The sequence below is a fragment of the Humibacter sp. genome (assembly GCF_051954055.1).
GTDB lineage: Bacteria > Actinomycetota > Actinomycetes > Actinomycetales > Microbacteriaceae > Humibacter.
The window spans coordinates 1-56,897 of record NZ_JBQCIE010000052.1; the positions used below are offsets into that span (position 1 = coordinate 1).

The following is a 56,897-nucleotide window of genomic DNA, read 5'->3' on the forward strand; positions in this document are numbered from 1 at the left end:
TATATTCGACACACATGGTTTTTTATTCAATTCGTTTTTTCTTCTGTTTTTTGGCCTCAAAACCGTCTTATTCCGCGACGTGAAGCCCGAGCTACACGTGGTTCCAGTGCCGCAGCTTCGCCGGGTGCAGCCTGATCCAGAGCACGACCGCACAGCGAGCCATGAAGTCGATCGTCATGACGGCGATCGGCTCGCCGTCTCGCTGCAGGATCAGCCCGGGCTGGTCGTTGACCGGCCGCTCCAGAACGACGAGCCCCGGCCGGCTCGCCAGGCCGTGCATCAGCACCATCGCAGCATCGTCCACACCTCGCACAATGTGCGCGCGCGGATGCTCCTCGTCGCCGGCGTCCACCACGACGGCCACGTTCGGCGCCAGAAGCGATGCCACGCGAGCTCCGTCGCCACGCTCGGCGGCCAGGTGCAGGTCGTGCACCGCCCGGTGGCTCGGTGACTCGACGATCGAGCGCCACGCGGCCGTCCACGACCGATTCCTGTCCGTCATGGTGCGCAGCGCCATCCGACGCATTGCGTTCACCCTTCCAGCATGCGCCAGGCGCCGCGGAAGGGCTAACCCGATCCTGCCAATCGGGTTAGCCGGCGCGCATCTGCGGGTAACGGGAATAGCGGGCCAACAATCAAAGTTGAGCCATGTAGACTCAAGTTTGTACGGGCATCCGCTCGGCGCAGAATCGTGCTCAGACGACACGCTGCGACGACGAACGGGTGCCGCGCCACCATAAGGGGAGAAGTAGATGGCGAACATGCAGGGCGCGCCCTCCACTCAGGAGGAGCAGAAGAGCGCGCTCGAACAGTACGGAGTGGACCTCACCGCGCTGGCCAAGGCGGGCAAGCTCGATCCGGTGATCGGTCGCGACTCCGAGATCCGCCGGGTGAGCCAGGTGCTCACGCGGCGCACCAAGAACAACCCGGTGCTGATCGGCGAGCCCGGCGTCGGCAAGACGGCCGTCGTCGAGGGCCTCGCCCAGCGCATCGTCGCCGGGGATGTCGCCGAGTCGCTGAAGAACAAGCGGCTCGTGTCGCTCGACATCTCCGCACTGGTCGCCGGCGCCATGTACCGCGGCCAGTTCGAGGAGCGGCTGAAGAGCGTGCTCAAGGAGATCGACGAGTCGAACGGTGAGGTCATCACGTTCGTCGACGAGCTGCACCTCCTGATGGGTGCAGGCGGGGGCGAGGGGTCGGTCGCGGCATCCAACATGCTCAAGCCCATGCTCGCCCGCGGCGAGCTGCGCCTGATCGGTGCGACCACGCTCGACGAGTACCGCGAGTACATCGAGAAGGATGCCGCGCTCGAGCGCCGCTTCCAGCAGGTGTACGTCGGTGAGCCGAGCGTCGAAGACACGGTCGCCATCCTGCGTGGGCTGAAGGGTCGTTACGAGGCGCACCACGGAGTGACCATCTCGGATGCCGCGCTGGTCGCGGCTGCGGCGCTCTCCAACCGCTACATCACGGCGCGGCAACTGCCCGACAAGGCGATCGACCTGATCGATGAGGCGATGAGCCGGCTCAAGATGGAGATCGACTCGTCTCCGGTGGAGATCGACCAGCTGAAGCGCCAGGTGGACCGCATGAAGCTCGAGGAGCTGGCGCTGAAGAAGGAGAAGGACGAGGCATCCAAGGAGCGTCTCGCCAAGCTCCGCGACGAGCTGGTGCAGCACGAGCGAGAGCTCGCCGAGCTCGAGGCGCGCTGGGAACGTGAGCGCATGGGGCTGAATCGCGTCGGCGAGCTCAAGAAGAAGCTCGACGAGGCGATCACCCAGCGCGATCTGGCGTTACGCGAGGCGAACTATGCGAAGGCATCCAAGCTCGAATACGAGACCATCAAGCAGCTGCAGCGCGATCTCGACGAGGCCGAGAAGGCCGAGAGCGCTCCGGATGAGCCGCGCATGGTGAACGAGCAGGTCACCGAGGAAGACATCGCGGCCGTGATCGCGGCGTGGACGGGCATCCCGGTCGGCCGTCTCATGCAGGGCGAGACCGAGAAGCTGCTGAATCTCGAGAGCGAGCTCGGCCGACGTCTCATCGGACAGAAGCGCGCCGTGCACGCGGTGGCGGATGCCGTGCGCGGTTCACGGGCCGGCATCAGCGACCCGAACCGGCCGACCGGGTCGTTCCTGTTCCTCGGCCCGACCGGCGTCGGCAAAACCGAGCTGGCGAAGGCGCTCGCCGAGTTCCTGTTCGACGACGAGCACGCGATGGTGCGCATCGACATGAGCGAGTACGGCGAGAAGCACACCGTCTCGCGCCTCGTCGGCGCCCCTCCCGGCTACGTCGGTTACGAGCAGGGCGGCCAGCTGACGGAAGCGGTGCGACGTCGCCCGTACAGCGTCATCCTGCTTGACGAGGTGGAGAAGGCGCACCCGGAGGTTTTCGACATCCTGCTGCAGGTGCTCGACGACGGACGCCTCACCGACGGGCAGGGCCGCACGGTCGACTTCCGCAACACCATCCTCATCCTCACCTCGAACCTGGGCTCGCCGATCCTGATCGATCCGACCCTGTCGTGGCACGAGAAGGAGGAACAGGTGCAGGCGCTCGTGCGACAGGCGTTCAAGCCGGAGTTCGTGAACCGGCTCGACGACATCGTCGTCTTCTCCGCGCTCAGCGAAGAGGAGCTCGGCGAGATCGTCTCGCTCTACATCGACCGGCTGCAGGCCCGCCTGCACGAGCGCAGGCTCGAGCTCGGAGTGACTCCGGATGCCCGTGCCTGGCTCTCGGAACGCGGCTACGACCCGATCTACGGGGCGCGTCCGCTGCGCAGGCTGATGCAGCACGAGATCGACGACCGCCTCGCCACGGCGCTGCTGGAGGGACGGATCCGCGACGGCAGCACCGTGCGGGTCGACCTCGCCATGGACGGCGAGCACCTCGAGGTGACTCCCGTGGAGTAGCTCAGGCTGCGGCCCGGTCGCTTTGAACTGCAGAAGTGGTTCGCCGCGCTGTCTCGTGGAACCACTTCTGCAGTCGAAACCGGTCGACCGCGCTCTACGCGGCGACGACGGCGCGCGCCGGCTCCACGAGGAGCCGGCCGCCGTGGCCGCTCACGCTGAAGCCGACGCGTTCGAGAAAGCCGCGACAGTCCTGGCTGCCGGCGTCCGCGCGCAGCCAGATCGGGCATCCGTGCTCCTCGGCGATGCGCGCGAGGCGCCGCATGGCCAGCGTGCCGATGCCCTGGCCGCGGTGCTCGACGAGCACGCCGAGCTGGATGAGCTGGATGCCCCCCTCGCGCATCACGGTCATCATGCGGCCGCAGAGCCGGTCGCCGGTCTCGATGGCCACGTCGACGGCATCCGGGAACTCGGCCGACGTTCGCACGCGCTGTTCGACGTACTCCATGCTGGCGAACGCAGCCCGCGTCGCCGCATCAACGGCGAGCGTCGCTATCTCGGTCGTGTGCACCTGCTGGAACAGTCTGAAGAGCGCCGGGCCGTCGGTGGCGATCGTTGGACGATAGCGCAGGTCGTCGGCGGCGATCACGGGCGCCGGCCGGTGATGCTCGACGAGTGGCGACGAGCCGAGCGACGCGAACGTTCCGAGCCCGCGATGAAGAGCTGGGCATCCGGAACCGCGCACGACGTGAGCTCGGTGAGGCGATAGACGCCGGCGGGCGGCGGGGTCGAGGAGGCCGTGAACATCAGGCCGAAGCGGGTCTCGGCGCCGCCGGTCAGTTCCTCCACGGATGCGAGGGTGAGGTCGTAGCTGCCGTACTCGCTGGCGGCCTCGAAATGGTGACCGACGGCATCCGCATACAGGTCGCGAGCCGGCACGGATGCCTGCGCAACCGCCGGCACGATGCTCGCCGCCATCGCCACGCCCGCGTACTGCGGCGCACCGGCCAGTATGACCGTGCGCCGCGTCACCGAGCGGGCACCCCCCACATTCCGTTTCGCCATGTCCACGCTCCCCCAGCGTCAATCGACAAAGTCTGGGTGCCACCTTAGGACGCTCCAGAGGCCGACGGAAGAGTCGAGCGCGCACTTCGTTGGAGTTTTTCGACGGATGTCGGCGTGTCGCGTCGTCGACGCTCGCGAGGTGGCGCTACTGGTGCCCCGCAACCGCGAAAAGGTGGACGCGAGATGCCGCGGTCCGCCGAAATGGCGGCATCTCGGGCCCACGATTTCCGCTGCGATCCCGAAGCGCCGGCAGATAGAGTGTCGGGATGCATTCCCTGGTTTTCGTGGCGCCCTCTGGGCGTGAGGAGGTCGCCGGCGTCCCAGCCGGCGGCAGATAGGCGGCTCTGCCGTCCCCTCATCCACCATTCCGGCCAACAGGTCGGCCACGAATCCGAAACAGGAATACCCATGCTTCCCGTAACCGAGCGGGAGATCCGCGCGTGCTTCGTCAACGCCACTCTCCGCGAACGCAACAACCTCACCCTGCCCGCCGACTTCGCCGACCTCGACTGGGACGCCATCGACTACCTCGGCTGGCGTGACCGCAAGCACGACGGCGTCGCCTACGTCGTCGTGCGCCTCACCGACGGGCCCGTCGGCATCCTGCTCAAGCGAGCGGATGCCCGCAGTCGCCACAAGTCCCAGTGCTCATGGTGCGAAGACGTGCACCTGCCGAACGACGTCGCGTTCTACGGCGCCAAGCGAGCGGGCAAGGCCGGACGCAACGGCGACAGTGTTGGAACGCTCGTGTGCGAGAACTTCGAGTGCTCGGCGAACGTGCGCCGCAGGCATCCCGCTCCTTACCAGGGCTACGACGTCGAGGCGGCGCGGGCGGAGCGCATCGAGGCGCTGCGCGAGCACGTCGCCGCGTTCGCTGCTCGAGTGCTCGACGGGGACTGAGCCTCGACGCGGCCTGAGTCTCTCTACAGGGACGCGAGCAAGAGCGGCTTGACATCATCCAGAGCTGTATACAGAATACAAATGCCCTCAAGCACACCCGTTCCAACCCCGAGCCTCTACCGCACTCGAAGGGGAGAAAGCCATGGCCCGAATGATCAACCTACGCAGACTCGGCATAGCGGCCGCAGCCGCAGCAATCGTCGCGACATCCCTCGTCGGGTGCAGCGGCAGCGGCAGCGGCAAGACGACCGTCGTATGGTCCACCTGGGGTACGCCTCAGGAACTCACGCGTGATCGTCAGTTCGACACCCAGTTCATGAAGCAGCACCCGGACATCGAGGTCAAGCTGCAGCCGGTCGCGGACTATGGCGACTACCACACCAAGCTCCTGACCGAGCTCACCTCTGGCACGGCTCCCGACGTGTTCTACATCGGTGACGATCAGATCGGGAAGTTCGTGCACTCGAACGTCTTGATGCCGCTCAATTCGCTGATGAACTCGAAGGACAGCCTCACGAAGCCGTCGGACTTCCCGGAGGGTCTGCTCGGCGCGGCTGAACAGAAGGGCCAGATCCTGGCCGAGCCCAACGACACCAACCCGGATGTCTTCTGGTACGACAAGGTGGCGTTGAAGAAGGCGGGCGTCACAGAGGATCCCGCAACATTGGCTGCTCAAGGCAAGTGGACGACAGGGACGTTCCTCGAGATGAACCAGAAGCTGAAGGACTCGGGACTGATCGGCACGATGTTCTGGAACTACTGGTCGACCCATTACAGCTGGATCTCCTCGCAGGGCGGGAAGGCCTTCGACAGCTCCGGCAAGTTCGTCGCGAACACCGACTCGAAGAGCGTCGCTGCGATGACCACGCTCGGCAAGGAGTTCCAGAACGGACAGTTCGTCGTCGCAGACACGATGCCGACCGGAGACGGCTCCGATGCCGCCTTCTCGGCGCACAAGGCCGGTTTCTATGTTCAGGGTCGATACACGATCGGCACCGTCAAAGCCGCGGGCGACCCGCAGAACTACGACATCGCGCCGTGGCCGACACCTAACGGCACGCCCGCTCCCACCGGAGTCGCGACGAGTTATCTGGCGATCAACGCAAAGACCAAGGTGAAGAGTGCAGCGTTCGAATTCTGGACCAGCTTCCTCAGCAAGCAGGGTCAGACCTTCCGCCTGAAGGGCGGCGGCAATGCCGTGCCGTCGATCAGCGGTGCAGAGTCCGTCGTGTTGGACGGCTACCCGGCTCACGCGCAGACGATGCTGACCCTGCTCAAGACCGGCTTCGAGGACCCGAAGCCTGAGGCGGACGTTCCCGGCCTCTCCACCCAGGTGAGCGCGATCATGCTCAACCTCTACCAGGGCAAGGTCACAGCGAAGCAGGCGCTCGATCAGACGGCCGCGCTCATCAAATCCAAGACGGGTGCGTAGGAGCACAACGTGAGCGCTCCCTCGATCTCGGCGGTCCAGACTCTGGACGCCGTAACGCCGGCGCCAAGCGCACCTCGTAAAGAGGCGCCTTGGCGCCGGCGCGACCGGCGATGGGGATACGTCTTCGTCGGTCCGCAGCTCGTCGGCATGGCCGTGTTCGTGGTCGTTCCGTTCATCGGCGCCTGTGTTCTCGCCTTCGCCAGCTGGAACGGCCTCAATCCGTTGCAATGGGTAGGCGTATCGAACTTCGTCACCGAGCTGCACGACCCACTGCTCGGCAGAGCGATCGTCAACACCCTGCTCATCGCGCTGATCACGGTGCCGGTCGGGCTCGCCCTCGCAGTCATCGTGGCGGTCGCTCTCGAAAAGCTGAAGACGCGCACCCTCTACCTGTTGCTGTTCTTCGCTCCTGGCGTCACGAGCAGCATCGCCATCGCGATGATCTGGCAGCAGCTGTTCCGCAAGGACGGCGCCATCAGCACCACCATCTCGAACATCTTCCACGTGGCTCCGCCGAACTGGCTCGGCGATCCGCACCTGGCGCTCATCGCCGTGTGCATCGTCACGATCTGGTCCTCGCTCGGGCTCAACGTGATCATCTTCCTGGCGGGCCTGCAGAACATCTCGCCCTCTGTGATCGAGGCCGCTCGCATCGACGGAGCGGGAGTTCTCACACTGTTCTGGCGCATCCGACTGCCGCTCCTGTCGCCGGTGATCTTCTTCTCGACGGTCATCGCGTTCATCAGCTCGCTGCAGACCTTCGACATTGTGTTCGTGCTCACCGCGAACGCAGGGCCCGACAACGCCACCCGCACGATCGTCTACCACATCTACGACCTCGGGTTCGGGCAGTCCCACTTCGGGCTCGCTAGCGCCGCATCCATCATCCTGCTGGCCATCACCTTGGTCATCACGGCGCTTCAGTTCGGCCTGCAGAAGAAGTTCGTGCACTACGAGTAAGGGCTATCCATGACAACCACCACAGTGATACGGACGGGTGGCGCCGCGGGGCGAGTGCGTCGGCTGATTCTGCACATCGTGCTCGTCCTGGCCGGCCTGGCGATGGTCTATCCCTTCATCTGGATGCTCATCACCTCGTTCAAGAGTCTTCACCAATTGCTCACCGCACCGTTGAGCTTCTGGCCGCAGCCGTGGGTTCCGCAGAACTACGTGCAGGCGTGGAACGACATGCCGTTCGCGCAGGCCTACGTCAACAGCATCTACATCGCCGTGCTCGTCGTCATCGGCACCCTGATCACCGCTTCGATGGCGGGTTACGGGTTCGCGCGCATCAAGTTCAAGGGCAGCCGGGTGCTGTTCGTGATCTTCCTGGCGACGCAGATGATCCCGATGCAGGTGACGCTGATCCCGTTCTATCTGCTCATGTCCAAGCTCGGCTGGGTCGACTCGCATCTCTCGCTGATCATCCCTGCGGCGCTGGCCAACCCGTTCGCGGTGTTCCTGATGCGGCAGTTCGTGCTGTCGCTGCCCCATGAGCTGGAAGAAGCGGCCCTGGTGGATGGCGCGGGACGCTGGAGGATCTTCTGGAGCGTGGTGCTCCCGAACCTGCGTCCCGGTCTCGGTGCCCTCGCGATCATCGTCGCGCTCAGCACCTGGAACAACTTCCTGCTCCCGCTGGTGATGCTCAACAATCAGGACCTCTTCACGGTGCCCCTTCTGCTGCAGAGCTTCCAGGGACAATTCGGCTCGGTCAATTACGGGCTCATCATGGCGGCGTCGGCCGTTGCGACCGTGCCGATGCTGATCGCGTTCGTCATCGGCCAGAGGCAGATCCTCAACAGCATGGCGGCGTCCGGGCTCGGCGGCAAATGAGCGAATGCCTGGGCATCACGAAGTTCCCCGACCTCCGGCAGGCACCGTTCACTCTGCCGAGAGCCCGGCTGCTCGTCTTCGCGGATGCCCGGGACGCGGAGACTCCCGAGGCACTCACCGTGCGGGTGGCGGAGTACGAACGCAGCCTGGACGACTGCATCGTGATCGAGCGACTGCGCGTTCTCGACGAGCGGGAGCGACCTCTGCCGATCACCTCCGTGCGCCCGGAGCGGATCGAGTTCGGTGGGCGCGTCGATCTGACCTTCGCCAGCGAGGGTGCGCTGAGCGTCGGTAGCGACGGCGGAGGCACGTGGTCGCTGGAGCTGCGGATGCCGCCGGGCGCGCTCGAAGAGGTATCCGGGTGGAGCCTTCCTCTCCCGTCGGCTCCTCGGACGCGGTTCGCCGGAGCGCGTGTGTTACGGCGGGATGGCGGTCTGATCGAGCTCGGTGAGACCGGCGGCGGGGGCATCGTTCTCAATACGCTCGACGGCCCCGGCCCTGCTCCAGATCACGGTGCGCACTTGGCCGCGACGGCGAGCATCTGGGCGGAGTGGTTCGCCCGCTGTCCTGTGGTGCGTGAGGACCTGCAGGACATGGTCAGGGACTGCTGGTGGGTGCTCGGTGCCAACATTGTCGAGCTGCCGGGCCAGGGACACGCTCGGGCCGTCGTTCCTTCGAAGATCGGGTACGTCGGGCTGTGGCAGTGGGATGCCTACTTCATCGCCGCCGGCCTGAGGCACGGCGACCTCGAGTTGGCCCGCGAACAACTGGACCTCGCGCTGCGATTTCCGACCGAGCTCGGGCAACTGCCCGACGTGGTGCACGACGACGGTGTACTGGCGTCGAGCGATGATCTCCCGCCGGGTGATCGAGAGAATCTGCGGAGACATGCGTCGGCGGCCGCCGATCCGACCGCGCCGGTACCCCTGACCAAACCGCCTCTGACGGCCTGGGCGATCGCCAAGCTGGCCGAGAGCGGAGTGGATGCCGATTGGGTGCGTCGCTCCTACGAGGTGGCGGCGCGCTCGCAGGAATGGTGGTTCCGTCATCAAGACAGCGACAGCGACGGCCTGCCGGAGTACAGCCATCCGTATTCCTCCGGCCTGGACGACAGTCCCGTCTTCGACGCCGCGCTTCCCGTCGCCTCCCCCGACCTGACCGCCTATCTGATCGTGCAGGACGATCTGCTCGCCCAGCATTTCGATAAGCAGGGCGATCCGGACCGCGCCGATCAGCACCGGTGCCGCTCAGCTCGCACCCTCGAACTGCTCATCGAAAGCTGGGACGGCGAACGGGGATTCTTCCCGGCCGTCGGCGGTGGGAAGCGCCTCGACTCGTACACCGCCGTCAGTCTCCTGCCCCTGCTCACCGGCCGCCTGCCCGAACCGATCCGCGATCGCATCGTCGGCACGCTCGACGACCCGGAGAAGTTCTCGACGCCCTTCGTGGTTCCGACCGTCGCGGCAGACGACCCGGACTTCTCGACAGAGCGCATGTGGAGGGGCCCGGTCTGGATCAACATCAATGCCCTCATCGTCGAAGGGCTGCGTGCATCCGGCGAGCCGTCCAAGGCGCGCGAAGTCGCCGAGCGCACGGTCCGGCTCGTGATCGACGGCGGTGGCCCGCACGAGTACTTCAACCCTGAGACGGGGCAGAAGGCGCGCACCGCGACAACGGCATTCGGATGGTCCGCGGCTCTCTTCATCGACCTGGCGGTGGGCCTCTCGGCCTAGAGGCCGTCCTAGCGACCTTGCAGCGCTACCCTCGACCGTGTACTGTATTCAATATTCAGTACGCGTGGCGAGACAAGGATGTCATATGAAGCTGCTCAGAGCGCTGGCGGTCGCTGCCGTCGTCGCCGTTTCACTCGCCGGCTGCGCGGCCGGCGGAGTCGGCGCCGGGGGATCCTCCGCGAAGCTCGACCCTCATGCCAAGGTGTCTGGGTCCATCACCGTGTGGTCCTGGGACACCGCAGCGACGGCACTCAAGCGCCTCGGCGCCAGCTACCAGAAGAGTCACCCTGGCACGACGATCAAGGTGATCGACGTGGGGTATGACAACGCCTACGACAAGATCTCGGTCGGGCTGCAGGCGGGAAGCGGTCTTCCCGACGTGGTCACCATCGAGACCGATCACATGCCCGGTTACGTCACCCAATTCCCCAAAGGGTTCGTCGATCTGAGGCCGGTAGCGGCAGGCCTCAAGAACGACTTCGACCCCTCCAAGTGGGCGGCGAACACCGGCAAAGACGGAGCGGTGTACGCGCTGCCGTGGGATTCCGGCACCATCGCACTCTTCTATCGCTCCGACTACCTGAAGCAGGCCGGTGTCGATCCGTCCTCGCTCACGAGCTGGAACGACATGCTCGAGGTCGGTAAGAAGATCAAGGCGGCCACCGGCCACACGCTGTTCACCATGGACCTGTCGACCGGCGGCTACTTCCAGACGCTTCTTCAGCAGCAGGGCCAGGGCATCTTCAACGCCAAGGGCCAGATCACTATCTCCGACGACGCGGCCGTGAAGACGCTCACGATGCTGCAGCAGCTGTACAAGGCCGGGCTCATCAACAACGTGAAGGGCTGGGACGCCGAGGTGTCGGCGGCGAAGAACGGCAACTCGGCCATGGACGTCAACGCGGTCTGGTGGATCGGAACTCTGACGAGCGAGATGCCGGAGCTCTCCGGCAGGTTCGGCGTCACGGAGCTGCCGGAGTTCTCGGGAAGCGACGTGCGCACCTCGAACAACGGTGGATCGAACCTGGCGGTGACGAGTCAGTCCAAGAACCCGCAGCTCGCGGCCTCGTTCGTCGAATACGCGTTGGCGGACAAGTCGAATCAGGTCTCGATGATGAAGCAGGAGGGCATCTTCCCGTCCTACCTCCCGGCGCTGAAGGATCCGCTCTTCACCGAGCCGTCCCCGTACTTCGGGGGGCAGAAGGTCTATCAGCTGTTCGCCCAGCAGACCGCGAACATCCCGCCGGTCGTCTACACGTCGGATAATCCGGCAGCGGCGACGATCGTGGACAACGCGGTGGTCGCTTCGGTCGTGAACGGTCAGGATCCGAAGTCCGCGCTCGAAGGGGCGGCGAAGCAGATCGCCACAGCGACCAAGCGGACGATCGCGGGCTGACATGTCTCGGGCAGAGCCGATACGGGTCTCGATCGGAAAGCCAAGGGACCGCGCGGCGGGGGCGCTGATGCACAAGCGTCAGCGCCCCGGCATGTGGTTCGTGCTGCCTGCCGCGGCGCTCTTCGTCGTCTTCTTCGCGTACCCGCTGCTGGCATCCATGTGGCAATCGCTGACCAGCACATCGGGTGGCGTAGCGACGTTCGTGGGCGGCCAGCAGTATGCGCGGATGCTCTCGGATCCCACACTGATCCAGAGCCTTATCAACGCGGGGACCATCCTTATCGTCCAGGTGCCGATCATGATCGCCCTGGCACTGGGACTGGCGTACGTGCTGAATCAGACCTGGCTGAAGTTCAAGGGCGGCTTCCGACTCATCTACTTCCTGCCGGCGGTGACGACACTAGTCGCCTACTCCGTCGTGTTCCGCGTCATGCTGACGACCGACGGCGGCGCAGCGAACCAGGTGCTTGGTCTGGTCGGAATACCGCCGATCGACTGGCTGAACAACCCGATCTGGGCGATGGTGGCCGTGATCGCGTCGATCACCTGGCGCTGGACCGGCTACAACATGGTCATCATCCTGGCCGGAATGCAGTCGATCCCGGCCGAGCTGTACGAGGCGGCGAAGCTCGACGGCGCCGGGAGATGGACGACGTTCACCCGTGTCGTCGTCCCGCAACTACGTCCGGTGCTGATCTTCACGACCGTGACCAGCACCATCGGCGCGCTCCAGCTCTTCGACGAGAACTTCATCCTCACCGGCGGAGGTCCGAGCAACGCGACCCTGACACCGGTGCTCTACCTCTACCAGGTGGGATTCAAGCAGTTCGACTTCGGCTACGCCTCGGCCATCGCCTGGCTGATCGTGGTGATCACGGCGGTCATCTCGGTCATCCAGTTCTGGCTGATGCGTGAGCGGGGCGAGAAGCGGGGTGGCCCGACACGGCGCATCGGTGCCCGGGCTGAACGAGAAGGGGCGGATTCCCGATGAACCGCGTGATCGGACGTTTTCCCGTCTATGCGCTGCTCGCCGTCGGCGGCGTGATCAGCATCGTGCCGTTCCTCTGGATGATCACGGCTTCCACGCACAAGACGAGCGACCTCTTCGCGACGCCGCTGCCGGTGCTTCCGGGCGGCGAGCTGCTCGCGAACCTGCTGCGACTGCAACAGGAGACCGGATTCGCCCAGGTCATGCTCAACAGCCTCGGCATCGCGATCGCCTACACGGTGTTCAGCTCGCTGGTGAGCGTGATGTGCGGCTACGGCCTCGCCAAGTTCCGCTTTCGCGGTAGAGGGGTGCTTCTCGGCCTGGTTCTGGTCACGATGATGATCCCGACGCAGGTGCTCCTCGTCCCCCTCTTTCAGATGATGGCGAGCATCGGATGGATCGACAGCTACCAGGCCCTGATCCTGCCGTTCCTGGCCAACGCGTTCGGCATCTTCCTCATGCGCCAGGCGTTCCTCGACTTCCCCGACACGCTCCTGGAGGCAGCTCGGATCGATGGAGCGGGCGAGTTCCGCACGTTCTACCGCATCGTCATTCCGGTGGCCCGGCCGCAGATCGCGGCGCTGATCATCTACACGTTCGTCAGTCAGTGGAACGCGTTCATCTGGCCGTTGCTCATGCTGAACAGTCCGGACAAATACACGATCCCGGTCGCGCTCAACACGATGATCGGTCTGACGCACGTGGACTACTCCGGCCTGATGCTCGGCTCGCTCCTGGCGACCCTTCCGCTGATGCTCCTCTTCGCGATCTTCCAGCGGCAGTTCATCTCCGGTCTGCTCGGCGGCGCCGTGAAGGGGTGAGACCCCGGCGGGTCGCTACTCCGCGACGGGTTCCCACCTGATTCCCGCATCCGCCAGCAGCCGCTGGATTCCGTTGCTCCAGTTCGCAGACAGCGCGACCTTCGCGGCCGGGACGTCTCCGTCGACGAGGGCTCTCGCGATGCTCGCGTGCTCTTCCGAGCTGCGGTCGATCATCGTGTCGTCTGCGACGAGGAGCGATTCGTAGCGATGGGTGGCCAGGCGGACGGAGGCGATCATGTCCAGCAGTCGTTCATTCGGGCAAGCGCTGAGCATGAGATTGTGCCACTCGTCGTCGCGCTGGTTGACGAGGGCGTGTTCGGCCACGTTCTCCGTGAACTCGGCCGCGAGCTTCGCGAGTCGCTTGCCCAGCTCCTTGAGCTCCTCGACCGGGCTCAGGTCGAGGGCGAGGCCCTCCAGCGTCGCGATGATCGGTGCGAGCTCCTCCAGCTCGCGCGCGCTCAGCGGCACGAAGCGGAAACCCTTGCCGTTCTCGCTCTCTATCTGGCCCTCGCTCTCGAGGGCGATGAGGGCCTCCCGCAGCGGTGTGCGACTCACGCCGAGCTCGGCGGCGAGCTGGACTTCGTTGATGCCTTCGCCGGGTCGCACCGCGCCCGAACGCATCCGAGCAAGCAACTCTTCGCGAACCTGTGAGCGAAGAGTCCTGCGCTCGATCGCCATCTACTCCTCCTGGAGGTCTCAGCCGTATCTCACGGTCGTCTTGGGCCTCCCTCCACCGCTCGCGGAGTGAGGCCGCCCGCTGCCGCCCGGCCAAGCTCAGTCTAGGTTGTGGCTTTCCTTGCCCCGGCCCTGAACTTGACCCGTATCAACGGCGGCTCTAGTGTATCTGTATACAGAATACAGGCACCACCCGATGTTGCATCACTGGGGTGTCGACATGAGACGACCGCCGGTGAACAGGCGACGAGGAGGACGCATGATGGGTGGACGCACGCTCCGACTCAAGGGCCTGGCCTACGGAGGCGACTACAACCCTGACCAATGGCCGGAAGAAGTCTGGTCCGAAGACATTCGCCTCATGAGTGCCGCCGGGGTGAACTTCGTGACCTTGCCGGTGTTCTCCTGGCCCCGACTGGAGCCGCGTCCCGGCCAGTACGACTTCGATTGGCTCGACCGGATCATCGACATGCTCTGGGAAGCCGGCATCGCGGTCGACCTCGCCACGGCTACGGCGACTCCGCCCGCCTGGCTCGTGCGCGAGCATCCCGAGATGCTGCCCTGGAACGCCGACGGAGTGCGCTTGGAGTTCGGATCGCGGCAGGCCTACTGCCCGAGCTCGCCCGTGTTCCGGGAACACGTCGCGGGACTCGCGCGGGTGATGGCGGAGCGCTACGGAACGCATCCGGCTGTTCGGCTCTGGCATGTCTCCAACGAGTACGGAGACCACGTCGCCCGCTGCTGGTGCCCCGTGTCGGCCGCGCACTTCCGCCGCTGGCTGCAGGACCGCTACGGCTCGATCGATGTGCTCAACGATGCCTGGGGCACGAGTTGCTGGGGCCAGAACTACATCGACTGGGGGCACATCGAACCGCCCCGCACCTCGATGGGCCCCATCAATCCGGCGCAACAGCTGGACTTCGAACGTTTCTCCTCGGACGCGCTGCTCGAGCTGTTCAAGGTCGAGGTCGACGTTCTGCATGAGGTAACCCCTGACCTTCCGGTCACGACCAACTTCATGAGCATGTTCCGCGAACTCGACTACTGGGACTTCGCCGCTGCGGAGGATCTCGTCACGGACGACGCCTACCCGGACCCCGCCGACCGGCGTTCGCACATCGGAGCTGCCCTCAACTACGGTCTGATGCGCTCGCTCAAGGGCGGTGCGCCGTGGCTGCTGCTGGAGCAAGCACCCAGTGCGGTCAGCTGGCGCGACGTCAACCTCCCCAAGGCGCCAGGGCAGATGAGGCTCGGAAGCCTTCAGGCGATCGCGCACGGCTCCGACGGTGCGATGGTCTTCCAGTGGCGGCAGGCCAGGTTCGGCCCCGAGAAATTCCACTCCGCCATGGTGGGCCACCGGGGCGAGCGCAGCCGCACGTTCCAGGAGGCATCGTCTCTCGGCGCCGAGCTGCAGCGACTGGCGCCCGTGAAGGGAAGCCGGGTGCGAGCCGAGGTCGCACTCGTCGTCGACTGGGATTCCTGGTGGGGGCTGTCCGCTCCCGATTCGCTGCCTTCGCTTCGACTGGATTGGGCGAGGCAGGCACGAACCTGGCACGCGGCCCTCTACGAGCTCGGCCACACGGTCGACGTCGTGCAGGCATCCGGCCCGTTCGATGGTTACCGGATGATCGTCGTGCCCAATCTGTACCTGACCACGCCGGAGCAGGCCGAGGCGCTCGCAGCCTTCGCCTCCTCGGGAGGTGTGGTCGTCGTCGGCCCGTTCAGTGGTGTGGTCGACGCCACCGAGAAGGTGCACGACGGCGGGGCTCCTGGGCTCCTGCGCGAGCTGCTCGGCGTCGAGGTCGACGAGTGGTGGCCGATTTCCGATGACGACCGGATCGCGCTCGCCGTGGAGGGAGGGCCGGCGTCGGCGACGGTGTGGAGCGAGTGGCTCGAGGTCGCCGACGATGTCGAACCGGTTGCCGAGTATCTCGACGGAGTCCTGGAGGGTCGCGCAGCCGTCACGCGCCGGCGGCACGGCGAGGGGCGCGCGTGGTACATCAGCGCCTGCATCGACCCCGTTGCACTGAAGTCCGTCCTGGGAACGGCCGCGGACGAAGCTGGACTGAAAAACCGTCGCGAACTACCCGAGAGCGTCGAGGTCGTCACCCGCTCCGACGGCGACGCCGACTTCGTCTTCGTCCTCAACCACGGGAGCAGTCCCACGACCCTCGCGGCGCAGGTCGACGCGGTCGATCTGCTCACCGGAACGTCGATCCGGGATGGGGTGCTCGACCTGCCCGGCTTTGGAGCCGCGGTGCTGACCGCGCCCGTCGACGTCGCCCTTGCGCGAGGCATCCGCACACCGTTGTCCACCAGTTCCGCACACACGGAGCCCGATCAGGAGGCGAGGCGATGAGCCCCACCGATACGACCAGGACGCCCGGCAAGGCCGCGCATCCGTATATTCCGAACAGCGCGCCAGAGGTCAAGGCGGCCATGCTCGCCGCCGTCGGGGCGGCATCCGTCGAGGACTTCTACGCCGACGTGCCGGAATCCCTCCGGCTCGGTCGCCCGCTGAACCTGCCAAACCCGCTCGCGGCTGAACAGGACCTCGCGCGGCACGTGCGCGGGATCCTCGCGAAGAACCGCACGACCGATGAGCGGCTCAGTTTCCTCGGTGCAGGCACCTACAACCACTACGTTCCGGCCGTCGTCGACGAGGTGATCCGCCGTAGCGAGTTCCTGACCGCCTATGCCGGAGAGCCGTACGAGGATCACGGCCGCTTCCAGGCCCTGTTCGAGTATCAGTCGCTCATGGCCGAGCTGCTGGCGATGGATGTCGTCAACGTTCCGACCTACGACGGTTACCAGGCGACGGCCACGGGTCTCGCGATGGCGGGCCGGATCACGGGCCGCCGCCGAGTGTTGGTGGCCAGCGACGTGCATCCGGAGAAGGCATCGAAGGTCCTCGACTACACGCGCTCGCAGCTCGATCTCGAACCGGTCGCGCCCGTCGACGGAACCGCCGATGTCGACGAGCTGCGCGCGCGTCTCGCGGACGACGTGGCAGCCGTGTGGATCGAGACGCCGAGCTTCACCGGGGCGATCGAGACGCAGATACGCCGGATGGCGGAAGCCGCGCACGCCGTGGGTGCGGTCGTCGTGGTCGGAACGGACCCGGTCGGTTACGGCGTGCTGACCCCGCCCGCCCTTCAGGGCGCGGACATCGTCACCGGAGACATCCAGTCGCTCGGTCTGCACCAGTGGTTCGGCGGAGCGCACGCCGGGTTCATCGCCGTGCACGACGACCCCCGCTTCGTCATGGAGATGCCCTCACGCCTGTTCGGCCTCGAGTCCACGGACGTCCCCGGTGAATACGGCTTCGGCGACGTCGCCTACGAGCGCACCTCGTTCGCTCTGCGCGAGGAAGGCAAGGAGTGGGTCGGTACCGCAGCAGCCCTCTGGGGGATCGCCGCAGGCGTCTATCTGTCGCTGATGGGACCGGACGGCATGGCGGAACTGGGCGAACTCCTTCTGGCGCGCACCAGGTATGCGCAGCGGAGACTGTCGGCGATCGCCGGCGTGAGCCTCGGTGACGACGCCATCCATCTGCGCGAATTCACGGTGTCGTTCCAGACCTCGACGGCCGCCGACATCGTCGATGCACTGCGCGCCGACGGCATCGAGCCCGGTGTCGTGGTCGGCGAGCGCACCCTGCTGGTGTGCGTCACCGATGTCACGAGCGCCGCCGACATCGACCGACTCGCCGCCGCGATCGAGGCGGCCATCGACTCTCCGAAGGAGCAGGACGCATGAGCCTTCCCGTCGCACCGAAGACCAGTCCGCGCCGTTTCCATCAGGCACGTTGGGACGAGCCGATCGTCTTCGAACTGAGCACGCCGGGGGAACGCGGCATCGCGGTCACGCCCGTCGAGCAGGTCGTGCGCGACACCGTCGGCGATGTCATGGGTGAGCTGCCCGCTGAGCTGCGCCGCGCGGAGCGCCCGCGTCTGCCCGAGATCTCGCAGATGCGCGTGCTCAAGCACTACCTGCGCCTCTCGCAGGAGAACCTCGGTTCCGACCTCAACGTCGACATCGGGCAGGGCACCTGCACGATCAAGTACTCGCCGAAGATCAACGATCAGCTCATCGAGGTACCGCAGCTGCGTGCCCTGCACCCGGCGCAGAATCCGGCGGACACGCAGGGCGCTCTGGAGCTGATCTGGCGGCTCGAACGGCTGATGGCCGAGATCTCGGGAATGGATGCCGTCTCGCTCGCGTCCCCCGGCGGTTCTGCGGGCATCTGGACCAACATCGCCATGATCCGCGCCTATCACGCGTCCCGCGGGGAGGCGGATCAGCGCGACGAGGTGATCACGACGATCTTCAGTCATCCGTCCAACGCGGCTGCTGCGAAGGTCGCCGGCTACAAGGTGATCACGATCTATCCGGACTCCGACGGCTATCCCGATCTGGCAGCCATGAAGGCCGCCCTGTCGGAGCGCACCGCCGCCATCATGGTGACCAATCCCGAGGACACGGGCATCTACAACCCGGCCATCAAGGAGTGGGTGGATGCTGCCCACTCCGTGGGTGCGCTGGCTTCGTACGACCAGGCGAATGCCGCGGGAATCCTCGGGATCACGCGTGCTCGCGACGCCGGATTCGATGTTTGCCAGTTCAACCTGCACAAGACCTTCTCCGCCCCGCACGGCTGCGGTGGGCCCGGAGCCGCAGCCAACGCGGTCAGTGCGGCGCTCGCCCCGTTCCTGCCTGGCCCGCGCGTGGAACGCATCGGTGACGAGTTCGTCGTGCGCGACGGAGCCGACCTCTCGATCGGGCACGTCGCTCCGGCCTTCGGCGTCATTCTGCACGTCGTGCGCGCCTATGCCTGGATCATGGCGCTGGGTGGCGACGGGCTGCTGGAGGCGTCGCAGATCGCCGTGCTGAACAACAACTATCTGATGCACAGGGTGACGAGCATCCCCGGCGCATCCGCCCCGTACGCGACAGGCCGTCGCCGCATCGAGCAGGTGCGCTACTCGTGGCAGGAGTTGTTCGAGGCGACGGGGATCACCAGCGAGCAGATCGGCATCCGCATGGCCGACTTCGGTTTTCACTACTGGACGAGCCATCACCCCTACGTCGTTCCGCAGCCGTTCACGCTGGAGCCCACCGAGTGCTACTCGAAGGCGGAGATCGACGAGTACGTCGCCGCGCTCGGAGAGGTGGCACGTGAGGCACGCGAGACGCCAGAGGTCGTTCGCACGGCACCGCACCGCCAGACCGTGCATCACACGCACCACGACAGCCTCGACGATCCCGAGAAGTGGGCGATCACGTGGCGGGCGTACCTGCGCAAGTACCCCGAGGTCGCGGCACGGCCCGGTGCGGCGGAGCATTCGGTGACGGTGGCCGAGTCGGGCGAATTCGCTGTCGCACACGTCGCCGCCGGAGCGTAGGACTCGAGCACATGCAACGCACGATCGCACTCGTCGTCAATCCCATGGCCGGCATAGGTGGGCCGGCCGGGCTGAAGGGGAGCGACGGGGTGCTCGTGCAACGTGACGCGCTCGCGCGAGGAGCACGACCGCGAGCGCTCGAGCGTGCAGCCGCGGCGCTTGGCGTGCTCGCAGCATCCACTCCGCAAGCGGTCGTCCTCACCGCGGCCGGTGCCATGGGTGAGGATGCCGTCCGGGCGGTCGGACTGACGCCGCGCGTCGTCTACGCACCGTCTTCCGCCCGCACCACCGGAGCGGACACGGCGGAAGCAGTCAGGGCGGCGACGGAAGGTGGTGCGGATCTCGTGCTCTTCGCGGGCGGGGACGGAACGGCCAGAGACGTATGCGGTGCGCTCGGGATCAGCCCGAGCGGAGACCCGCAGACGACGCCGGAGGTGGCGGTGCTCGGCATCCCGGCGGGAGTCAAGATGTACTCGTCGTGCTTCGCCGTCAGCCCGTCTGCGGCGGGCGCGCTGGCCGCGCACTGGGTCGGCGGGGGTCACGTCGAGGTCGTGGAGCGCGAGGTTCTCGACGTCGACGAAGAACAACTGCGTCGTGTCCGGGTGGAGCCTCGTCTCTTCGGCACGGTGCGAATCCCGCACGAGCCCGGGCGTACCCAGGCACGCAAGGCTCCGTCGCCTCACTCGGAGGCGTACGCCGTTCGTTCCGCCGCACTCGGGGTGCTGTCCGCCATGGAGCCCGGCGTGCACTACCTGCTGGGACCCGGCAGCACGGTCGGCAACGTCGCGGCGGAAGTCGGTGTACCGAACACTCCGCTCGGAGTCGACGTCGTGGCCGACGGCCGGCTGGTGCTCGCGGATGCCTCCGAGGAGCAGCTTCTCGAGCTGCTCGCCGGGAAGCGCGCACGTGCCGTGATCACCGTGATCGGCGGGCAGGGATTCCTGCTCGGTCGGGGCAACCAGCAGCTCTCGGCACGAGTGCTCGGACTCCTCGAGGACGACCCGCTGATCGTGGTGGCGACCGAGCAGAAGCTCATCGACCTGGGCGGGCGGCCGCTGATCGTCGACACGGGCGATCCCGCCACCGATGCCCGCCTGGCAGGTTATGTCCGCGTCGTCACGGGCGTGTCGACCGTCGCCATTTATCCAGTCTCCGCGCCCGAGGATGGTGCGGACCATCACGAAGGAGAACGCTCATGAGGCTTCAGAACAAGAGGGCCATCGTCACCGGCGGTGCGGGAGGAATCGGCTCGGCGAGCGCTAAGGCGCTTGCCGCCGAAGGCGCAGCCGTCGCCGTCGTCGATCTGAACCAGGATGCCGCCGAGAGCGTCGCTGCGGGCATCCGTGCTGCGGGCGGTCACGCGATCGCCATCGGTGCGGACGTCTCGAGCGAACCCGAGATCGAACGCGTCGTCGCGACGGTCGTCGAGCAACTCGGGGGCGTGGAGGTCGTCTTCAACAACGCCGGCATCATCCGTCGCACCACCGCCGTGGAAACCACCGTGGAGGAATGGGACCATGTGTTCGGAGTCAACGTTCGCGCCATCTTCCTGATGTGCAAGCACGTCGTGCCGATCATGGCGGCGAACGGAGGCGGCTCGATCATCAACACCGGTTCGGGCTGGGGGCTGAAGGGCGGCGGGCACGCGATCTCGTATTGCGCATCGAAGGGCGCCGTCGTCAATATGACACGCGCGCTCGCCATCGATCACGGCCCGCAGGGCATCCGCGTCAATTCGGTCAACCCGGGAGACGTGAACACCGGCATGCTCCGCGACGAGGCCAGGCAGCTCGGTCAGGAGACCGATGCGTTCCTCGCCGAGTCGGCCGATCGTCCTCTCGGACGCATGGGGCAACCCGAGGAGATCGCGGCGGCTGTGGTGTGGCTCGCCAGCGATGATTCGAGCTATGTCACGGGCTCCGCCCTCGTGGTGGACGGCGGCGGCATCGCCTGAGCCCGGGGGTCAGCGTCATCCGGCGGCGCGCTGCACCTTTCGGGGGTGAGGTGGCAGGAGCGCGGCGAGGCCGAACGCGAGCAAGGCGAATCCGCTGAGCACGCCGCTGACCAGGGCGATCGCGTCGACCTCGCCGAGTGCTCCGAGCAGGAACCCGAGGGCACCGAGCGCGGTCACGATCGCGCCGAGCACGTGGAACCGCGTCAGGCGGAAGATGCGTGCGAGCGCGAAGAAGTGGGTGCCCACGACGACGGCCACCCACGCGACGCCGAGCTCTGGATGCCCGAGCGCGGTGGTCACGCGCGCACCGCCGAAGAGCGCGATGGCTTCGATGCCCACGATCGTCCAGTACTGCCAGCCGAAGGGGTTGCCGTGCTGCCTGGTTGCATCCGCGGTGGCATCCTCGGACGCCGCCCGCCACCGCAGGAGGTTGCGCAGGCTCAGCAGCAGGATCGCGGCGAGCAGACATCCGGCAACGACCAGTGCGGCGACGTGCGCGAACACGGCGATCGCCGTCGAGTTCACGGCGACGAACACCATTCCGAAGGCACCGCCGATCAGTGCTCCGATTTCACGCCCCTCGACGTGGACGGGTTGCGAGACTTCGACCATCCTGAGCCTCCTCGAGTCACAATTGACTAGAGTAAACTCTAACGAATATAGTTCAGTCAAGTATCTGGAGCGAAAGAGGACTCATGGCCGCACCCGCGTCTTCGCCGCGACGCTACCGCTCATCGCGGCGCGAGGCGCAGGCGGCCCAGACGCGAACAGACATCCTGACGGCGGCGCGGGAGCTCTTCGAATCCGCGGGATTCGCCGCGACGACCATCTCCGCCGTTGCCGCGCGTGCCGGCGTCTCCACGCAGACCGTCTACGCGGTGTTCGGCTCGAAGGCGAAGCTCGCGGCCGGGATGGTCGAGCTGATGGAGGAGTCCGCCGACGCTGCACAGTGGCGCGCGCGACTCGACACCGAGCGCGACCCGCGGCGCATCCTGCGCGCCTTCGCCGAGTGGACGAGGGCGTTCTTCGTCGCCAGCAAGGCTCAGCTGATGGCGGCCCGCGAGGTGACCGCGGAGATGGAGGACATGGCGCGCGAGGGCAACAGTCGTCGCCGCGAGGCTCTCACCGAGCTGATCGGCCGCATCGGCGCGACGGGCGCGCTCAAGCGCGACCTGACCGAGGCCGACGCGGTGGATCGGGCATGGATGCTCACCGGGCTCGACACGTACCTCAACGCGACGGCGGGATGCGGATGGTCGCCGGAGCGGTTCGCATCATGGCTGGCCGAGACGCTGGAGCAGCAGCTCCTGGAGTCGACAGCGACTACGCGTTGACGAGCAGCAGGTCCTCGAGGGGCAGCCGCGTACGGGGTGCGCGCTCACGCTCGCGGGTGTTCTCCGGAAGGTCGTCGACGTCGCCCAGAACCCCGACGGCCGTCACGCTGACGAGGTCGAAGCGGTCGTCGACGGCGAAGGCCGCACGAAGGCCGTCGGCGTCGAATCCGCCCATCTGGTGCACGTGCAGGCCGTCGGAGTGCGCCTGCACGCTGAAGTGCGCCAGCGCCTGCCCGAGGTCATACTGAGCCCAGCGGAGCGGCTGACCGTCTTCCGCCGCGCGAGCGGCCAGTCCGACGACGAGCGCTCCCGCGTTGACCGCCCAGAACTGGTTGAAGCCCATCAGGTTGGCGATGATGGCTTCGAATGCGGGTGTGCCTCGACGGGCCACGATGAATCGCCACGGCTGCGTGTTGGCCGCCGAGGGAGACCAGCGGGCGGCCTCGAGGGCGGCGGTCAGCTTGGTCTCGTCGATCGGCTCGCTGGCGTCGAACGCTCGAGGGCTGAAGCGCTCGGTGAGCACGGGGTGGATGGGGGTGCTGGTCTCGGCGATGCGGTCGGATGCGAGCGTCAGGGACACGAGTCTCCTCGAGGAACGGTGAGGCCGCCCGAGCCGCGCATGCCGCTCGCGCTCGGCCTCTGGACGGAAAGGGAACGCGGCGACGCTGCCCACGGTCTATGCAAACACATGTTCCCCGGAGGTATTCCCGGCTCGAGGTAACCGACCGTCACACAGCCCGCGTGCGCCCCGCGCCCGCGTCGCCCACGTGCGACTCCCCCGCGCTCCTCGCGCGCGCCCCTCGGCAGTCGCTACAAAGATCGGCATCCGCGACAGAGATCGGCACGCGCTACAGAGATCGGCATCCGCTACAGCAATTTCGTGTAGCGGATGCCGATCTCTGTAGCGGATCCGGACGGGCGGGCCGGATGAGTCGAGCTCAGTGCTCGCGCTGCGCGCTCGACTGACTCCATCGCCTCGGCAGCGCGAGCGAGCACGGCAGGCGCTCAGCTCGGTCGTCAGTGCGAGGCCACCGCCGGGGCATCCTCGTCCGACGCCTCCTGCCGCACTCTGCTGCCCCAGAGGGCGAAGAGCACGAACGCGATGAGCACGAACACCGCGCCGCCGAGCACGGCCGCGGCCACGCCCCCGGCCTCGCCGCTCATCGCCGTGACCGAAACGAAAACGGTGGTGAGGGCTGCGACGCCGATGGACCCGCCGAGCTGCTGCATCGCCTGCAGCACACTGGATGCCGCGCTCACGTGCTCCTGCGGCGCCCGGTCCATCACGACCGCCGTGATCGGCGCGAACGTCATGCCTGCGCCGACGCCCATCACCAGGATCGGACCGAGGATGCCCGTGAGGAACGAGTCGTGGGAGTCAAGCGTGCTCAGCCAGAGCAGGCCGGCCGCGAGCATCCCGAGCCCAATGGCGCCGACGATCCACTCGCCGACCCGCGGCAGGAAGCGCGGAACCACCTGGCTCACCGTGACGAGCGTCACGACGAACGGCAGCAGTGAGAGGCCGGTCGCGAGCGGGCTGAAGCGCAGCACCTGCTGCGTGAACAGCGTGATGAAGTAGAAGAACGCGAACATGCCGGCCGGCACGAGCAGCATCGCCACGAGCGGGGCCACGTTGCGCGGTCCGCGGAACAGCTGCAGCGGAACGACGGGGCTGTGGTGTCTGCGCTCGATCAGCAGCAGCGCGAGCAGCGATACCAGGGCGACGCCGAACGCAATGAGCGCGACCGGGTCGGTCCAACCCGCGCTCGCCGCGGTCGTGAAGCCATAGATCAGGGCCACCATGCCGACCGTCGAGGCGACAGCTCCGCCCACGTCGAGCCGGGCGCGCTCGCGATCCGTCTCGCGCAGGAACAGCAGTGCGCCGACGACGATGAGGATGCCCACGGGCACGTTGACGAACATCACCCACTCCCAGCCGAAGCCGGTGGTAAGCACGCCGCCGAGGATCAGCCCGATGGCGCCGCCGCTGCCGGAGGCGAGCACGAAGAGCGACAGCGCGCGGTTGCGCTGCTTGCCCGGTGTGGTGCTGGCCATGATCAGCACGAGCGTGCTGGGTGCCGCGATGGCTGCACCGATGCCCTGCACCACGCGAGCGGCGACAAGGATCTCGGCGGTCGGCGCGAGGCCACCCGCAGCCGAGGCGATGATGAAGACGAGTGTTCCGATGATGAGCGCGCGCTTCGCGCCGATCATCGATCCGACCTTGCCGCTGAGCAGCATCAGGCCGGCGAACGCGAGCGCGTAGGCCGTGACGACCCAGGACAGGCCGACGGGCGTGAAGCCGAGCGCCTTCTGGATGTCGGGCAGCGCCACGTTCACGATGCTCGCGTCCACAACGAGCATGAGCTGCGTCACGAACACGACGACGAGGCCGAGCGTGCGGAATCGGGTGGTGCGGGCATCCGTTGCGGATGCGGTGTTGGAGGTGGTGGAAACGGATGCCGTGCGTTCGGGCAACCGGATGCCGTCGGTGGGTGGAACGAGTGCAGTGTCGGCCATGTCTGGCGCGTCCTCTGTTCTGTCGTTGGGTGTGATGTCGCAATTCCCATTGGTCGAGCCGTAGGCCCAAACCCGCGGGCGGCGAGGTATCGTGGATATCCGGAGGAACTCTCCTGTTAGTGATCTTCACGATACGGAGACTGTCTCCGCTTTGTCAATGAACTGCTGTTCGTCGTCGGCGAACAGCGCGAGAGGCGGGTCGCTCACCGCGATCCGACCCAGAACGAGAACGTCAGGAGCACGACAGATGGGCACCGCCACTGCCGCAGCGTCGCGGCCGTTGAGGGCCGATGCGCAGCGCAACTACGACCGCATCGTGGAGGTGGCCAGCGACGCCTTCGCCGAGCGCGGCGTGCTCACCTCGCTCGACGACATCGCGTGCCGTGCGGGCGTCGGCCCCGGAACGCTGTACCGGCATTTCCCCAGCCGTGACGGGCTCATCGCGGCTGCGCTCGGCGGCAGCCTCGAGAAGCTCGACGCGCTGGCCAAGCGGTTGAAGACATCCGATGACCCGGGCGCGGCCCTCGACGAATGGATGCTCGCCCTCGCGAACCACCTGCGCACCTACGACAACCTTCCCGAGTCGATCGCGGAGTCCTTCCGCACCGACGACTCCCCGTTGCGCAACTCGTGCCGACCGCTGACGGACACCACGAGCGTGCTCGTCGCCCGGGCGAAGAAGGCCGGCGCGATCCGCGACGACGTCGAACCCCGAGACCTGTTCGCGCTCGTCTCCTCGGTGGCCTGGGCGTCGCAGCGACGCGGCGACACGGATGCCGGCCTGAAGCGGATGCTCGGGCTCGCGACTTCGGGCATCCGCTGAGGGTTCAGCTCTCGGCCTGCACTCCGCCGATCGTCTCAGCGTCGGCCCGCACGCCGTCGACGGTCTCGGCCGGCGCCGCACTCTCCTGCGCACCGCGATCCGTCGTCAGTCGCTGCACCGCCGGTGTCAGTGCCGCCGCCGCGCACGCGCACGCGATGGTCGCCGCCGCTGAAAGCAGCACGGTCTGCACTCCGACCTGGTCGGCAAGCGGTCCAACGAGCAACTCGCCGAGCGGGATCGCGGCGAACGATCCGACGGCGTCGTACGAGTAGACGCGCGCCAGCCGGTCCGGTGGTATGCGCGTCTGCAGCGACTGGTCCCAGGCCACGCCGAACTGCTCGATCGCGACACCGCCGGCGAAGAACGCAGCGGCGAGCAGGGGCACGGCCGGCGCAGCGGCGAGCAGCGCGACGGGAAGCGCACACACTGCGGTAAGGAGCACCCCGACGAGCAGCGCGCGACGGGGTTGCCAGCGGAGGGCGACGAAACCGCCGGCCACGAGCCCGACCGTCTCCGCCGCCGTGACGAGACCCCAGCTCGCGCGGCCGAACGAGGCATCCGCCACCACGGGTCCGAGCACCGCGATCGCGCCCGTGAAAGCGGCGTTGACCAGAGCGAACTGCAGCACCACGACCCACACCCAGGGCCGCCCGGTGAACTCCCGCCAGCCGACCCGCAGGTCGTGCAACGGGCTCGTGGATTCGGTGCGCTTTGCGGTCGGTCTGCCTCGCACGAGGAGGAAGAGCGGTCCGGCCAGCGCGAAGCTGAACGCGTCGAGGGCGAGGCCCCAGCCGGGTCCGATCAGCGCGACGAGGCCTGCACCACTCACGGCGCCGAGCACCGTTCCGCCGTTCAGCCCGAGCCTCAGGAGGGCGTTCGCCGGCCGCAGAGCGTCTTCCGGCACGGTCTGCGGAATGAGTGCTGACGACGCGGGCAGCGCCACGGCCGCAGCCGCGCCGTTGACCACGCCGAGGCATGCCAGCACGAGGATGGATGCCGACCCGCTCAACACGAGCCACGCGACCGCTCCCTGAGTGAGCGCGGCGAGCACTGACGTGCCGAGCAGCACGAGATTGCGTGGCAGGCGGTCCGCGATCACGCCGCCGACCAGCAGCACGGCGACGTTGGCGATGGATCGTGCGGCGACCACGATTCCGAGCTGAGCGGCGGATCCGCCGAGGTCGAGCACTGCGAACGCCAGGGCGATCGGGGCGACGCCGTTGCCCAGCACATTGATGAACCGCGCCGCGAACAGGTAGCGAAAAGGACGGTGCCGGAAGGGACTGGTTCGGGGCATCCGCGTTCTCGTCATCATCGGTCGCTCCCCGTGGTGTCGGCCGCGCCACCATCGGCGCCGACCGCCGTCCCTTCGGCCGCAGTGACACGGAACAGTGCGGTGGTCATCGAGACCGGCACGGTTCCTTCGGTGCGCGGAGGCATGGCGGACGCGTGCAGCAGAGCGGATGCCTCACCCACCTGCTCGACGATCTTGCGCCACACCTCCGGCGCGACCCAGAGCTCCGCGTCGGTGTTCACCGAGGGGCCGGGCACTCGCCGGGTGCCGCGCTCGCGCATCGCGTTGGCGAGGAGCGCGGTGAAGTGGGCGTGGGCATCCGCGAATTCGTCGGTGGTCGTGGACTCGGCGACGGCGAACGGCTCGGACGACCCCTCGTGCCGGAAGCGTCGTGCGACCCCGCCGCGCAGCTTGACCTCCTCGACCATGCGGACCAGGCCGGCTCGCTCCAGCAGCCGCAGGTGGTAGCTTGCGTTCGCCTGCGTCACGCCGAGTTCGCGAGCGATCTCGGCGGCGCTCATCGAGGCGCCGGTCAGCAGCGACAGCATCCGCAAGCGCAGTGGATGCGCGGTGGCACGCAGCTGTTCCAGTCGCTGCGCGGCTATCGCGCGCTCGTCGTCGGTCTCGCTCACGAGAGATGAGTCTGCCGCGCCGCGCCGCAACTGTCAAACAGTTGTTTGACAGTTGCCGGTGAGCGCGGTGAGCGCGCTCGGCACGTCGCCAACAGGACAGATCGCGCTCTCCCGACGAGAGCATGCCGAATTGGCCTGCTCTCAGCCGATTGTCCTGTCGACCTGCACGAGCGACTGCCTCGCGCCCGCCCAGCCCGCGAGCGCCGTGCGTCGGCTCAGCGCGCGAGTGCCGTGCGGCAGTTCAGCGCGCCTGCGCGTCCCGGCCGCTGCGCCTCAGCACTCGATGACGTTGACCGCGAGGCCCGCGGCGCTGGTCTCCTTGTAACGGTCGCTCATGTCGGCGCCGGTCTGGCGCATGGTCTCCACGGCGACGTCGAGCGGCACCACGTGCCGGCCGTCGCCGTGCAGGGCGAGGCGTGCCGCCGACACCGCGGTGGATGCCGCGATCGCATTGCGCTCGATGCACGGGATCTGCACGAGCCCGCCCACCGGGTCGCACGTGAGCCCGAGGTGGTGCTCGACCGCGATCTCCGCCGCATTCTCCACCTGATCGGGCGTCCCGCCGAGCACGGCGCAGAGCCCGGCAGCGGCCATCGCGCAGGCGGATCCCACCTCCGCCTGGCATCCGCCCTCTGCTCCGGAGATGGATGCGTTCGCCTTCAGGATCGAACCGATCGCGGCGGCGGTCAGGAGGTAGCGCTGGGCGTCGGCATCCGTCGCGCGCGGGTTGAAGCGCAGGTGGTACTCGAGCACCGCGGGCACGATGCCTGCCGCGCCGTTCGTCGGCGCGGTGACGACGCGACCGCCCGCCGCGTTCTCCTCGTTCACGGCGAGGGCGAAGGCGCGCATCCATTCCGCCGCGAAGTCCGGTGCGTCGGGCGGCATAGTCTCCAGCTGCTCCCGCATCGCCTCGGCCCGGCGAGGCACGTGCAGACCGCCGGGCAGTTCTCCGTCGGAGTGCAGTCCGCGCTCGACGCAATCGTGCATCGCGTATCGGATCGCGTCCAGTCCAGCCAGCAGCTGAGCCTCGCCGCGGCGTTCCAGCTCGATGCGGTACGCCACGTCGCACACGCCGAGCCCGTGCTCTGCGCACAGTGCGAGCAGCTCGGCCGCCGTCGAGAACGGCCACTGCGTTGACTGGCCGGTCCCTTCGGGTTCCGATTCGACGCCGCGCTCGGCGATGAACCCGCCGCCGATCGAGAAGAACGTGCGCTCAACGACCGGTGCCCGAGACCCGGCCGCATGCGCACGCAGGGTGAGCGCGTTCGGATGCTCGGGCATCCGCGTGCGCGGCTCGAACGTGAGATCGGATGCCTGGAACGGCACCTCGTGCGCGTGCCCGTCCCCCGTGCCGAGCGTGAGCACGCCGCGCTCCGACGCTCGGGCCCACGCGCCGTGCACCGCAGCCGGATCGCACGTCTCGGAACGCTCGCCCGCGAGGCCGGCCACGACGGCATCCGGCGTTCCGTGCCCGACGCCGGTCGCCGCCAGCGACCCGTAGAGCGTGCACTCGACACGCGTCACGTGCGGAAGGATGCCCGCCTCGGCGAGCTCCGCCACGAACCGTCCTGCTGCGCGCATCGGGCCCACGGTGTGCGAACTGGACGGCCCGATTCCGATCGAGAACAGGTCGAGCGCCGACACGTACACGGACATACCGCCAGTGTGCATGCTGCGCCACCGCGCATCCGTCGCCGCCGTCCGGAATGCCGGACGAGCGAGGTCGGTGGGCACGCTACGGCAGCTCGTGGACCGCCGCGGCCTCCTCGATCTCGATCGCCTGCTGGCGCGCCAGCTCGCGCTCGCCCGCCACATCGACCCGAAGCGTGAAGAGCCAGTACGCGATCGCGGCGACCGGAAGGCCGATGAACAGTGAGATGTCCACGCCGCCGAGCGCGTGCGAGACCGGCCCGGTGTACACGTTCGCCACGTTGAAGAACGGGATCATCGCGACGAACCCGAGCACGTACGCGCCGATCCCCGCCCAGCCCCAGCGTTTGTAGATGCCGTTCGGCTTGAAGATCTCGGCGATCGCGTAGTGCCCGCGCCGCACGATGAAGAAGTCCGTGAGGTTCACGGCCGTCCACGGGATGAACAGGTACAGGATCAGCAGCAGGAAGTCGTTGAAGTTCCCCAGGAAGTCGGATGTCGCGAACAGCGCGAATCCGAGCGAGAGCGCCGCGGTGATGCCGAGTGTGATCATCCGGATCGCGAGCGTCGGCTTCACCTTCACGAAGCTGTCGATCGAGGAGATGAGCGTGAGCGACCCGCCGTACATGTTGAGCGCCGTCACCGAGATGAGCCCCAGGCCGAACACGATCAGCGCGATGACTCCGAAGCCGGGGAACAGGGCATCCGCCACCTTCTTGAGGTCGACCACCGTGTTCGAGCCGATGTCCTTGGCGGAGACGGCGATGTAGGAGCCGAGGAACATCATCCACATGCCACCGAGCGCGCTGCCCCAGAACGTGACGTTGAACGTGCTGCTCGTCTTCGTGTTCGCCGGCAGGTAGCGCGAGTAGTCCGAGACGTAGATGGCCCACGAGATCTGGTAGCCGGCGGCGACGCCGAGCTGCCCGAAGAACGCCACCGGGTTGAAGGCGCCGAGGTTGAACTCCGACGCCGGAATGTGCAGATGGATGATCGCCGAGATCGACACGAGCGCCAGCACCACGATCGTGAGGTAGGTGAGGTAGCGCTCGAACGAGTGGATGAAGTCGTATCCGACCAGCGCGATCACGACGGCGACGATGGTGACCACCCAGATCCAGAGCGGGTTGGATGCCTGAGAAGAGCTGATCGCGCCGCCGATCGCCTCGCCGCCCAGCACCGAGTTGAAGATGTTGAAGCCCGCGTACTGGATATAGGCGAACAGCCACACGAGCAGGGCTCCCACGTAGCCGAACTGCGGTCGGGACTGGATCATCTGCGGGAGCCCCAGCTGCGGACCCTGCGACGAGTGCGCTGCCATGAAGAACGTGCCGATGCAGATGCCGACGGCGATCGCGATGAACGACCAGATGAGGTTGCCACCCGACGTGATGCTGATCAGGCCGGTGGCGAGCGTGGCGATCTGGGCGTTGCACATGAACCAAAGCGGTCCGATGTGCGAGACCTTTCCGTGCCGCTCCGCCAGCGGAACGTAGTCGATGGAACGCACCTCGAGTCCGGTGCGGCGGGTGGTGGTCTCGGTCGTGGACATGGATCGCCTTCGGGTCGCGTGCGCCCGCGTCATCGCGGGCGTCACAAGAACCGGATGCTATGACCTGACTCAGGTTCATGCCAGGCTTCTACCGCGAACCTGTCAGCCTTCGCAGGTTCCCCATGCTCCTCGTCGGTCCGCCGGTGTGTCGCCGAACCCGCATCCAACCTGCGCAGATACGGGGGTGGCTCGGCGAGACACCAGCGGACCGACGGGTTATGCGCGCGCCAGTGCCTCCACGATCGCGGCGACGAAGCCGTCGATGTCGTCTTCTGTGGTGTCCCACGAGCACATCCAGCGCACCTCGCCGCGCGCCGCGTCCTCCCTACCGCCCCTCGAAGCATCGCTGTCGCGCTGCTCCGAGCCTCCGGCGGTGGGGGCCCAATCGTAGAACCGGTACTGCTGGCGAACGCGCTCGGCGGCATCCTTCGGCAGCGTCGCGAACACACCGTTCGACTCCGTCGCCTGGGTGAAGCCCAGGCCGGGGGCGCGGCCGGAGGCCACGGCATCCTCCAGCTCTGTCCGCAGCCGGGTGGCCATTGCGTTCGAGTGACGTGCGCTGCGCAGCCACAGCTCGTCGGTCAGCAGGGCGATGAGCTGCGCAGAGATGAACCGCATCTTCGAGGCCAGCTGCATGTCCAGCTTGCGCAGGTACGTCATGCCTTCGGAGGCATCCGGGTTCAGAACGACGACCGCCTCGCCGAACAGCAAGCCATTCTTCGTACCGCCGAAGCTGAGCACGTCGACGCCGGCATCCGTCGTGAAGGCGCGCAGCGGGACATCCAGATGCGCGGCGGCGTTGGCGACGCGGGCGCCGTCCATGTGCACGCGCATCCCGAGCGAGTGCGCGTGCTCGGCGATGGCGCGCACCTCGTCGACCGTGTAGCAGGTGCCGAGCTCGGTGGTCTGCGTGATCGAGACGGCCAGCGGTTGCGCCCGGTGCTCGTCGCCCCAGCCCCACGCCTGTTTGTCGACCAGGTCGGGCGTGAGCTTGCCGTCCGGCGTATCGACGGTGAGCAGCTTCAGGCCACCGACCCGCTCGGGTGCGCCGTTCTCGTCGGTGTTGATGTGCGCCGTGGCGGATGCCACCACCGCTCCCCAGCGCGGCAGCATCGACTGCAGCGCGGTCACGTTCGCCCCGGTGCCGTTGAACACCGGATACACCTCGACGCCCTCCCCGAAGTGCTGCGCGAAGACCTCGTGCAGGCGCTCGGTGTAGGCATCCTCTCCGTAGGAGATCTGGTGGCCGCTGTTAGCGGCGACGATGGCGTCGATGATCTCCTGATGCGCCCCCGCGTAGTTGTCGGAGGCGAACGCGCGGGAGTCGGGGTCGTGCAGTCGAAGTGTCATGGTGCTTCCATCTTCGTGGATGCGAGAGACAAGTCCCGAAATCGCGATATCACTTTAGGATGGGCGCATGGACACAGCTCCGCAGCGGCCCGACGCGGCGCCGTTCGCCTACTCCGGTGCCCGGGTCGACATCGAGGAGCGGCCGGCGCAGGTGATCAGTGGCACGTACGGCATTGCGGCCATCGCGATCTTCATCGTCGTCGCGATCGTCGTGATCGCGCAGGGTCAGGCGCGATTCGTCATCCTGCCGATCCTCGCGATCGCTGTCGTCGTCGGCTCCCTGGTCATCGTGCAGCCCGGTGAGACGCGGGTGATCCAGCGGTTCGGCCACTATGTCGGGACCGTCCGCCGCTCCGGGCTCTCGTGGGTGCTGCCGTTTACGACGCGGCGCAAGATGAGCGTGCGCATCCGCAACTTCGAGACGAAGCGGCTGCGTGTGAACGATGCGGAGGGCAATCCGGTCGAGATCGCGGCGATCGTCGTCTGGCAGGTGACCGATACGGCCAAGGCCGTCTACGCCGTGGATGACTACCTCGACTTCGTCGCCGTGCAGGCCGAGTCCGCGGTGCGTCAGGCCGCGAACGCGTATCCGTACGATTCGGCCGGCGAGGATCGCATCTCGCTCCGTGACTCCACGGATGTCGTCGCGAGCGAGCTCTCGCACGAGGTGACGATGCGGGTCGCGCTCGCCGGGGTCGAGATCGTCGAGGTGCGCATCAGCCACCTTGCGTACGCACCGGAGATCGCTCAGGCCATGCTGCGCCGTCAGCAGGCCGCGGCGGTCGTGCAGGCCCGGTCGCGCATCGTCGAGGGCGCGGTCGGCATGGTCGAGATGGCCCTCGACCGCCTCAACGAGAGCGACTACGTCACACTCGACGACGAGCGCAGGGCCGCGATGGTCAGCAACCTCATGGTCGTGCTGTGCAGCGACCAGCCGGCCGCGCCCATCGTCAACACGGGAACGCTGTACTCGTGATGGCCGGCACCACAACCCGCGGGCGGTCACGATGAGCGCCGAGCGCAAGAACGTGCTGCTGCGGCTAGATCCGGCCGTGCACGACGCGATCGCGCGGTGGGCATCCGGAGAGCTGCGCAGCGTGAACGCGCAGATCGAGATCCTGCTGCGGGATGCCCTCAAGCAGGCGGGCCGACTGCCCAAGGAGGTCGCTCCCTTGCCGAAGCGCGGCCGGCCGCCGCGGAGTTGAACGCGGACCGCCCGCGCTGGGCGAAGCGCTCCGGTTCAGGTCGCAGTTTCTGTCGCTATGACGGCGTGTTTCCGACAGAAACTGCGACCTGAACGATGCTCATGAGCCCAACAAAGTGATATCGTTTTTTTGTGACAGGGAATGAGCCCTCGCCCGTGCAGACGCCGCCCGAAACAGCGTTGCCCGCCTTGCAGGTGAGCGAACTGACGGTCGCCTACGGGCAACAGGTCGCGGTCGCGGGCGTGAGCCTGCAGATCGAGCGCGGTGAGATCTTCGGGCTGCTCGGCCCTAACGGCGCGGGCAAGACGAGCACGCTCGGAGCGATCGAAGGCCTGGTCCATCCGCGATCGGGCACGGTGACCGTCGACGGAATGGATGCCCGCCAGCACCCCACCGAGGCGAAGGCGCGTCTTGGGGTGCAGCTGCAGACATCCAGTTTCCAGGCCGAGCTCAGCATCGAGCAGATCGCGAACCTCTACGGCGGGCTCTACGGTGTGCGGCTGACGCGGGAGCGCATCCGCCAGAGCCTCGACGAGATCGGCCTCGACCAGGAGCGCGGCAAGCGGTTCAAGCAGCTCTCTGGCGGACAGCAGCAACGGCTGGCGTTGTACATCGCGACCATCCACGATCCGCTTCTCCTGCTGCTGGACGAGCCCACCGCCGGCCTCGACCCGCAGTCGCGGCGCGCGCTCTGGTCGCGCATCGAGCAACTGCGAAAGCGGGGCAGCAGCATCCTTCTGACCACGCACTCGATGGAGGAGGCGCAGGCCGTGTGCGACCGCGTCGCGATCATCGACCACGGCTCCCTGCTCACTGAGGGCACGCCGGCCGACCTGATCGCCAAGCACCGTGACGATGCGCGCGTGAAGGCCGTCGCACACGGCGAGGTCACGCTCGAGGATGTTTTCATCGGCCTGACGGGAAGTGAGATCCGTGACTGACACCGCCTTCCGTCGCCCGCCGCTCGGCCTCGCCGTGCGCGCGCTTCTGCGTGCCGACGCCATCGTGCTGACGCGCAGCCGGATCGCGACGGTGCTGAGCCTCGCACTGCCCGTCGCCATCCTCATCGTCACCAGCTTCAACAAGGCCGCCACCAAGCTGGGCGGTTCTTACCTCGAGATCGGGCTCGCCATCACGCTCGGCCTGCTCGCCTCATGCCTGCTCGGCTACAGCCTCGGGCTCGCCCGCGACCGCGAGACCGGCGTGCTCCAGAGACTCCGTGTCACGCCCGCGCCGACCTGGACCATCATGACGAGCCGCATCGTCGTGCAGCTCGCGACGAACCTCATCTCGTCGCTCATCGTGCTGATCGTCGGAGTGATTCTGCACGGCCTGACGCCGACGTTCGGCCAGTATGTGCTCGTTCTGCTGATCGCCCTGGTGGGCGCCGCGGTGTTCCTGTCGATCGGTCAGGCGCTGGTGGGGCTCGTGGTATCGACGGGCGCGATCAACGCGATAGGGCGCATCCTCTTCATCCTGCTCGTGCTCGTGGGGCTCCTCGGCGGCACGGGCGTGCTCGGGGACACGATGAAGTCGATCGCACAATGGACACCCGTCGGCGCGCTCATGACGCTGTTCGGCGACGTGCTCGGCGGATCGGCCTGGAGCGACACGGACACGTACCTTCTGCTGGCGTGCGGGGGCTACGTCGTCGTGTTCGCGTTCATCGGCATCCGCTGGTTCCGCTGGGAGAGCCGGTAGTCGCCGGCTACCCGATCTCGTGCTCGCTAGGTGGCGCGCGCTCACGCCTGCGCGCGACACGGGGTCTCACGCCTGGAACGCGCCCGGCCTTGGCTGGATCCAGTCGGGATTCGCGTAGCCGCTCTCCCAGGGAAACCGGCCGCTCTTGTCGTCGTAGGTCAGTTGGAGCAGCGGAACGGAGCACCAGTCCGGCTTCTCGTAGAACCGGTTCGCAGCGAACGCGATCTCGCCCGGGTTCGGCACCTCCTCAACGGTCACCCGGTGCGACCACTGCTCGAACGTCAGCAACTCGCCCGGAACCAACACTCGGCCGTCGCGCACCTGGTCCGCGATGTCGTTGAGCAGGGCACCAGCTGTGCCCTGGTCGGTGCCGATCACGAGCAGCTCCGGATGTCCGATGCCGAACAGGCCCACCGTGTACGCGAACGGTGGCGACGGAATGCCGGGCTCGCCTAGGACGAATTGAATGCAGACGCCGTGCTTACGAATGATCTCCGCGGTGTTCTTGTCTTCCTGGTCGAGCCATGCTTGCTCGGCCGGACTGGGAACGATGGTCATCGTGTCCTCCTCGATGTCGGAACCTTGATGACCGGAACATTAGAACATACCTACGACACTACGTCGACGGCCGCGGCTGGAGTTCAGCGGCCCCGGGTCGCAGCGATCAGGCGAGCGAGGTCGCGGTGATGCCCTTCGTCGACTCGATGGCGTCGCCCATCTTCTTGTTCAGCGCCTCGTAGAACATCGAGAGCGGGAACTCGTCGTCGAGCACGGCATCCGTGTAGCCCTTCGGCGCGCCGGCGAGCACCTCCTCTGGCAGGCCCTTCGCCCAGACGGATGCCGGGTTCGGCGCGAGCACGCCGCTCACCAGCTCGTACGCCGCCAGCCAGTGCGCCGTCTTCGGCCGGTCGATCGAGCGCCAGTACAGCTCGTTGATGGTGTCGCTGAGCGAGACGACCGCATCGCCGACGGCATCCCAGTCGATGGAGAGCTGCATGTCGGTCCAGTCGAGCACGTGGTGCTGGTGCAGCCACGCGAAGAGCAGCTGCCCGCCAAGGCCGTCGTAGTTGCGCACCCGGCTGCCCGTGATCGGAAAGCGGAAGATGCGGTCGAACAGGATCGCGTAGCGCACGAGCGATGCGTGCTCGAGGATGCTGCGCTGGTCATCCGTCAGATCCTCGGCAGGCATCGCACCGAGCGTCTTCTCAAGCCGGTACGCCTCGCGGTACGCGGTGAGGTCGCAGCGCAGCTCCTCCAGGGAGTACAGGAAGTACGGCATGCGCTGCTTGATCATGAACGGGTCGAACGGCAGGTCGCCGCGCATGTGAGTGCGGTCGTGGATGATGTCCCACATCACGAACGTCTCCTCGATGAGTGCCTGGTCGTCGAGGAGCCGCGCGGCGTCCTCGGGCAGATCGAGCTTCGTGATGTCGGATGCCGCCCGCACCACCACACGGTAGCGTGCGGCTTCGCGGTCCTGGAAGATCGCGCCCCAGGTGAATGTCGGCAGCTCGCGCATGGCCACCGTCTCCGGGAACAGCACGGCCGAGTTGGTGTCGTAGCCCGGCGTGAAGTCGATCAGCCGCAGCGAGACGAAAAGCTTGTTGCCGTAGTCGGTGCGCTCGAGCTCGGCCACGAACTCGGGCCAGATCGTCTCGACGATCAGGGCCTCGACGTGCCGGTCGGGCGAGCCGTTCTGCGTGTACATCGGGAACACGACGAGGTGACGCAGCCCGTTCACCCGGTGCTGCTGCGGCTCGAACGCGACGAGTGAGTCGTAGAAGTCCGGCACACCGAACCCGCCGTCGACCCAGTGCTCGAAGTCGGTCTGCAGGGCGGCGAGGTAGTCGGCGTCGTGCGGGAACAACGGCGCCAGTTCGCGGATCGAGTCCACGATGGTGGCGACGTGAGCGCGGGCATCCGCGTGCCGGGTGGCATCGGGAATCGAGCCATCCTTGACCTGATCGGCCTGGATGCTCGTGGCCGCTTCCTTCAGCGCCAGCCACGCGGGGTCGGCGGCGATGTTCGCCAGGCGGGCGACATCCGTGGCCTCGTCGGCTCCCGCGGGAAGAACGATGGACATGACGAGACCTCCTCGATAGTGAATTCTCTTGCGTCTACTTCGAGGGTAACGACGAGGTTCGAGGATGAGTTTGCCGAGTAGGCGTTCAGAGTTGCGTCTGCGAGCGAAACCGCGCAACGACGTTGCGTAGGTCAGCCCAGCGGGTATTCCACGTACGCGAAGTGCCTGCCGTCGGGCGACCAGCTCGCCACGTTCATGGTGCCCTGACCGCCGAAGAGGTCGACCACGTCGACCGGCTCCCCGCCGTCGGGGTCGATGCGACGGATGCGGACCCGCTCGTTCGCTGGATGCCCGACCACCCCCGGTGGGTAGCTCACGTACACGAGATCGCGGCCGCCGGGCGCCACGTGCGGGAACCAATTCACACGTTCGTCGAACGTGAGCTGCTCGACGGCGGAGCCATCCGGCCGGCAGCGGAAGAGCTGAGCGTGACCTGGATGGCTCGACTCGCGCTCCGAGTTGAAGTAGATCCACTCGCCTGTCGGGTCGAACTCGGCGCCGTCATGCGGACTGTCGGAGTGCGTGAGCTGCGTGTCATCCGACCCGTCGATGCCGATCGTGAAGACGTTCGTACGCGCCGGGGTGCCCGGGCCGGGGTTCGGACCGAGCGGCTCGAGTCCGATGTAGGAGAGGGTGCGGCCGTCCGGCGAGATGCCGTGCAGGTAGTGGTTGAACGGCCGGTCGTGATCGTGCGTGACGCGGCGCGTGGAGCCGTCGGCGAGCGACACCTGGTGGATGTGCTTGTCCTCGGCCGAGATGTAGAGGTAGCGGCCGTCGGGCGAGACGACGTGGTCGTTGTTCGAGCTGTCGATGTCGCCGGTGGGCGCGGGTTCGACGTCGCCGCCCGCGACGGGGATGCGGTAGATCAAGCCGTCCTGGTTGAAGACGAGCCACTCGTCGTCGCCCCAGTGCGGCGAGACCGTCCAGTTCGGTGCCTCGAAGACGACTTCGGGGCTCTCGTGCACCGTTCGGCGCTCGCCGGTCGCGATGTCGACGACCACGAGCCTCGAGATCTGGCCGGACTCCAGGGTACGCCACGCGCGCGTTGCCATCTCGTCTCGCTTCCGTTCGGTTCACCGGGCCGCTCAACCAAAGGTAGCCGCACCCTGTCTCCCTCGGCCGCCCGCCCCACCTCCCTCGGCAGCCCGCCCCACCTCCCTCGGCAGCCCGCCCCACCTCGCTCGGCCGCCCGCCCCGCCTCGCCGGCCGCCCCCACCTCCCTCGGCAGCCCCCGCCTCCCGTTCAAGTCGCAAAGTCTGCCGTTATCGCGGCCCCATAACGGCAGAGTCTGCGATGTGAACGGGGAGGACTGCGGCGCGTGCCGGACGGCGCAGCCGCGCGGCGCCGGAAAGGGCGGCTGACAAGATGGAGGGATGACGGCGACGCGTGCGATCCGCAGGTGGGTTCCCGTCGCCGTGCCGGTGATCGCAGCGATCGCGCTCGTGCTCGCGTGGGACACGAAGCCGGGGGTCGGGCTCGCGATCCTGCTCGCGGTCATCCTGATCGGCGCCATCCTCGTCGCCGTTCATCACGCCGAGGTGATCGCGCATCGCGTCGGCGAGCCGTTCGGGTCGCTCATCCTCGCCGTCGCCGTCACGATCATCGAGGTCGGCCTCATCGTGTCGCTCTCCGCGGGAGGCGACGAGCACGCGGCGACGCTCGCCCGCGACACCGTGTTCTCGGCGTTCATGATCACGACGACCGGCATCGTCGGACTGTCGATCCTGATCGGAGCGTTCAAGTTCGGCACGGTGCGGTTCAACTCGGAGGGGTCGGGTGCGGCTCTGGCGACCGTGTCGACGCTCGCGGTGCTGTGTCTCGTGCTGCCGGACTTCACCGAGGCATCCGGCCCGCGGTTCTCGCCGACGCAGCTCACGTTCGCCGCGATCGCCTCCCTGGCGCTGTACGTGCTGTTCGTCATCACGCAGACCATCTCGCATCGACGCATCTTCCTGCCGGTGACCGAGTCGGGCGGCGTGATCGGCGATGACGACGAGGATCAGGACGACCACGGTGAGCCGCCGACGCTCGGAGCGACGCTGATCAGCCTCGTGCTGCTGCTCGTCGCTCTGGTCTCGGTGGTCGGCCTCGCCAAGCTCGAGTCGCCGTCGATCGAGGGCGGTGTGGTGGCTCTCGGCCTCCCGGAGTCCGTCGTCGGCGTGATCATCGCGCTGGTCATCTTGCTGCCGGAGGGGATCTCGGCGGTTCGCGCAGCCCAGCGCAATCACATCCAGACCAGCCTGAACCTCGGGCTCGGGTCGGCCATGGCGAGCATCGGGCTGACGATTCCCGCGGTGGCCGTCGCATCGATCTGGATGCCCGGACAACTCGTGCTCGGACTCGGCGAGACGCAGATCGTGCTGCTCCTGCTCTCGATCGTGGTGAGCATCCTCACGGTCGTCCCGGGCCGGGCGACGAAGTTGCAGGGCGGTGTACACCTGGTGATCTTCGCGGCGTTCCTGTTCCTGTCGGTCTCGCCGTAGGCGGCGGCCGCCGGGTTCGCCCGGGCCGTGGCCGCAGGTTTCGCCCCTGGCCGCTGCGGGCCAGTTTCGCCCATCGCCGCCGGGCCGCCGAACCTGTCAATCGACCGACATATGCGGATGAATCGACTTGCAATTTTCGTGACATCGTGATCCACGGCCCCAGATCCGCGTAATTCCGCCGAAAAACTGCTCTCAGCGCTCTCGGATGCTCTGTGCACAACCCGTCCAGTGCGAAAAAGTACCGTGTCGGAGTCGTCGGATTTACGGCATTCCGCCTCGACGAACCCTTGGGCGGGATGCGGTTTCGACGAACGCCCCCAACCCGACGAACGCCGCCTGCTGTGTTCGAGGGGCGTCTTGCCGGCGCGCTCTCCGCGCGTTGCGGCCACCGTCGTGCCCCCACACGGCGGTGTGCCGGCATGGCGCGAATGGTGTGTCCGATGGGTGCGCCGCGTGGGGTGGAACCCGGCCCGCCCGGATGGTGAGGCGCGTGTGAGTGCGTGTGTCAGGCATCCGTTGCCCGGATGACCGCGTGCGCGCGTATCCGAGCGGAAGACGCGGGGAAATCCCGAACATTGGAACCTTTTGACCTTCCTCACGCGTATCACCCCCGAAAGCCTCAGAAACACCCTTCGTCCCCTCCTCGGCAAGTCCGCCCGTCACCGCCGTGCCAGCGCGATCGCGCAGCACAAGCGCGCGTGGGCCTTCAGCTCGGCCGCCGTCGTCGCCGTCGCCGTTGCCGCCGTCGTCACGCCGGTCGTGGTGCAGAACGCCTACGCCGAGCCGTCGAAGCAGACGACCAGCGCCTCATCGGAGGTGCAGAAGGGCTCCCCGATCGCCGCCATGGCAGTGCAGCACAAGGCGGCCCAGGACTCCTTCGATGCGCTGGCCGTCGCGCAGATCACCGTCGAGCAGGTACAGGGCCGCGCGGACACGACCGAGCTCAGCAACGCGATCTCCGCGCTGAAGAACAACTACTCATCGGATGCCGGCACGCTGCAGAAGCTGACCGTCGCTGCGAACAACGCGGTCGAGAAGGCCGACGTGGCAGCCGAGGCGCACGATGCTGCCGTCAAGGCCGCGCAGCAGGCGGCTGCGGAAGCCGCTGCCAAGGCCGCAGCCGAAGCCGCCGCCGCGGCCCAAGCGGCAGCCCAGGCGCTCGCGCAGGCCAATACCCCCGACGGCGCCCGTGCTGTCGCTCAGTCGATGATGGCCAGCAAGTACGGCTGGGGCAGCGACCAGTTCCAGTGCCTGAACAGCCTGTGGAACCGCGAGTCCGGCTGGAGCTATCAGGCCTACAACGCCGGCAGCGGCGCCACCGGAATTCCGCAGGCGCTTCCAGGATCGAAGATGGCCGCCTTCGGCAGCGACTGGGCGACGAACGCCGCCACCCAGATCGCTTGGGGCCTCAGCTACATCTCCGGCTCCTACGGCACGCCGTGCGCCGCGTGGGGTCACTCGCAGTCCTCGGGCTGGTACTGATCCGGCAGGCTGCCGGGCCCCTCGATCGGGCGCCCGGGCGCTCGCGGCTGCGGCCTATCGAGATCACGCTTCACTGACAGAAAATGCGCTTCGTTTCAGAACGGAGCGCATTTTCTGCAAGTGAGACGGGATCTCGCGTGTTCGGGTCGGCCTGGCGGATGCGCGCGCAGCGGGTCGCCGCGATGCCGGCAGGCCCGCCTCGTTCCGGCGCGCCCGGCCGAGCCCGTGAGCGCGGTTCGAGGCGCACGTCCGCGGGGCGCGGGATGGGGCGTCACCGTTCCGCCATGTTCATAACTCCTGCATAATGCGGCGGCGATGGATGCTGTTCCGCGGAAGCGCGCGGCGAGCGTCCGAGGCGTGCGGCAGACTGCAGGAGTTATGAACGGACCGGGCGGGCCAGACGCCGATAACGCCACAAACGGCGGGCGTGGAAGCGACGGCAGGACCGCGGGCGGCGGCCCTGACGACGGCGCGAGCGTCCGGCGTGCGAGCGGCAACGGCCAACGAGCGAACAGCCCGGCGATCGACGTCATGGCTGCGCTCAAGGACGCCGCGGATGCCGGCGACGCCGCCTTCCTGCAACGCTTCTTCAAGACGGGGCCGGGCGAGTACGGCGAGGGCGACGTCTTCATCGGCGTGCGCGTGCCCGCCGTGCGGGCGATCGTGAAGCGGCTCGGCCCGCTCTCGCTCGAGAGCATCGACGAACTTCTGCAAAGCCACGTGCACGAGCACCGACTCACGGGTCTCATTGCGCTGAACGCTCTATTCGCGCGCGCGTCGGCATCCCGCACCCGCGACGACGATGAGCGCGAGCGCCTTGTCGCGTTCTACCTGAACGCCGTTCGCGCCGGACGCGTGAACAACTGGGACCTCGTCGACGCCTCCGCGGAGTACGTGCTCGGCGAGTACCTCGTCGACCGGCCGCGGTTCATCCTCTTCGAGCTCGCCGACTCCGACGACCTGTGGTGGCGCCGCGTCGCGATGCTCTCGACGTTCGCGTTCATCAAGCGCGGGGACGCCTCGACCACGCTCGAGCTGGCATCCAGAGTCCTCGACATCGGCGACCGCCGCGACCTGACGCAGAAGGCCGTCGGGTGGATGCTCCGCGAGGTCGGCAAACGCGTCGACCGTGGGTTGCTCATCGGCTTCCTGGACGCGAACGCGGAGCGGATGCCCGCCGTCATGCTCTCGTACGCAACTGAGCACCTGAGCTCGGGCGAGCGCGCAGCGTACCGGGCGGCCCGCGCCCGCGCCCGCTGAGCATCCAGGCCGGCCGAAAGCCTGCGCCTACCGCCGCGCTGGCCCGAGTGCCGGCCAGCCCGGCCGAACTCAACCCGCCAACATGACAGATCGTGCTCTCCGCCCGAGAACACGCCCGATTCGGCCTGTTTCCGGTCGGATGTCACGTCGACGGCCATTGCGGAGGTCCGTTCCGGTCCCCGGCGAGCCCCGGCCTCGTCGTCGTGGCCGACACGGCGCCGACCCGACGCGGGCGGGCCTGCGGGCGACGGCGACGTAACGCGGCGTCGCTCAACTGTCGCGGGCATCCGTCGCCCGAATAGATTCGACGGGTACGAATCTCCACCGAAGGCACCGTCGAAGTGAACCACCTGGCCACCCGTCCGATCGAGCGGCTGCGCGCCGAGCGCGGCAGCATCAAGTGGCGCCGCTACGCGCCCGATGTGCTCCCCCTGTTCGTGGCCGAGATGGACTTCGAGCCGTCGAAAGCGGTGGTGGATGCCGTCTCCCGCGCCCTGCTCGCCGGTGACACCGGTTACCTCGACGGGCCCGGTCCCCTCGCGCCGGCCTTCGCCGCGTTCGCGCAGCGCTCCTGGGGCTGGAGAGTCGACCCGGATCGCGTGCACCTGGCGACCGATGTCACGGTCGGCATCGTCGAGACGCTGCGGCTGCTGGTGCCTCCCGTCGGCGCGCGCGTCGTGCTGACCCCGCCGGTGTACGCGCCGTTCTACGAGATGGTGGGCGAGGCGAACGGAACGGTCGTCGAGGTGCCGCTGCTGGAGGCATCCGGATGGACGCTCGACCTCCCCTGCCTCGAGCGCGCCTTCGCCGACGGCGCCGACGCCATGCTGCTCTGCAACCCGCAGAACCCGACCGGACGATGTCACAGCCGCGAGACGCTGCACGCGCTCGCTGAGCTCGCAGCGCGCTACGACGTCCCGGTGCTCAGCGATGAGGTGCACGCGCCGTTCGCGCACGCGGATGCCTCGTTCACCCCGTTCGCGCCGGTCGCGGCTGCAGCGGGCGCGCGCAGCGCCACCGTCACGAGCGCCAGCAAGGCGTGGAATCTCGCCGCGCTCAAGTGCGCGTGGATCGTCGCGGCCGACGACCGTACTGCCGCCCTGCTGGAGCGGCTGCCGGAAGAGACGGCGGCGCGCACGAGCATCCTCGGGCTGCACGCGGGTATCGCCGCGTTCGACGACACCGAGTGGCGCGATGCGGCGATCGCTCAGGTGGTCGCCAACATCGAGCTGTTTCGGGCCGAGCTGGCCGCCCGTGTACCCGAGGCGAGACTCGTAACCCCGGATGCCGGTTACCTGGTCTGGTTGGACCTCCGCGACGCAGGCCTCGGCGACGATCCCGCCGCCATGCTCCGTGAGGAGGGACGCGTGGCCTTCAATTCGGGCCCGACGTTCGGCACCGGAGGCGCCGGATTCGTGCGGGTGAACGTCGCGTGCGACCCCTCCACGATCGTGGAGGCGGTGCGTCGCATCGAGCGCGTGGTGCGGGCATCCGCTCGCGCAGCCGCTGGTTGAGCCTGTCGAAACCAGCGTCCGCTGGTATCTCCGCTGGTTGAGCCTGGGCCCCCAACGCCGGAGGCTCCGCGCGCCGCGCAGCGGCGGGTGGAGGGGCGTTAGGGAGCGAAACCAGCGTCCGCCGGGGTAGCCGCTGCCCGAGCAATACCGATGGTCACCCTGCGGGCTGAGTAGAACCGCAGTACAGTCCAGCGGCGCCCCTGGCTTCGTCCACGAGTCGAGCCGCCTCGGCAGCATCCCAGAATGCACACCCGCCTCAAGCCGCAAAGAGGTCCTGTGCGGTCGCCATGGCTGACGTCCTGAAGAATGGGTTCTTCACGGACCGCTCCATCACGAGGTCAACGTCGTGGCCAACGATTCGTTCCAGCTCGAACTTCAGATCGAAGTAGTCGTGGAACAAGTTCTCTCGCCCTGGCTGGAAGGTGACGAGGAAGTCGACATCGCTCGTCTGCGGGTCGAAACGGTCGGTGAGCACCGAACCGAAGACACGGAGCCGCTCCACGCCGTACTGCTTGCAGGCGTTCCGGATCGCCTCGGCATCAAGGAGCGAAGCAGCATCCATGCGTCCAGTCTGACAGACCGGAGTCTTCGGGCGCCCGGGCTCAACCAGCGGCAGCCGCCGCCAGCCCCCGCTCGAGGTCCTCGGTGATGTCCCGCGCACTCTCCAGCCCGATCGACAGGCGGATCAGCCCGGGCGTGATGCCGGCATCCAGCCGCTCCTGCTCGGTGAGCTTGCCGTGGATGGTCGAACCGAGGTGGATCGCCAGCGAGCGCACGTCGCCGATGTGGGTCATGGGCGAGATGAGCCGCAGGGCGTCGATGAAGCGGCGGGCGGCATCCCGTCCGCCGGCGAGATCGATGCTCACGATCGAGCCCGGCCCGAGCGGCAGGTAGTGCTGCGCGAGCGCGTGATAGGGGCTGGATGCCAGCCCCGGGTAGTGCACCGCCGCCACCTCGGGCCGGCCGGCGAGCCACTCGGCGACGCGCTGAGCGTTCGCGACATGCCGCTCCATCCGCAGCGACAGCGTCTCGATGCCGGCAAGCAGCAGGAACGCACTGGTCGGCGGCACGGTCGGCCCGTACTCGAGCACGATCACGCTGGGCATGTACGCCCCGAACGCGGATGCCCCGAACTTCTCGACGAATGACGGCACGCCGTCCCGAGGCGCTTCCGTCAGCTGCGGGAACCGCTCGGCGTTCGCCGCCCAGTCGAACGTGCCGCCGTCGACGACCGCGCCACCGATGACCGACCCGTGTCCGGCCAGCCACTTCGAGGTGGAGTGGATGACGACATCCGCTCCGTGCTCGATCGGACGCTCCAGGTACGGCGTCGGCACCGTGTTGTCGACCACGAGCGGCACCCCGCCGGCGTGGGCGATGCGCGCGAGGCGCTCGATGTCGGTGACCTGATTCAGCGGGTTGGGCAGCGTCTCGGTGTAGATCGCCTTCGTGGTGGGACGGAAGCGGGATGCCCACTCCTCGTCGGTGGCGGCATCCGGCACGTACTCGACGTCGAGCCCCTGCCGCTTGAGCGTTCCGCGGAACATCTCGCGCGTGCCTTCGTACAGCGACTGCGTCACCAGGATGTGATCGCCCGCCTGAGCGAGCGCGAACAGCGCTGCGGCGATCGCGGCCTGCCCACTGGCTACGAGGATGCCGTCGACTCCGCCCTCGAGATCCGCGATGCGTCGCCCGGCGACCGCGTTCGTCGGGTTGTCGTTGCGTGAGTAGGCGCGGCGTGTGCTGCGTCCGGCGAAGAGGTCTTCGCCGTCGTCGAAGCTCTCGAACAGGTATCCGGCCGTCTGGTAGATCGGCGTGACCCGCGCGTGCGCCTCGGCGTCGATCAGGGCTCCGGCGTGGATCTGGCGGGTCTCGAAGTCGGGGCGGCGTTCCTGGTCGGGCATGCGTACAACGCTACGGTGCGCCGGGAATCGGGTGTCGTGGGGTGACGGCGAGGGCCTCAGTGCACCTTCTCGACTGCGACCACTGTGTCGTACAGGCCGTAGTGGCGCAGGCCCTTGTGAGACGCGATACCCGTGTAGGCGAGCGAAGCATCCTCGTAGCGGCGGAACGCGAACACGGCTTGGTTCATGTGGCCGGCGTTGAAGACGCCGAGCGAGACGAGCAGGTTGAAGTCCGCAACCGAGAGGCCGGTCACAGCCTTGAAGAGGTCCGGCTCGATCTTGGTGATCACGTCGTACAGGGTGTTCTCGCGGAAGTCGGTGAGGTACATGAACGCCGGAATGCGCGTGGCGAACTTGATCAGCTTCTCTTGTATGGCCTTGCGGCCCTTCTTGAACTCCTTCTCCTCGTCGGAGAGTTCCCTCTTCTCAGCAGTCGAGATCTGGTCGCCCTTCTCTTTCTTCGTCTTCGAGACCGCTTCGCTCTTATTGACGACCGTCTCGAAGATGGACTCTCCGAGAGAGCGGAATCCTTCGATATTCATCACGGCCTTCATGGCTGCCTCGTTCGCCATGATCTTCTTCAACGTGTCGTTGTCGACGTTGACGAGAATGGCTGATTCCCACTTGCGCGCGAGCAGGGTGGCGGAGGTGCCGGCCATGGCGATATCGAGGATGCCGCCGGCATCCACCTGGGTCATGTGTGACCCGTCGTAGGCGAGCACGGGCAGGAACTTCACGAGCTCTTCGACGGCGTGCTCGGGGTTCTTGTCCTCGGGCGCAAGGCCGGTGCCGTACTCGCTGATCTGACGCAGAGCTCGTGTCGGTGCAAAATCGAAGACGAAGCAGACGGGCTTCAGCACCTCTTCCTCATTGGGGTCATCACCGTTCGGGTTGCTGATCGACCACGGGGACTGCACGCGGAACGCGGCCTGGAAGTATGTCTCCGGCGCTTGCAGGTTGCGCAGCATCAGAATGGACGACCACTGCGGCACAGTGACGCCGGTGGTGAGCTTGCCGACGGTGAGCGTGATGGTCTTCGTGTCGAAGCCGTTGCCGATCGCCTTGCGCACCGGCGGCAGGGCATCCAGTCCGATGCCCACGTTCGGCGCAGACACGTTCACGACCGTGTAGTCATGCCAGAACACGTTCTGCTTCTCGGCCATCAGATTGACCATGGCGGCGCAGGATGCCTGCCGCGGCAGCATCCAGATCGAGTGCTGAAGGTAGGGCAGCAGCCGAACATCCGAGTAGGGAAACGGTGGCTTCGTTCCTACCTTCAGCATGTCGACCTGCGTGGGGAAGTACGAGCCGCGGATGATGTCGAGCCACTTCTGCACGTCATCCTTGTGCACGAACTGGGCGTCAGCGCCCTCGCCCTTCGCCTCGAAGAACGCGTTCAGGTCGAACTCATCGAACTCGCCTTGGTGGGCGATCGAGACGAGTTCTTCAGGCATCTGATAGGTGAGGAGTCGCATCTCCGGGAGTGCGCCGTATGGGTTGCGCTCGTTCGGATGCTCCGCCGCGAACCGCGCCTTGGCGCGCTGTTCGTCCGTGTAGGTCCAGTTGAAGATCTGCTCCTCGATGAACCGGCCGGTCGCCAGGGCCTTGAACGGCGTGCCGGAGAGATAGAGGTACGCGCCGGCCCTGATCGGCACGAAGGCATCCTCGTCGTTGCCGAGTTCCTCGGTCTCCTGCGCGAAGGTCTCGAGGTTCTTGCCGAACTCCTGCTCGAGCTCCTTCTTCTCGGCTTTCTCGTCCTCGCCCTCGAACAGCTCCTTGGCGGCGTCGCGCCAGGCGCCGAAGTGGTACTCGTCGAAGACCACGAGGTCCCAGGTCAGTTCGGTGAGCCACTTGTGCTTCGGTTTGAAACCGCCAGCGGCGTCCCGGCCGAGCAGGTCCTGGAACGAGCCGAAGAAGACGAGCGGATGCTCCGGATCGGTCTTCGAAGGATCCCCACCGGCGTCGGCGGAAATGTATTGCCACCCGTCGAAGTCGACGTGCGACTCGAGGTCGGTGCGCCAGGCATCCTCGACGGCAGGCTTGAACGTGACGACGAGGATTCGGTGAGCCTTCAGCTTCTTCGCCAGTTGGTATGCGGTGAAGGTCTTGCCGAAGCGCATCTTCGCGTTCCAGAGGAACTCGGGAACGGCATCGTCATCTTCGGCCCAGATGGACTGGAAGTAGTCGTACGTCTTGTCGACGGCATCCCGCTGCTCGTCGCGCATCGGGAAGGTCAGGTGGTGGGTGCCCGTGTGTACCTTGCCCGAGCGCAGGTCGGTGATGGCGGTCTGCACGTCAGCGACGGTGCATTCCATCCACTCCAGCGTCGGGTTGTCGAAGCCCTTCAGCTTGAGCGCATTCCGAACGTCGAAGTCGGTGAAGAAGGTGCCGTCGTCGCGAACCGCGGACTCGTCGAGCACGATCGCGTAGTTCGTGATCGCTGCGGTCTTCAGTTGCTGGACGACGCGGGTCTTCACGTCCTGTGTGGTCTGGCCGACCTTCAGCTGACCAGCGTGGGCCTCGTCATGGATCTCGTACGCGTAGATGCGGAGCCGGGATGCCGGCTTCGGCGCGAAGAGGTCGGCCTCAGGTCTAGTCATTCGACTTTTCCTTCAACGAGAGGTCAGAGGGACGGTACTGCGAAAGGGACCACCGTTCTGCGCGGGAGAATTGCAGGATGGCTAGGCGAAGTGCTGCCTGATTGAACAAGCCCGCGTCGACCAGTGCCTGCATCTCATCGGTGCTCAAATGCATGACCTGCTCGAAGAGTTCTGTTTCATCAGTAGTCAGGACGTCTTGAAGGGTCTTTTCGAATCGCCGCGACAAGTACATGAATGCATTGATGCGTTTGGCGAGGAACTGAAGGCGCTCGGTCAAGTCGACTTCAGCATCGTCACGCTCGTCACGCTCAGTTTCGCTTGAGGGGTCACTCGTACTTGGAGTGCTAGCGCCACTTGTTGGAGTCAGCTCTGGGTTGGATGCGATGGTCGCGGACGCTGTCCCCTCAGCTCGAGATCCACTCTTCAGGCGTATTTTGAGCAATGCGTCACGGACACCTGGTACGAGCTGCGCCTCCCTGAGTGCACAAGGGTTGATGAACTGCCGCGACACCATCTGTCGAGTGTCAACGGACGCAGATTCGAGCGCCACATTCAGAACTTGTTCCGTGTTGACCATGTTCATCCGCGTGCCGTCGAACGCGAGAACGGGCAGATACCTGTTCAGATCCGCGAGATCTGCTTCCGGATCGGCCCCCTGCCCAAGGCGAAGGCCATAATCCGCATACAGCCGCAGCGCTCGGTTGGGCGAGAAGTCGATGACGAGGCACGCTGGCTTCTCAATGCGCTCGGCGTGCGGATCGTCGCCGTTCGGGTTCTTCAGCGTCCACGAGGACTGGACACGGAACGCAGCCTGGAAATACGTTTCCGGCGACGAGAGATTGCAGAGCATGAGTATCGCGGACCACTGCCGAACTGTGACTCCGGTAAGCAACTTGCCGCATGTGAGCGTGATCGTCTTCGAGTCGTAGCCCGACCCGATCGCATCGCGAACCGGAGGCAGGGCGGCCGCCCCCGTTCCAGCGCCTTCGCCGGCAACGGCTAGTACATCGAAGCCACCCCAGAGATTTCCCTGGTTGAACGGTTCTCGGAGCAGATTCCGCATCGCGAAGACGGCCGCGACCGACGGCAAGTACCACACAGTGTGATTCATGTAGGCGAGCACGCTTGTATCCGCGTATGGAAATGGCTTCCCGCTGTCAACGGTCTGTAGCGCGCTGTCAAAATCTTGTCCGCGCATCCAGGTCAGCCATGCTTGAACGTCGTCCGCGTGAACAAATTTCGCACGGCTCCCAGCACCGGTAGCCCTGAAGAACTCGTTCAGATCGAACTCGTTTCGATGGCTCTTTCCTGCGGCTATGCGGAGCTGATCAGGAAGCTCGTAAGTCAAGAGCCTCATTTCGGGGAGCGCCGCATAAGGGTTCGCTTCGCCCGGATGCGACCTGTCGTGGTCGGACTTGGCTTGTTGCTCATCCGTATAGGTCCAGTTGTATATCTGCTCGGGGCGGAACTGTCCGGACGCTAGCGCGCGAAACGGCGTCCCAGAGAGATAGAGGAAGGCTCTTGCATGCTTGAACGGGAGGAAGTCACGCTCGTCTCGCCCCCATTCATCCAGATCCTCTTCGTATTGATCTGCATCCTCCGAGTACTCCGCTGCCAGTTCCAAGGCTCCGTGTCTCGTCTCGCCTGCCACCAGCTCCTCGTCGGCGTATCGCCATGCGCCGTAGTGGAACTCATCGAAGATCACCAGGTCCCACGGTGTGTCCTCGATCCACTGATGACGTGCTTTGAAGGTGTGCGTTTCCGGGTCCCTACCGAAAAGGTCCTGAAATGAACTGAAGTAGACGAGACGCTTAGCCTCACTCGGGCTTGTGTCTGAGCTCGCATCGCCAGATGAGCGGAAGGACCACCCTTCGAAATCGACGTGCGACTCTAGATCTGTTCGCCACGCGTCCGCCACAACGGGCTTGAAGGTAACAACAAGGACTCGCTGCGCACCGAGCTCGCGGGCGAGTTCGTAGGCTGCGAACGTCTTGCCGAATCGCATCTTCGCGTTCCACAAATAGCGTGGGACCGCTTCAGGGTTGAAGGCCCATTCTGCACGGAAATACGCGGATGCCCGGTCGATCGCGCACTGTTGCTCGTCGCGAGGAGCGAACCGTTCGGTTCGTCCGGGGGTGAACGACGTTCGACCCACGACGTTGGCGTAAGCCGTCCGCAGTTGTTCGGGTGAACACGTGAACCATTCGTTTCCGCCGCCCGTGTCGATGCGTTTGACCCCGGGCAGCCTCTGCAGTTCGGCATGCACGTCGCTGTCTCGGAAAGGGCGGCCAGAGTCATCGACGGCAGGCTCGCTGAACTCGATCTCGACCAGATTCGCGAGCCCAGCGGTCCTGATCTGCTCAAACACTCGATCACGAACCGTACGCTCTGTCTGACCTACCTTTAGGCGGTCGCGAAGCCCGTCAACGAGGAAGCGGTAGCCATAAATGCGCCGTGTCGCTAGGTCGCGCGACGGCAGGGCGCTCAACGGGTCACGTGGCAAGTGTCTCACCGCCACTCAGGACTTCTGTGGAGCCAAATACCCGATGTGCTCTTCAAGTCGGCCACCCGCGGTCCTCGTGTGCTGGGCGAGATGAACCTTCACGTCCGGATTGGTTGGGCTCGTCTTCAGGCGACTGGCGTACGCCTCGTCGTGGACTTCGCATGCGTCGATGCGGAGCCGAAGCGCTGGCTTCGGCGCGAAGAGGTCTGTTCTGGGCCTAGACATCGGTCGGCTCAGTCGGACGGACCATGCTCTCGATGAAGGAGACCTCATCTGCAGTGATGCCATATTTGGAGTAGAGCGCAGCGTCATCCCAATGCCGAGACAGGTCTTGCACAGGGACGAACGCGAATGACCCCTTCGAGATGTTCTGGGTTGTCTTCACTAGGGAAACAAGAAAGCGGAAGAAGCGTGTCTGCAGGTACTCCATGAGGTGCTGTGCCTCACTAAGGGAGTCGACAAAGTCGACTATGAGATAGGTTTCCGTCGACACCGACCCCACGTCGGATACGAATGGCCTGCCGAGAACGGCGTGCGGGTACTCATCACCACCAGGGCTTGCCTTCGATACAAGGACCTTTATGCGATCCTTAAACTTGGCGTTCGATGCGATCTGATCGACGGATATATAGACTTCTCTGTCCTTTGTCGATCCGCGCCTGCTCCGGTATAGAAGGACAGTGTGCTTTGAGTCTTTTGTCGTCGAGAAAGCCGTGAAATTGGAAGGAATTCCATACGGGTTCCTCGACTGAACACGAGACGACATAACGGGCTCGTTGAGAGCCCGGACTTTGGATAGTATCGAGATGGCTTGGTTATCCCGTACAAAAGTTCTGTTTCCGGGTTCAAGGGCGGGACGAATCGCAACATTTGGAGCGCCGCTCTTCCGATAGTTGGCTACCAACATCGGTCCTGTGTGATCGACGGCCCACCGGAAATAGCAAACGCCGCCTCGAATATTCAGGCCGGGAAACACTAGGTCTGTTTCGGGAAAATCATGAACTTCAGCGAGGCCCTCGCCCTCTAGCATGGAGGCCCGGAATTCGTCGAGACCCTTGCCGCCGGAGTACCATCTGGCGGGGATGACCATCAGTAGCTGCTTCGGGTCGAGATTCTTCGCTTGTTCCACGAATCGGTGGTAGAGCGGGATTGCGCTGGCGCCCTCTCCGCCTCCATCGCCAAGTTGGTAAGGAGGGTTCCCGATGATGACGTCGAACTGCATTTTGGCTCCGAACAGCTCGTTGACTCGAGCCTTGATGTCGTCGGTGTGGATGAAGGCGTACGCGTGCGTCTCGAGTGAATCGCTGCGGGCGTACTCGGCTCCAGAGGCGCCGCAGTACTTGCACTTGCCGCTCCGGATCAGGTCGACCCACACTTTTCGGCCAGTTTGGGGAGGCGTTCGAAGCACTCGCTCCCGGTCAACCCAGGTGTGCTCCGTGCGTTCGAACCAGATGTTTCCCCAGTCCCGATCGAAGCTCTTCGCGATCGAATGTTCTCCGGTCGCGTCCTTCGAGCAGTAGACGCTGCGCCGAGCCAACAGCGACGTGAGCTGCGTGATACCGATGCCGAAGACCTGCTTCGTCAAGATGTGGTCGACCCGGGACTCGAGGTCGGGCATCCATTTCTCGAGTCCGTCGGTCAGTCGGGAGACGATCTCGCGCAGGAACACGCCGGACTTGGTGAACGGGTCGAGGAACGTGACCTTCGGGTTCGCCCAGATGTTCGCGCCGTGATTCTCGGCAGCCCAGGCATCCGCGAGGGTATCGAGCATGCGATTCGCGAACTCTGGCGGCGTAAAGACCTCGTCGTTCGAGAGATTCGCTATGCACGTCAGCACGTCAGGGTTGTGCCCTTGAAGCGAGAACTCCGCTTTGGTTGCGACGTCGGTCATGCCGCGATCTCCTGCACCGTCTGTGGCGGATACGTGCGCACGGGCGCGAAGACCTCGTGTTCCTCAAGCGCGTCGAAGAGCGTCCCCTGGAACGAGGCGCGCTGGGTGAGGTTGTCGTAGCTGAAGTCCCGGCGTTGATACTTGCCGCGACCGAGGTAACCCCACTCCGGGAACGTGATCGGGTCGCCCGACGCATCCGTCATCTTCAGGGCGTCGCCTTGCACGATGTTCGCGGCAAGCACCGCGGCGCCGGCTTTCGCCCACACACCATCTGGCTCGGCATTGAGGAAGCGCGAGTAGGTCTCCAGCAGGTTCTCTCGGCACTCCGCGGCGTTGTCGGCGAGAAGCTCTATGCCGTAGACGCACATGAGGGCGAAGAGCGCGTAATGCCGCTTCTCGAAGTCACTGCGACCGTGCCGCACCTGCACAGCGGCGAGCTTTCGTTCAAGAACAGGAACGAGAAAGTTGCCGGACCCGCACGCGGGCTCGAGGAAACGTGCGTCGATGCGTTCCGTCTCCGCCTTGACCAGATCGAGCATGTCTGCGACGAGCCACCCAGGCGTGAAGACCTCACCGTGATCGGCAACACGTTGCTTCGACTTGACGAGCCTCGCGGGCCGTTCTGTCTCTGTTGCCATTCAAAGAGCGTACAAGTACCCGGTGACATGCACCCTGGCACCAGTGCAGGGGTCACGTGAATCTGAATGGATGCCCCGCGTTGCTTCCGATGCCGCCGCCCACATCGGTGCGCTCATCGCTGAGAAGCGCAAGCATCAGGGCATGACGCAAGACCAGGTCGCCGTGTTCAGCGGGATCGACTCGTCGAACGTGCGCGCTTACGAAAGCGGTCGCTCAACTCCGAACATCCAGTCGCTGATTCGCATCGCGAAGGCCCTCGGTGTGAAGCCCGGCGAGTTACTCGAGGGTGTCGAGCCGGAGATGTTCACGGCGCCAGTCGATGACCGTCGCCGACGCAGAGCTGGGTGAAGGCACTCGATCCGGGAAAGCGGATCAGGCGTGATGACCCGCATTTCCGGATCATGCTCTATGATCTGGATATCCGGATCGGAGGTCTCATGGCCGACTACCACGCGCGCGTCCGCAGCCCCCACGATTTCGGACTCGTACTGCAACAGGCGCGCGACGGGATGGGCATCTCGCAACGCGAACTGGCCCGGCGTACCGGTCTGAGCCAGCGGGCCATCAGCGAGATGGAGTCGGGGCAACCCACACTCTGGGCGCGCCGGCTGTTCGAACTGCTGGGCGCCACCGGCGTCGAGGTGACCGCGCAGTGGGCCGATCACCAGGAGCACGGATGAGGCTTGCCGTCGAGCTTTACGGGCGCAGGATCGGGCATCTCGAGGGCGGATATCCGCGTACGTTCACGTTCACCCAGACGGCGGAGGCGGTCCGCGAGTTCGGCGCCGGCAGTCGCATTCTCTCGGTCGCCATCCCGCTCGGCGTCCATCCGCGCAGGGCCGATGCCGGCCGGAGGCGCAACTTCTTCGCGGAGCTCCTGCCGGAAGGGCACATCCGAACTGCGATGTTCGACGCTGCCGGTACCCGCGGAGACGACGATGTGCTGGCGTTCCTCGGCGTCTATGGCCGCGACGTGGCGGGCGCTCTCCAGATCTGGAACCTCGATGACCCCACCGAGCCGAAAGAGGGAGTGGGGATACCCGTCGACGATCGGCAGATCCGATCGCTCATGGAGCGGTACCTCCGAACCCCGCTCGGCAATGCACCGCATCATGGCCGCACCTCCTTGGCGGGCGTTCAGCCGAAGATCGTGTTGGCGCGCGACGGCGACACCTGGCGTCAGGTCATCGACGGTTACCCGTCCACGCACATCCTCAAGCCTGCGCTCACCGACGGATCCGTTCGCGAGACCATGATCTTCGACGAAGAATACGGGGCACGCGTCGCGCGATCGGCGGGCATCCGATCAGTGGATGCCCGCATCGAGCGAATCGCTGGACTCGACGCGCTCGTCATCGCGAGGTATGACCGAGACCCGGGCTATCCCGACGGTCGCGTGCACCAGGAGGACTTCAATCAGATCCTTGGAGCATCCGGCAACCAGAAGTACCAGGAGCACGGCGGCCGTGTCACTCTTCGTCGCGTGGCCGAGGCGCTGGAGATCGCTGGCGCCTCCCGTGAGATCGAGACACTGGCCGAACAAGTGGTGTTCGCGTGCGCGATCGGCAACCTCGACCTGCACGCGAAGAACCTCTCCGTTCTTCACCTGCACGACGGAACGGTTCGTCTGGCGCCCGCCTACGATGTCGTCCCGCTGACGCACGTGCCCGGGATCGACGGGCGCATGGCCATGGCCGTCGGCGGCGTGTACGTGCACGCGGCGATCACCCGCGCCGACATCACCCGGGAGCTCGCATCGTGGCGCTTTCGCAGGGCAGAGCGCGTGGTCAACGAAGTTCTCGCACGCCTTCTCGACGCAGCTGAGCGGGAAGCCCCCCTTCCCGGGGCAGCGCCAACCGTGCAGGAGGACGTTATCCGCATCACGCGCAACCTTCTCTCCGGTGAAGCGACGGGGCGTACGCGGTGAGGCGAGGCTCATTGCCGGCTCCGTACCCGGCGGCCTGATTCGCGCCAACGAGGCGGCCCCTCTACTCGAAGCCCGTGGCCATCAGGCGGCCCGCTCGCTTCCAGCAATCAGTTCGAAGCGAATGGCCTCATCCACTTGCGACAATGTCAAGTCATACAAGTCCGCTAGTGTCTCGCGGCTTGTCCCCGCCCGATAGTCCTCTGCGAGCGCATCGGTTCGTACGTTGCGCAGAGCTGGCTGCCCGAAGGCGTGCGCCGGGTCCATCTGTACTTGCGCGGTTCGGAGGTCTGGGCTCAGTCGGGTGACCACGTCATTGTCGTAGTGGACGGCGTGGCTGAACCGTTCGGTGGCAGCAGCGAGCATCGCCTGACCATTCCGCACGACAACGAGACGAAGCGGTCGATCGATGCCGACTTCGTCCTGTACCAGGCGCACCAATTCCCGACCCTCCACGTCGATGAAAGGGTGCGAATGAGCCAGTGGGTAGCGACCGAACTCTTCCCGTAGGCGCACGACTGCTGGGCGGAGCCGCTGTACCGGGACGCGTTGGCTCCGGAACTCAGCGAGCAGACGTGCCTCCACCATCTCGCCCCAGGTGACGACGTCAGAACCGGTGGGTTCCTCGCGAAGCACGGGCTCGTAGAACCTGTTGTCGCGGGTGTACCCCTCCAGCCATCGACGTGCGGTCCCGGAGTGCAGACCGACGAGGCGATCTACGTCTGCATACGAATAGATCGCCCGATCGAGAAGGGAATACGCCATGGGACCAATGATGGCAGCCGCCACCGTCCGTAACCCGGCGATGGGAGAGCTCGTGTCGCCCAACCCGCGACAATAGAACACGTGACACGCACGGTTCGAGGCGCGCGCATCCTCATCACGGGTGCAGCGAGCGGCATGGGCAGGCTCTACGCGGAACGCGCCGTGCTCGAGGGCGCCAAGTCCGTCGTGCTGTGGGATGTCGACCGTGCGGCGCTCGAGGAGGTCGCGGAGGTGCTGCGGGCGGTCGCGGAGCCGGGCACCAGCATCCACCCGTACGTCGTCGACATCGGGGAGCTCGGCGCCATCGCGCAGACCGCCCATAAGGTGCGGCGTCTGGCGGGCGACCCGGACATCCTCATCAACAACGCCGGCATCGTTCGCGGCGCCCTGTTCTGGGAGCACGACAACGGCGACGACACCCGCAAGATCATGCAGGTGAACGCGCTGGCGCCGATGTATGTGACCCGCGAGTTCCTGCCCTCGATGATCAAGGATGCCTACCGCGCCAAACGCATCGTCAACATCGCGTCGGCGGCTGGCCTGCTGTCGAATCCGCGCATGAGCGTCTACGCGGCATCCAAGTGGGCGGTGATCGGCTGGAGCGACTCGCTGCGGCTCGAGCTCGAACGTGAGGACCACGGCAACGTCAAGGTCACCACCGTCGCACCGAGCTACACCGACACGGGCATGTTCCGGGGTGCGCGCGGCCCGCTGCTCACGCCGATCATGCGACCCGAATA

At 66.4% G+C, this 56,897-nt stretch carries 50 protein-coding genes (1 of these 50 running past the window's edge); 28 read left to right on the top strand and 22 right to left on the bottom strand.

The annotated features are described in order from the left end of the window. Window positions 1–91 precede the first annotated feature (91 nt). Window positions 92–535, bottom strand: a complete 444-nt coding sequence (locus ACTHNC_RS06405; RefSeq protein WP_440293761.1) for a hypothetical protein — start codon at window positions 533–535, stop codon at window positions 92–94. A gap of 217 nt (window positions 536–752) precedes the next feature. On the opposite strand from ACTHNC_RS06405, the gene ACTHNC_RS06410 reads away from it, so the two are divergent. Next, window positions 753–2,909, top strand: coding sequence for an ATP-dependent Clp protease ATP-binding subunit (locus tag ACTHNC_RS06410; protein WP_440293762.1), 2,157 nt, complete (start codon window positions 753–755; stop codon window positions 2,907–2,909). Between the two features lie 94 nt (window positions 2,910–3,003). On the opposite strand, the gene ACTHNC_RS06415 is transcribed toward ACTHNC_RS06410, so the two are convergent. Continuing rightward, window positions 3,004–3,495, bottom strand: coding sequence for a GNAT family N-acetyltransferase (locus ACTHNC_RS06415; RefSeq protein ID WP_440293763.1), 492 nt, complete (start codon window positions 3,493–3,495; stop codon window positions 3,004–3,006). Then, window positions 3,492–3,911, bottom strand: a complete 420-nt coding sequence (locus tag ACTHNC_RS06420) for a hypothetical protein (protein WP_440293764.1) — start codon at window positions 3,909–3,911, stop codon at window positions 3,492–3,494. Before ACTHNC_RS06420 ends, ACTHNC_RS06415 begins: the two co-directional genes overlap by 4 nt. A gap of 408 nt (window positions 3,912–4,319) precedes the next feature. On the opposite strand from ACTHNC_RS06420, the gene ACTHNC_RS06425 reads away from it, so the two are divergent. The 8 genes from ACTHNC_RS06425 (at window position 4,320) to ACTHNC_RS06460 (ending at window position 13,014) form a co-directional block, all read left to right on the top strand. After that, window positions 4,320–4,811 carry an FBP domain-containing protein gene (locus ACTHNC_RS06425; RefSeq protein WP_440293765.1) on the top strand — a complete coding sequence of 164 codons (492 nt, stop codon included), beginning with the start codon at window positions 4,320–4,322 and terminating at the stop codon, window positions 4,809–4,811. Window positions 4,812–4,953: 142 nt separating this feature from the next. Next, window positions 4,954–6,243, top strand: coding sequence for an ABC transporter substrate-binding protein (locus ACTHNC_RS06430; RefSeq protein WP_440293766.1), 1,290 nt, complete (start codon window positions 4,954–4,956; stop codon window positions 6,241–6,243). A gap of 9 nt (window positions 6,244–6,252) precedes the next feature. Continuing rightward, complete coding sequence (locus tag ACTHNC_RS06435; protein ID WP_440293767.1) at window positions 6,253–7,203, top strand: carbohydrate ABC transporter permease; 951 nt, start codon at window positions 6,253–6,255, stop codon at window positions 7,201–7,203. Between the two features lie 9 nt (window positions 7,204–7,212). Continuing rightward, window positions 7,213–8,076: a carbohydrate ABC transporter permease gene (locus ACTHNC_RS06440; protein WP_440293768.1), complete on the top strand. Its 864-nt coding sequence runs from the start codon at window positions 7,213–7,215 to the stop codon at window positions 8,074–8,076. Beyond that, window positions 8,073–9,809: an amylo-alpha-1,6-glucosidase gene (locus ACTHNC_RS06445; protein ID WP_440293769.1), complete on the top strand. Its 1,737-nt coding sequence runs from the start codon at window positions 8,073–8,075 to the stop codon at window positions 9,807–9,809. The genes ACTHNC_RS06440 and ACTHNC_RS06445 overlap by 4 nt, the downstream gene beginning before the upstream one ends. An 85-nt stretch (window positions 9,810–9,894) precedes the next feature. Then, window positions 9,895–11,205, top strand: coding sequence for an ABC transporter substrate-binding protein (locus ACTHNC_RS06450; protein WP_440293770.1), 1,311 nt, complete (start codon window positions 9,895–9,897; stop codon window positions 11,203–11,205). A gap of 67 nt (window positions 11,206–11,272) precedes the next feature. Then, the gene (locus ACTHNC_RS06455) at window positions 11,273–12,196 is read left to right on the top strand and encodes a carbohydrate ABC transporter permease (RefSeq protein ID WP_440293771.1); all 924 of its coding nucleotides are present in this window, start codon (window positions 11,273–11,275) and stop codon (window positions 12,194–12,196) included. Beyond that, window positions 12,193–13,014 carry a carbohydrate ABC transporter permease gene (locus ACTHNC_RS06460; RefSeq protein ID WP_440293772.1) on the top strand — a complete coding sequence of 274 codons (822 nt, stop codon included), beginning with the start codon at window positions 12,193–12,195 and terminating at the stop codon, window positions 13,012–13,014. The genes ACTHNC_RS06455 and ACTHNC_RS06460 overlap by 4 nt, the downstream gene beginning before the upstream one ends. Before the next feature lie 15 nt (window positions 13,015–13,029). Here the strand turns inward: ACTHNC_RS06460 and ACTHNC_RS06465 are convergent, their stop codons facing one another. Beyond that, on the bottom strand, window positions 13,030–13,692 hold the full coding sequence (locus ACTHNC_RS06465; RefSeq protein WP_440293773.1) for a GntR family transcriptional regulator: 663 nt from the start codon (window positions 13,690–13,692) through the stop codon (window positions 13,030–13,032). 259 nt (window positions 13,693–13,951) lie between these two features. On the opposite strand from ACTHNC_RS06465, the gene ACTHNC_RS06470 reads away from it, so the two are divergent. The 5 genes from ACTHNC_RS06470 to ACTHNC_RS06490 are packed head-to-tail and all read left to right on the top strand — an operon-like array spanning window position 13,952 to window position 21,048. Beyond that, entirely contained in the window at window positions 13,952–16,048 is a 2,097-nt protein-coding gene (locus ACTHNC_RS06470; RefSeq protein WP_440293774.1) for a beta-galactosidase, read from the top strand. Continuing rightward, window positions 16,045–17,448, top strand: coding sequence for an aminomethyl-transferring glycine dehydrogenase subunit GcvPA (gene gcvPA, locus ACTHNC_RS06475; protein ID WP_440293775.1), 1,404 nt, complete (start codon window positions 16,045–16,047; stop codon window positions 17,446–17,448). Before ACTHNC_RS06470 ends, gcvPA begins: the two co-directional genes overlap by 4 nt. Next, on the top strand, window positions 17,445–19,094 hold the full coding sequence (gene gcvPB, locus ACTHNC_RS06480; RefSeq protein WP_440293776.1) for an aminomethyl-transferring glycine dehydrogenase subunit GcvPB: 1,650 nt from the start codon (window positions 17,445–17,447) through the stop codon (window positions 19,092–19,094). The genes gcvPA and gcvPB overlap by 4 nt, the downstream gene beginning before the upstream one ends. A gap of 11 nt (window positions 19,095–19,105) precedes the next feature. Next, window positions 19,106–20,293, top strand: a complete 1,188-nt coding sequence (locus ACTHNC_RS06485; protein ID WP_440293777.1) for an ATP-NAD kinase family protein — start codon at window positions 19,106–19,108, stop codon at window positions 20,291–20,293. Beyond that, window positions 20,290–21,048 (top strand): SDR family NAD(P)-dependent oxidoreductase, encoded by a 759-nt coding sequence (locus tag ACTHNC_RS06490; protein ID WP_440293778.1) that lies wholly within the window; start codon window positions 20,290–20,292, stop codon window positions 21,046–21,048. The genes ACTHNC_RS06485 and ACTHNC_RS06490 overlap by 4 nt, the downstream gene beginning before the upstream one ends. Before the next feature lie 15 nt (window positions 21,049–21,063). Here ACTHNC_RS06490 and ACTHNC_RS06495 read toward each other — a convergent pair whose 3' ends face one another. Continuing rightward, on the bottom strand, window positions 21,064–21,660 hold the full coding sequence (locus ACTHNC_RS06495) for a hypothetical protein (protein WP_440293779.1): 597 nt from the start codon (window positions 21,658–21,660) through the stop codon (window positions 21,064–21,066). A gap of 83 nt (window positions 21,661–21,743) precedes the next feature. Here ACTHNC_RS06495 and ACTHNC_RS06500 point away from each other — a divergent pair, with 83 nt between their 5' ends. Continuing rightward, complete coding sequence (locus ACTHNC_RS06500; RefSeq protein ID WP_440293780.1) at window positions 21,744–22,382, top strand: TetR/AcrR family transcriptional regulator; 639 nt, start codon at window positions 21,744–21,746, stop codon at window positions 22,380–22,382. On the opposite strand, the gene ACTHNC_RS06505 is transcribed toward ACTHNC_RS06500, so the two are convergent. Both ACTHNC_RS06505 and ACTHNC_RS06510 read right to left on the bottom strand, forming a co-directional pair. Next, window positions 22,372–22,962: a nitroreductase family protein gene (locus ACTHNC_RS06505; protein WP_440293781.1), complete on the bottom strand. Its 591-nt coding sequence runs from the start codon at window positions 22,960–22,962 to the stop codon at window positions 22,372–22,374. The genes ACTHNC_RS06500 and ACTHNC_RS06505 overlap by 11 nt on opposite strands. 437 nt (window positions 22,963–23,399) lie before the next feature. After that, window positions 23,400–24,902, bottom strand: coding sequence for an MFS transporter (locus ACTHNC_RS06510; RefSeq protein ID WP_440293782.1), 1,503 nt, complete (start codon window positions 24,900–24,902; stop codon window positions 23,400–23,402). A 247-nt stretch (window positions 24,903–25,149) separates the two neighbouring features. On the opposite strand from ACTHNC_RS06510, the gene ACTHNC_RS06515 reads away from it, so the two are divergent. Then, window positions 25,150–25,725 (top strand): TetR/AcrR family transcriptional regulator, encoded by a 576-nt coding sequence (locus ACTHNC_RS06515; RefSeq protein WP_440293783.1) that lies wholly within the window; start codon window positions 25,150–25,152, stop codon window positions 25,723–25,725. Between the two features lie 4 nt (window positions 25,726–25,729). Here ACTHNC_RS06515 and ACTHNC_RS06520 read toward each other — a convergent pair whose 3' ends face one another. The 5 genes from ACTHNC_RS06520 to ACTHNC_RS06540 all read right to left on the bottom strand — a co-directional run bounded on the left by ACTHNC_RS06520 (window position 25,730) and on the right by ACTHNC_RS06540 (window position 32,203). Continuing rightward, window positions 25,730–27,022 carry an MFS transporter gene (locus ACTHNC_RS06520; RefSeq protein ID WP_440293784.1) on the bottom strand — a complete coding sequence of 431 codons (1,293 nt, stop codon included), beginning with the start codon at window positions 27,020–27,022 and terminating at the stop codon, window positions 25,730–25,732. Window positions 27,023–27,036: 14 nt separating this feature from the next. After that, window positions 27,037–27,651, bottom strand: a complete 615-nt coding sequence (locus ACTHNC_RS06525) for an ArsR/SmtB family transcription factor (protein WP_440293785.1) — start codon at window positions 27,649–27,651, stop codon at window positions 27,037–27,039. 273 nt (window positions 27,652–27,924) lie between these two features. Next, a complete protein-coding gene (locus ACTHNC_RS06530; RefSeq protein WP_440293786.1) occupies window positions 27,925–29,307 on the bottom strand; it encodes an L-serine ammonia-lyase in 1,383 nt (460 codons plus the stop codon). Window positions 29,308–29,386: 79 nt separating this feature from the next. Next, on the bottom strand, window positions 29,387–30,853 hold the full coding sequence (locus ACTHNC_RS06535) for a purine-cytosine permease family protein (RefSeq protein WP_440293787.1): 1,467 nt from the start codon (window positions 30,851–30,853) through the stop codon (window positions 29,387–29,389). Window positions 30,854–31,069: 216 nt separating this feature from the next. Beyond that, window positions 31,070–32,203: a threonine aldolase family protein gene (locus ACTHNC_RS06540; RefSeq protein WP_440293788.1), complete on the bottom strand. Its 1,134-nt coding sequence runs from the start codon at window positions 32,201–32,203 to the stop codon at window positions 31,070–31,072. Between the two features lie 67 nt (window positions 32,204–32,270). On the opposite strand from ACTHNC_RS06540, the gene ACTHNC_RS06545 reads away from it, so the two are divergent. The 4 genes from ACTHNC_RS06545 to ACTHNC_RS06560 all read left to right on the top strand — a co-directional run bounded on the left by ACTHNC_RS06545 (window position 32,271) and on the right by ACTHNC_RS06560 (window position 35,109). After that, window positions 32,271–33,179, top strand: coding sequence for an SPFH domain-containing protein (locus tag ACTHNC_RS06545; protein ID WP_440293789.1), 909 nt, complete (start codon window positions 32,271–32,273; stop codon window positions 33,177–33,179). Between the two features lie 31 nt (window positions 33,180–33,210). Then, entirely contained in the window at window positions 33,211–33,408 is a 198-nt protein-coding gene (locus ACTHNC_RS06550; RefSeq protein ID WP_440293790.1) for a hypothetical protein, read from the top strand. Between the two features lie 131 nt (window positions 33,409–33,539). Continuing rightward, a complete protein-coding gene (locus tag ACTHNC_RS06555) occupies window positions 33,540–34,349 on the top strand; it encodes an ABC transporter ATP-binding protein (protein ID WP_440293791.1) in 810 nt (269 codons plus the stop codon). Further along, window positions 34,342–35,109 (top strand): ABC transporter permease, encoded by a 768-nt coding sequence (locus ACTHNC_RS06560; RefSeq protein ID WP_440293792.1) that lies wholly within the window; start codon window positions 34,342–34,344, stop codon window positions 35,107–35,109. Before ACTHNC_RS06555 ends, ACTHNC_RS06560 begins: the two co-directional genes overlap by 8 nt. A 66-nt stretch (window positions 35,110–35,175) precedes the next feature. Here ACTHNC_RS06560 and ACTHNC_RS06565 read toward each other — a convergent pair whose 3' ends face one another. From ACTHNC_RS06565 to ACTHNC_RS06575, 3 genes are all read right to left on the bottom strand, one after another. Next, window positions 35,176–35,667 (bottom strand): DUF4262 domain-containing protein, encoded by a 492-nt coding sequence (locus tag ACTHNC_RS06565; RefSeq protein ID WP_440293793.1) that lies wholly within the window; start codon window positions 35,665–35,667, stop codon window positions 35,176–35,178. Window positions 35,668–35,773: 106 nt separating this feature from the next. Beyond that, entirely contained in the window at window positions 35,774–37,192 is a 1,419-nt protein-coding gene (locus tag ACTHNC_RS06570) for a DUF6421 family protein (RefSeq protein WP_440293794.1), read from the bottom strand. Window positions 37,193–37,323: 131 nt separating this feature from the next. Continuing rightward, window positions 37,324–38,244 carry a TolB family protein gene (locus tag ACTHNC_RS06575; protein ID WP_440293795.1) on the bottom strand — a complete coding sequence of 307 codons (921 nt, stop codon included), beginning with the start codon at window positions 38,242–38,244 and terminating at the stop codon, window positions 37,324–37,326. 321 nt (window positions 38,245–38,565) lie between these two features. On the opposite strand from ACTHNC_RS06575, the gene ACTHNC_RS06580 reads away from it, so the two are divergent. From ACTHNC_RS06580 to ACTHNC_RS06595, 4 genes are all read left to right on the top strand, one after another. Then, entirely contained in the window at window positions 38,566–39,675 is a 1,110-nt protein-coding gene (locus ACTHNC_RS06580; RefSeq protein WP_440293796.1) for a calcium:proton antiporter, read from the top strand. Between the two features lie 585 nt (window positions 39,676–40,260). Continuing rightward, window positions 40,261–41,157, top strand: a complete 897-nt coding sequence (locus ACTHNC_RS06585) for a phospholipase (RefSeq protein ID WP_440293797.1) — start codon at window positions 40,261–40,263, stop codon at window positions 41,155–41,157. Window positions 41,158–41,688: 531 nt separating this feature from the next. Further along, a complete protein-coding gene (locus tag ACTHNC_RS06590) occupies window positions 41,689–42,417 on the top strand; it encodes a DNA alkylation repair protein (protein ID WP_440293798.1) in 729 nt (242 codons plus the stop codon). A gap of 341 nt (window positions 42,418–42,758) precedes the next feature. After that, window positions 42,759–43,931 (top strand): MalY/PatB family protein, encoded by a 1,173-nt coding sequence (locus tag ACTHNC_RS06595; RefSeq protein ID WP_440293799.1) that lies wholly within the window; start codon window positions 42,759–42,761, stop codon window positions 43,929–43,931. 256 nt (window positions 43,932–44,187) lie between these two features. On the opposite strand, the gene ACTHNC_RS06600 is transcribed toward ACTHNC_RS06595, so the two are convergent. The 6 genes from ACTHNC_RS06600 to ACTHNC_RS06625 all read right to left on the bottom strand — a co-directional run bounded on the left by ACTHNC_RS06600 (window position 44,188) and on the right by ACTHNC_RS06625 (window position 53,467). Continuing rightward, window positions 44,188–44,493 (bottom strand): nucleotidyltransferase family protein, encoded by a 306-nt coding sequence (locus ACTHNC_RS06600; protein WP_440293800.1) that lies wholly within the window; start codon window positions 44,491–44,493, stop codon window positions 44,188–44,190. Window positions 44,494–44,533: 40 nt separating this feature from the next. Beyond that, window positions 44,534–45,835, bottom strand: a complete 1,302-nt coding sequence (locus ACTHNC_RS06605) for an O-acetylhomoserine aminocarboxypropyltransferase/cysteine synthase family protein (protein WP_440293801.1) — start codon at window positions 45,833–45,835, stop codon at window positions 44,534–44,536. A 56-nt stretch (window positions 45,836–45,891) separates the two neighbouring features. Next, window positions 45,892–48,435 carry a DEAD/DEAH box helicase family protein gene (locus ACTHNC_RS06610; protein WP_440293802.1) on the bottom strand — a complete coding sequence of 848 codons (2,544 nt, stop codon included), beginning with the start codon at window positions 48,433–48,435 and terminating at the stop codon, window positions 45,892–45,894. Next, entirely contained in the window at window positions 48,428–50,803 is a 2,376-nt protein-coding gene (locus tag ACTHNC_RS06615) for a DEAD/DEAH box helicase family protein (protein ID WP_440293803.1), read from the bottom strand. Before ACTHNC_RS06615 ends, ACTHNC_RS06610 begins: the two co-directional genes overlap by 8 nt. Before the next feature lie 352 nt (window positions 50,804–51,155). Beyond that, a complete protein-coding gene (locus ACTHNC_RS06620; protein ID WP_440293804.1) occupies window positions 51,156–52,829 on the bottom strand; it encodes an Eco57I restriction-modification methylase domain-containing protein in 1,674 nt (557 codons plus the stop codon). After that, window positions 52,826–53,467 (bottom strand): SAM-dependent DNA methyltransferase, encoded by a 642-nt coding sequence (locus ACTHNC_RS06625; protein WP_440293805.1) that lies wholly within the window; start codon window positions 53,465–53,467, stop codon window positions 52,826–52,828. The genes ACTHNC_RS06620 and ACTHNC_RS06625 overlap by 4 nt, the downstream gene beginning before the upstream one ends. Window positions 53,468–53,537: 70 nt before the next feature. On the opposite strand from ACTHNC_RS06625, the gene ACTHNC_RS06630 reads away from it, so the two are divergent. The 3 genes from ACTHNC_RS06630 to ACTHNC_RS06640 are packed head-to-tail and all read left to right on the top strand — an operon-like array spanning window position 53,538 to window position 55,395. Continuing rightward, a complete protein-coding gene (locus tag ACTHNC_RS06630; protein ID WP_440293806.1) occupies window positions 53,538–53,816 on the top strand; it encodes a helix-turn-helix domain-containing protein in 279 nt (92 codons plus the stop codon). Next, entirely contained in the window at window positions 53,813–54,148 is a 336-nt protein-coding gene (locus ACTHNC_RS06635) for a helix-turn-helix domain-containing protein (protein WP_440293807.1), read from the top strand. The genes ACTHNC_RS06630 and ACTHNC_RS06635 overlap by 4 nt, the downstream gene beginning before the upstream one ends. Continuing rightward, complete coding sequence (locus tag ACTHNC_RS06640; protein ID WP_440293808.1) at window positions 54,145–55,395, top strand: type II toxin-antitoxin system HipA family toxin; 1,251 nt, start codon at window positions 54,145–54,147, stop codon at window positions 55,393–55,395. Before ACTHNC_RS06635 ends, ACTHNC_RS06640 begins: the two co-directional genes overlap by 4 nt. Before the next feature lie 81 nt (window positions 55,396–55,476). On the opposite strand, the gene ACTHNC_RS06645 is transcribed toward ACTHNC_RS06640, so the two are convergent. After that, the gene (locus ACTHNC_RS06645) at window positions 55,477–56,157 is read right to left on the bottom strand and encodes a DUF433 domain-containing protein (RefSeq protein ID WP_440293809.1); all 681 of its coding nucleotides are present in this window, start codon (window positions 56,155–56,157) and stop codon (window positions 55,477–55,479) included. 81 nt (window positions 56,158–56,238) lie between these two features. On the opposite strand from ACTHNC_RS06645, the gene ACTHNC_RS06650 reads away from it, so the two are divergent. Then, window positions 56,239–56,897, top strand: the 5' portion of a protein-coding gene (locus tag ACTHNC_RS06650) for an SDR family oxidoreductase (RefSeq protein WP_440293810.1). It continues 178 nt past the right edge of the window; 659 of the gene's 837 nt are visible here — the first part of the coding sequence; it begins with the start codon at window positions 56,239–56,241; its stop codon lies off the right edge, out of view.

What these genes read in the sequence shown, in the direction of transcription:
- ACTHNC_RS06445 (WP_440293769.1), top strand. Translation starts at nt 8,073, where the DNA reads ATGAGCGAATGCCTGGGCATCACGAAGTTCCCCGACCTCCGGCAGGCA.
- ACTHNC_RS06620 (WP_440293804.1), bottom strand. Translation starts at nt 52,829, where the DNA reads ATGACCGACGTCGCAACCAAAGCGGAGTTCTCGCTTCAAGGGCACAAC.
- ACTHNC_RS06515 (WP_440293783.1), top strand. Translation starts at nt 25,150, where the DNA reads ATGGGCACCGCCACTGCCGCAGCGTCGCGGCCGTTGAGGGCCGATGCG.
- ACTHNC_RS06500 (WP_440293780.1), top strand. Translation starts at nt 21,744, where the DNA reads ATGGCCGCACCCGCGTCTTCGCCGCGACGCTACCGCTCATCGCGGCGC.
- ACTHNC_RS06425 (WP_440293765.1), top strand. Translation starts at nt 4,320, where the DNA reads ATGCTTCCCGTAACCGAGCGGGAGATCCGCGCGTGCTTCGTCAACGCC.
- ACTHNC_RS06580 (WP_440293796.1), top strand. Translation starts at nt 38,566, where the DNA reads ATGACGGCGACGCGTGCGATCCGCAGGTGGGTTCCCGTCGCCGTGCCG.
- ACTHNC_RS06465 (WP_440293773.1), bottom strand. Translation starts at nt 13,692, where the DNA reads ATGGCGATCGAGCGCAGGACTCTTCGCTCACAGGTTCGCGAAGAGTTG.
- ACTHNC_RS06450 (WP_440293770.1), top strand. Translation starts at nt 9,895, where the DNA reads ATGAAGCTGCTCAGAGCGCTGGCGGTCGCTGCCGTCGTCGCCGTTTCA.
- ACTHNC_RS06610 (WP_440293802.1), bottom strand. Translation starts at nt 48,435, where the DNA reads ATGACTAGACCTGAGGCCGACCTCTTCGCGCCGAAGCCGGCATCCCGG.
- ACTHNC_RS06440 (WP_440293768.1), top strand. Translation starts at nt 7,213, where the DNA reads ATGACAACCACCACAGTGATACGGACGGGTGGCGCCGCGGGGCGAGTG.
- ACTHNC_RS06600 (WP_440293800.1), bottom strand. Translation starts at nt 44,493, where the DNA reads ATGGATGCTGCTTCGCTCCTTGATGCCGAGGCGATCCGGAACGCCTGC.
- ACTHNC_RS06520 (WP_440293784.1), bottom strand. Translation starts at nt 27,022, where the DNA reads ATGCCCCGAACCAGTCCCTTCCGGCACCGTCCTTTTCGCTACCTGTTC.
- ACTHNC_RS06575 (WP_440293795.1), bottom strand. Translation starts at nt 38,244, where the DNA reads ATGGCAACGCGCGCGTGGCGTACCCTGGAGTCCGGCCAGATCTCGAGG.
- ACTHNC_RS06495 (WP_440293779.1), bottom strand. Translation starts at nt 21,660, where the DNA reads ATGGTCGAAGTCTCGCAACCCGTCCACGTCGAGGGGCGTGAAATCGGA.
- ACTHNC_RS06645 (WP_440293809.1), bottom strand. Translation starts at nt 56,157, where the DNA reads ATGGCGTATTCCCTTCTCGATCGGGCGATCTATTCGTATGCAGACGTA.
- gcvPA (WP_440293775.1), top strand. Translation starts at nt 16,045, where the DNA reads ATGAGCCCCACCGATACGACCAGGACGCCCGGCAAGGCCGCGCATCCG.
- ACTHNC_RS06630 (WP_440293806.1), top strand. Translation starts at nt 53,538, where the DNA reads ATGCCCCGCGTTGCTTCCGATGCCGCCGCCCACATCGGTGCGCTCATC.
- ACTHNC_RS06420 (WP_440293764.1), bottom strand. Translation starts at nt 3,911, where the DNA reads ATGGCGAAACGGAATGTGGGGGGTGCCCGCTCGGTGACGCGGCGCACG.
- ACTHNC_RS06460 (WP_440293772.1), top strand. Translation starts at nt 12,193, where the DNA reads ATGAACCGCGTGATCGGACGTTTTCCCGTCTATGCGCTGCTCGCCGTC.
- ACTHNC_RS06590 (WP_440293798.1), top strand. Translation starts at nt 41,689, where the DNA reads ATGGCTGCGCTCAAGGACGCCGCGGATGCCGGCGACGCCGCCTTCCTG.
- ACTHNC_RS06410 (WP_440293762.1), top strand. Translation starts at nt 753, where the DNA reads ATGGCGAACATGCAGGGCGCGCCCTCCACTCAGGAGGAGCAGAAGAGC.
- ACTHNC_RS06605 (WP_440293801.1), bottom strand. Translation starts at nt 45,835, where the DNA reads ATGCCCGACCAGGAACGCCGCCCCGACTTCGAGACCCGCCAGATCCAC.
- ACTHNC_RS06535 (WP_440293787.1), bottom strand. Translation starts at nt 30,853, where the DNA reads ATGTCCACGACCGAGACCACCACCCGCCGCACCGGACTCGAGGTGCGT.
- gcvPB (WP_440293776.1), top strand. Translation starts at nt 17,445, where the DNA reads ATGAGCCTTCCCGTCGCACCGAAGACCAGTCCGCGCCGTTTCCATCAG.
- ACTHNC_RS06640 (WP_440293808.1), top strand. Translation starts at nt 54,145, where the DNA reads ATGAGGCTTGCCGTCGAGCTTTACGGGCGCAGGATCGGGCATCTCGAG.
- ACTHNC_RS06545 (WP_440293789.1), top strand. Translation starts at nt 32,271, where the DNA reads ATGGACACAGCTCCGCAGCGGCCCGACGCGGCGCCGTTCGCCTACTCC.
- ACTHNC_RS06430 (WP_440293766.1), top strand. Translation starts at nt 4,954, where the DNA reads ATGGCCCGAATGATCAACCTACGCAGACTCGGCATAGCGGCCGCAGCC.
- ACTHNC_RS06550 (WP_440293790.1), top strand. Translation starts at nt 33,211, where the DNA reads ATGAGCGCCGAGCGCAAGAACGTGCTGCTGCGGCTAGATCCGGCCGTG.
- ACTHNC_RS06490 (WP_440293778.1), top strand. Translation starts at nt 20,290, where the DNA reads ATGAGGCTTCAGAACAAGAGGGCCATCGTCACCGGCGGTGCGGGAGGA.
- ACTHNC_RS06565 (WP_440293793.1), bottom strand. Translation starts at nt 35,667, where the DNA reads ATGACCATCGTTCCCAGTCCGGCCGAGCAAGCATGGCTCGACCAGGAA.
- ACTHNC_RS06510 (WP_440293782.1), bottom strand. Translation starts at nt 24,902, where the DNA reads ATGGCCGACACTGCACTCGTTCCACCCACCGACGGCATCCGGTTGCCC.
- ACTHNC_RS06485 (WP_440293777.1), top strand. Translation starts at nt 19,106, where the DNA reads ATGCAACGCACGATCGCACTCGTCGTCAATCCCATGGCCGGCATAGGT.
- ACTHNC_RS06530 (WP_440293786.1), bottom strand. Translation starts at nt 29,307, where the DNA reads ATGTCCGTGTACGTGTCGGCGCTCGACCTGTTCTCGATCGGAATCGGG.
- ACTHNC_RS06540 (WP_440293788.1), bottom strand. Translation starts at nt 32,203, where the DNA reads ATGACACTTCGACTGCACGACCCCGACTCCCGCGCGTTCGCCTCCGAC.
- ACTHNC_RS06455 (WP_440293771.1), top strand. Translation starts at nt 11,273, where the DNA reads ATGCACAAGCGTCAGCGCCCCGGCATGTGGTTCGTGCTGCCTGCCGCG.
- ACTHNC_RS06570 (WP_440293794.1), bottom strand. Translation starts at nt 37,192, where the DNA reads ATGTCCATCGTTCTTCCCGCGGGAGCCGACGAGGCCACGGATGTCGCC.
- ACTHNC_RS06470 (WP_440293774.1), top strand. Translation starts at nt 13,952, where the DNA reads ATGGGTGGACGCACGCTCCGACTCAAGGGCCTGGCCTACGGAGGCGAC.
- ACTHNC_RS06625 (WP_440293805.1), bottom strand. Translation starts at nt 53,467, where the DNA reads ATGGCAACAGAGACAGAACGGCCCGCGAGGCTCGTCAAGTCGAAGCAA.